We start from the raw sequence: 53,660 nt of genomic DNA, 5'->3' as shown, positions 1-53,660 counted from the left end.
TTAAACGGAAAAACTTTGGGGTTCCAACTTTTCACAACTGATAAAAAAATTCCACCCACATCTGCGGAATGTGGGTTCAAAAGGGATCTCGACCTTTCCCCGATCCGTCCGTTTTTTTTGATTGATCTAGCACAAGGAAGTTCGGCAACCAAGCACGCCACCGGGATGTAACGGATGGAAAAAAGAAGTCCGATGGAAGTCAGAATTGAGGGAGCATCCCGATTTTGGGTAGTGCTCCCGAGGGAAGGATGAGAGAATTAGAGATAATGCTATAACCAGTGCTGGGGATAGGTCCTTTCTGCCGCTAAATTATTAAAGATGACGGCGCACAAGACCAAGATTATTGAGCCCTCAAAAGCAGGTGTTAGCAAAAATTTCCAGTCTGGTTTGGTCATCATGACAACTAAGGCAACTGCTCCCGAAGGCGGATGTAGAGTTCTGGTAATCTGCATAATTCCGATCGCACTAGAAACAGCCATTCCCATCGCCCAGGGAGAAGAACCGAGAAAATGCAGAATCATTAAACTGGTGAGAGCAGCTAAGAAATTGCCCCCAATGACATTCCGGGGTTGAGCCAAAGGGCTGTCAGGGACACCAAAGATGAGAACGCTTGTAGCGCCAAACGGAGCCATTAGTAAAGGAGAATTAGTTTTTACAGCAAGATAGGACGTTGCAGTAATTGCCAAAAAACTGCCAATCCAACTCCAAACAATATGCCGAGGATGAGGTCTGTCTACTGGGCAGGTCAATGCACACGAGCGCCATCTCCCAAAGGTTTTAAACCAATAACTTTCCCATTTCAGTCGAATTTTTTTACTGTCAATCATAAATTAGGTTACTTGATAACCAGACTTCTTAAATTGTCGGAACTAGCCTCCGGTAAAGTTAAGATATCATAACAATTGCTCAAAAAGTAGTTAAAGGCACAGATTTTTTACTTCTATGCTACTCAAGCTGCAGCTAACCACTCGCTTGGAACCCACTAGCAAGTTTGGTGGGTTTTTCAACAGACGTTATCGGCAGTCGCCCAACTTAACCCTGAGCCACCAGAGTTATTGATGAGGGTAAAGCGAGAGGTTATTTGTAAGGTGCGATGCCCAGTAAGCATGAATTGAAAGAGCGCACCCACACTTTGGATAAGTTTCTAGTTCAGAATGCGATCGCCCTTTTTTGGTTAGTGCGAGCGTCTCCCTCGCACTCAGATATAATTACGAATTTAATCTTCGTTACGGAGAGTTTTGCCACTCGGCGGTAAGCTTGCGGAAATTGTATTGAGACGCGCCGGGGTGACAAGTAACGCAACTGCTGATATTTGCGGGTTGTGGCAGTTTGACTTTGGGGTGCAGTGCTTTGAAATAGCGAGAACTGGCGACTCGGTAGGCGAGTTCTTCGTCTTTGGCTTGGGGACGAGAAAAAGTTTGCAGGTAGTTCCACACTAAGATGCGGGGCGGGTCTACTAGCAGTTTGATGGTTTGTCCGTAGTGTTGGGAATCTTGCAGCAATCTGCGCCAAGTTTCTGTAGGTAATACTTGGGGCGGTAAAGCAATGTGACAGGTGGCGCAGTTTTCTAGGTACAGTTGCTGTCCCAGTTGGTAGCGTTCGGGGATGCGATCGACTGTACCAGTATCATCGATCGAAGAAACCTGAGCCAGTCGTGCGGGAGTGTCAGAATAGGCAGTCTGAGCTGCAACCCATCCGCCGCAGGTACAACAAATTATTATCAATACTAGCAACGTTGAGTAAAGCCCCCGCAAGCCTACTCTGCGACGTTTGCGGGGTTTTTCCTGTTTCATAATTCTGAATTTATTTTTGGTTAAATCACTGGTATGCTCATGCCTTCGCGGGCTAAGCAGCTATTGGCGAAAACTGCCTGCACCTCTGCTTCTGTACGATCGAGAAAATTGTCGTCGTGACCCGGATCGTGGTGAAACATCACGATTTTTTTGACTCCAGCAGCTTTCGCTACTTCTACTCCTGCTTGCCAAGTCGAGTGTCCCCAGCCGACTTTCGGGGTTTTGAAGTTGTAATACTCTTCGTTGGTGTAGTTGGCGTCATAAATCAGCACGTCGGCGTTGCGAGCTAGGTGTACCACATTGTCGTCTAGGCGATCGGGAAAATGTTCGGTGTCGGTGCAGTACACGGCCGTGTGTCCCTCCCAGGTGACTCGATATCCGATCGCAGTGTTGGGATGGTTGAGCAATGCCGTTTCTATTTTCACATCGTCGAGTTCGAGAATATCCCCAGGCGTCAAATCGTTGAATTTGAGGTCTGACTGCATTACCTGGATGGGAACGGGAAAATTGGGGTGCAGCATTTGGTCGGCAAGACGGTGTTTGATGGTAGTGCCGTTGGGGGCGATCGCACCGTAAATGTGAAAGCAGTTCCCTGGGATAAAGGCGGGAGTAAAGAACGGAAACCCTTGAATATGATCCCAGTGAGTATGACTAAAAAACATATGGGCTTCCACTGGCATTTGCCGCAGCAGGTTGAGGCCGAGAACTCGCAGGCCCGTACCGCCGTCAAAGATCAGGCGTTTTTTACCCAAGCGCATTTCTACACAGGAGGTGTTACCTCCGTAGCGAAGTGTTTTAGTGCCGGGGGTGGCTATGCTGCCCCGCACGCCCCAAAACTGAACGACAAACTCGGTCAAAGGACTATTTTCCATTGTGGCTTTGCGATCGGAAGGCTGTGAATTAGGTAGAGAGGGTGCGGAATCTGGCATTTTTTTTAGTTTTGGCGGCAGGAACTTGGGAGTTGAAATCTTAGTTTTTAGTGTTTAGTGTTTAGTTTTTAGCAATCTGTACTATAGTCAAGCGCTTTATCAGCAAACCATCCGAGTGCCGAACACTTGGGCTGTTAGAATTCTCAACCTTACCGATTCGTGTAGGAGATGTCACGCTTGAGAGATTATTTTTTGCATCCTGCGGGCTGCCCGGCGTGTTCTGTGTTCTGAGATTAAGATAGCGCCGATCTATCTAAGTGTTAGGGTAAAATTTCCTCAAACGTAGAACGCATTCCCCTGGCGTATAATTTGCGCTTAATCTTACTCTAGGAGTAGTATTTTTTTCAAGATTGGGGCCGGGGTGGGGTTTTGAGGAATGCCGTTCCGGTGACTCGGCATTCACGACTGATTTGACCTTCTAGCTACCCGTTCCTCGACTGCATCCCTAGACGTGCAGCGGTCGCCTTAAGTTCGGCCTCCTGAGTTTTTAGTCGGGTTGTAGTCGAGGAGTGCGGGTTAGGGGCTTATTTGCGATCGGCTGCGATGCACTTTTCGACTAAGGGCATTACTTGATCGACATCTTGCCAACCCAGAATTTCGGTGACTTTTTTCTCCAAATTTTTGTAGGTTCTAAAAAATTCGGCTATTTCGTCCAAGCGGTGGGGGGCTACGTCTTTGAGGGACTTATAGTGAGCGTAGCGGGGGTCTTTGTCGGGAACGCACAACAGTTTTTCGTCCCTGTCGCCTCCGTCGATCATTTCTAGCATTCCGATCGGACGGGCTGCGATTATGCACCCTGGAAATGTGGGCTCATCCATCATTACCATGCCGTCGAGGGGGTCGCCATCATCGGCTAAGGTATTGGGTATGAAGCCGTAGTCGCACGGATATTGGACTGAGGAAGAAAGCACCCGATCGAGAGCAAAGGCTTGCAAGTCTTTATCAAATTCGTACTTGTTTTTGCTACCGGCGGTAATTTCGATGAGGACGTTGAGCAGTCCTGGTTTCGGCTGTGCCGGAATTAGCGATAAGTCCACAACAATATCTCCAAGTTAACAGATGATTGGGATGAGTGCTACTTGCCAAATCCCTTTGATAGCATTTTACGGGCGATCGGGGCCGACGGTTGCATGAGATTGACCGAAAGCGGACGGGGGCGATCGGGGTTGCACAATTTGAAGATGATGTTTGTGGGGTGTCCCGCCTGCGTGGCAAATACACCGGAAAGGCCCGACGCCCATCTCGCAGTTTGAGGGGGCTATGGTTTGAGAGGGCGAGGGAGATATTTTCAGAACCATTTCTTCTTTTTACCCTCTCTCAAAGTTATTTGAATTTTCAATCCCAACCACTGGCTTAGTTCTGTCGCTAACCACTCGATTTCTGCTTCACTTAGTCCCTGCTTCACTCCTAGTCGATATTTTTGGTTGCCGGCTTGAATAATCAACTGAGAACCACGGTCAAATTTTTGTTTGGTGTCACCCCTAGTGTCTTCAAATTCTTCAATTTCCAACTGACAAATATCCTGCTTGGGAGCTGGCTGGAAATGATTCCATCTCAGCCCCAGCAGATGGCTGCTATAGGATATTTGTTGGCGATCAATTACCAGATGTAATTCCCGAAATATTGCAAAGAGCGACATTACTCCAGCCGCCAGTAAAAAACTGCCTGATATCATCCTCAAAATCAATGGATTTATCGGACTTTGGTAATAATTAGTCCACAATGCGATACTCGCAGCAACCGCACCCGAAAGTATGGAAACCCAATCAAAAGCGAATCCATGCGGCGGAATTACAATCTCTATCAACCCCGAATTTTTTGTTAATTTAATATCGCTGCCTCGCGGCTGCACGGACATAATACTTTTGGATATCTCGCGGGGACTTGCGAGCAACTTCGATGCTTCCCCAGCCGAAGATAACCGTTTTTCCAAACTCGGTTCGGTCATCCACTCCAGCCAATCAATTAAATTAGGATTGAGGTACGTGGCTCGATCGGCAAATAGAATTTTTAAATCCTGCTGCGACAGTTCGGTGGGATGCAAACCCGTTACCAAATAAATTAAAGTCGCACCCAAACCGTACAAATCCGAAGCGGGAACGGAGCGCCCGCCAAATTGTTCCGGCGCCATATATCCGTAAGTTCCAACTACTGTAATCGTACCGCCAAATTTTGCAGCTTGGTTCTGCACCGAACCGAAATCAACTAAATAAACTTGTCCAATAGTGTGACCGGATCTGTTGTGCAGTAAAATATTGCTGGGTTTAATATCGCGGTGGATGACAGGGGGATTGCGCTCGTGCAAATAAATCAAAATTTCTAACAGCGATTTAGCTAATTCTTTTACCTCGCTTTCGCTAAAGTTACGGCCGGATAGCAAATGCTCTTCTAAAGTTTTTCCCCCTACATAAGTCTGTACCAAGGCAAATCCTTTATTGTCTGGTTCGTCTATTTCCAGGTAATCGAGGTAGCGGGGAATTGCTGGGTGAGAAAGTGTTTTTAAAGTTTCCGCTTCCCGTTCAAATAGCTTGATGTCTTGCCATTCAAAATCGCTACCGAGGAAGAGCTGTTTGATGACAACTAATTCTTGAGTTTCCAAATCGCGAGCTAGCAGTGTTTGGCGACCAGTTTTTTTTCCCAGTTGCCGCTGCATTTCGTAGCGTTCTGCTAATATTTTGCCACTCATGTTTTTTCTATTAATTTAAATTAAAGTCCACTTTCTTTTTGATACCACCGGGCAAAAGACTTGCTACCTATACCCATTGACAGCCCTGCAATGAGCGATGGTGCCACAACTACAAAAATATAATCAGTCAATGAGGGTACATAACTAAACGTATCGTCCCAAGGGTCAAAAAAAAGAGACTCCAAACCGAGCGTCTTCATAAAGAGGATGCTTGTAAAAGTACAGATTGCCATACCTATCCCAGTTAAAACCTGTCGGTGAAGCTGGGGATTAGTTAGGGGAAAAAACCACGCGATAGTCACAAGTGAGATGATAATTCCGTTCTCCAAACCCAGCATTGCGCCGAGAAAAAAGCCGAGGATTCCTCCCGCAACTGTCCCCAGAATGGGCAACAGAAAGGTAGCGTAAAATGCTGCACAAATTCCTACAGCTATAGCTCCTGTCCCAGTGCTGTGCCAAATCGCAGTTGCGAACAACCTGCCGCTACTCACAATTTTCCCCATTCTCAATGTTTGGGAATATTTATGTATTTCCTGTGGTTTTTCTAGAACTTCTGTTGCTATTTGGACTGAAGCGGGACGGCGATCTAAACTGGGATGTGTCATCCACTTGAGCCAATTGGTAAAACCGGGACTGAGTTGAGTGAATTGCTCGAATTCGATCTGCAAATCTTTCTGCGGCAAGTCGGCTGGATGCTGCTTGGTAATTAAGGCGATTAATGTTGCTCCCAACCCGTACAAGTCGGAAGCGGGAACCGCCCTCCCGCCAAATTGTTCCGGCGGCATATAGCCGTAAGTTCCGACAACTGTGACTGTTTTTCCCTGTTGCGTGGCTAGGGTTTGAACTGCACCGAAATCTACGAGGTAGACTTCCCCGACGCTGTTACCCGATCGATTTTTAAGTAAAATATTGCTGGGTTTAATGTCGCGGTGAATCACTGGGGGCTGTCGCTGGTGCAGGTAGGCGAGGATGTCTAATAATGCTGTGGCTAATTGTTTGACTTCGCTTTCGCTGAAGGTGCGGCCGTCTGAAAGATATTCTTGTAGGGATTTGGCTTCGATGTAACTCTGAACTAGGGCGAATCCTTTGCGCTTGGGCGTGTCGATTTCAAAGGAGTCGAGATATCGGGGAATTGCCGGATGGGATAGGGATTTTAAGGTTTCGACTTCTCGCTCAAAAAGTTTTAAGTCTTCCCAGTTAAAGTCGCTGCTGAATGAGAGGAGTTTGACTACTACTTGCTGTTGGGTTTTTAAGTCGCGGGCGAGTAAAGTTTGCCGTCCTGCTTGCTTGCCGAGGCGCCGATCGCACTGATAGCGATCGGCTAATATTTCTTTTGACAAATCGCCGATGTTTTCTCCGCTCATGTTCTCTTGCCCTAGAACCGATTAAACCTAGTGTAGTTGACAAAAGTGCAATAATCGGAAAGGTTCGCGCTACAGCAAAAAACATTTTTTGTCAAAGAGTAACTGCCTTTAAGACCTAGCGATCGCGCACCATAATAAAGACCGGCCTGAGTTAAGGTTGAATTTAATTTTGGATTTGCTTGTAAATTGACTGCACTACGTCAAGCAGGCTCAAGACTTGCTGCCATTCGGGGGCATCGGGGTTGTAGCTTTTGGCGCGCTGAGTTTTCAAACTGTGGTGCAAGAGGGAAAGCAGCGCGTCTGGAGGCTGTAAGGAATTCTCCTCTTCATCTGCTGGGGTTTGGGCTGCATTTTCTTCGATATCTTCTTTAATTTTTTGTGCTCGATCGGCCAGGGCTAAAGATCTGCCTGCCAGGTTTTCCGGCATTTTGGGCTGTTCCGACAAAGACGCGCTGGTTAGTTCTACCAATAGTTGGCAGACTCGATCGACCCATTCGTGATCGTTTACTGAAAAGGAACCGGATTTGAACACTTGTCCGTCAGGTCTTTGCTGAATGCTTTGTACCTTCTGGATCAGAGGGATAGCCTTAACAGTGATGTTTTCCGGGATTCTGGGGATATCTGACAGGGAGCTCCGAGCAATCTCCAGCAATAGTTGGTAAACCTGATCTACCCACTCAACATCTCCCGATTGCGAATTCCAATTATTCATAACTGACGCTAGTGGTTTTCTATATCTAAGACTAGAACATTGACTATCTGCGAAGTCAGCTCTTTTTAGGAGCAGCTAACGCTATTAAGACTTACGCGGGCGGGGTGAGAAACCCGGTTTTTGAGCGGATGTTTCGTCGCCTTTCTCCAAGATTTTTCTCAGAAACCTGGTAACGCTGCTCCCAGTCCTAACTATTTTTAAGCGCTTCAAATAATAGAAGTGCTAAGTTTTTTGCGGTAGGTAGTGCGAAGGAAACACCTAGGGCGAAACCCCGCCATCTCGCTTGCAAATTCAAATCCGGTTATATAACCATAATACCTGTTGGAGCTTATTTACGATTACTTCAATAGGATATTTAGGTTAATTGGTGGTGAGATGGGAGGCGCACCCCCGATCGCGATCGCCCCCACCCCGAACCCTGGCACCACCACGAGGATTTGCTGTGGGCCACTGCTATTTTTCTGTGAGATTCCACACACCATCCCAGTTGAGTACATCTGAAAACCCATGCTGAAATAACATACAGCGATCGACGTGCAATTTAGCTGCTTTGTTTTTCGGGTCAACTTCCAGAACGGCGTTAAATTCGCTTTCAGCGTCTTTAAAGGCTTGCTTGGCTTTTGGTTCTAGGGCTTTCTTAAACTCGTTCAGCAGTTTTTTCACCCGATCGAGTCCCAGGTTTTCAAATTCTTCATCTAACATTTCTGCAACTGTCTCGCAGGCCCGACTTTTAATTTTCGCCTGCAATAGCTGCCTGATTTCGGCAGGTTTCAGCCGCTTGATTTGGGGATTTGACGGTTCTAAAATGTCTGCTTCCAACAGCTTTTTGACTTCGCCTTCTTGCAAGTATTTAATATCATCTGCTGATAGGGGCTTGATTTTTGCTTGCAGCAGCATTTTGGCTTCATCTTCCGAGAGGTTTTTGATGCCTTCCAATTTCAGCAGTTGGATTTCTGGCTGCAACAGTACGATGAGTTTGTCTGCTTCGGACAGGTTTTTCGGGTCGTACTCTGACAGCTTTTTCAGTTGATATAACAGGTTCCTTAGTTCGTGTTCCAACTGTTGCTCTACATTGTAGGACAGTTTCTTAATCTCTGCCTCTGGCATTTCGGCGACATCCTTTAAGATGTTTTTTACCTCACTTTCTGAGAGTCTTTGGCTAACTGGAGTTTTGTAATATTCGCGCCCCCTGGTGTAATGTTCTATCATTTGCTGCTGTGTTTCGGTTAGTGACTTGCCCACTGGTGAGTATCCCTCGCGGATGCCGACGAGTTCGTAAACGATTACGGGTTCGCTTTTGCCTTTGACAGTAATAAAGTCGAGTTCTCGCACGTACAGCCGATCGGCATAATCTCTGTAAGTATTGTCGCTGATGATCAAGTCGGTGCCGTACTGCTTGCTAGCGCCTTCCAAGCGAGAGGCGAGGTTTACGCCATCTCCGATCGAAGTCAATTCCATGCGTTTGCTACTACCGATGTTGCCGCTGACAACTTCATCAGAATGCACGCCCATACCGATGCCGATCGGCAATTCCCCATGTGCCATACGCTCTCGATTAAACTCAGCCAGTTTTTCCCGCATCTTCACTGCCGTTTGCATGGCGCACCAAGCATGATCCTCTAAGGGTGCTGGAGAGCCAAAAACTGCCATCAGAGCGTCACCGATGTATTTGTCGAGAGTCCCTCCGTACTCGAAGACGACATCTACCATCACTTCAAAATATTTGTTGAGCATCACTACCACTTCTTCGGCTTGCAATTTTTCCGTAAGTGTGGTATAGCTGCGAATGTCTGAGAACAGCACCGAAACGTTTTTGCGCTTACCGCCCAATCCATGATCCCCTGAAGCTAACAGCGCTTCGGCTACTTCTGGCGTCATGTAACGGTACATCAAGTTCTTGACTTGCTTGGCCTCGCTAATATCTTCCATGACGACTAACGCGCCGTTGACCTTGCTGGGGTCGGTAGCGTCGGTCATTGAATTAATCGAGAGATTGATACTCTGGGGTTCTCCTAGGCAGGATAGCAAAACTTGATCCGGGTAATACTGCTGGCGATCCTTATCGTCTTCTGGAGACAAAGACGCATCAAACCATTTGGCAAAATCGCCTTTTTCTAACTTAATTAACTCGCGCAAAGATTGACCTTCGGCTAATTCGGTATCGCTGTCACCCAGTAATAATTTTTTGGCACTAGGATTGGTCGCTACTATATTGCCTTTTTTATCTGTAGAAATCACGCCATTAGTCAGGGCGTGCAGCATATCTTTTTGTCTTTGTTCTTGCTGTTTGACTTCAGCAAACAGTTTGGCGTTTTGTAGGGCGACTCCTGCTTGGATGTTAAACACCTTCATAAATTCCATGTCGTTGCGATTGAAACTCGCTTTCCACTGATCGGGGGCGTGCGGCCAATCTTCCCGGTTGTAGGGGGGGTATTCTCCTTGTTGTCGTTTTTTATTAACTAACTGGGTGACGCCAATCAATTTTTGGTCTGAGTTAAACACTGGCATACAAAGCATACTGCAAGTGCGGTAGCCAGTTTGTTTGTCTATTTTTTTTGCATTTTCGGCCCGGGGGTCGTCGTATACATCAAAGGGAATCAACAGCGGTTCGCCGGATTGGGCGACGATGCCTGCAAAACCTGCTGTTCTGGGCATGCGAATTTCTTGAAGTTGACCTGTTGTAATCAGGATTTTCGTCCAGAGTTCGTCTTTATCTTCATCGATCAGCCACAGGGTGCTGCGATCGGCGTTCATCAGTTCTTGGGCCTGATCCATCACGCTTTTTAGGGTATCTTCTAAGTCTAGACTGCTCTTAGAAAGGGCGGTGACGGCATTGATCAGCGCCGTGGCGGCCCGTTGTTTTTGACTTGCTGCGTAGAATGATTTAGAAGATTCTAGAATTAGGCGAATCGACGGGGCAAATTCTCGAAAAACTTGTTCGTCTTCTTGAGTAAATCCTGCCTTGTCAATCTGTTCCTCTAAAATACCGTAATGTTCGTGGTTGGGCTTGAGTTTATTAATCAGTTGAACGACTGCTACTAACTCTCCTGTTTCTTCGTTGATCAGGGGCATCGCCAGCATTGTATAAGTGCGATACCCTGTTTCTTTGTCAGTTTTTTTTGCGTTAGTCGAGCGAGGGTCGTTATAAAAATCATAAGGAATGTTCACCACTTTTTTTTCTGTGGCTACTTCTCCCGCAATGCCCACATGGGCGGGGAATCGGAGTTCTAGACTTTTGCCATTTTCGTCTTTAGCGACGATCGCCCAGAGTTCATTCTTTTCTTCGTCTAATAAAAATATCGTGCTGCGAGCAGCATTCAGCAATTCCCCTGTTTTGAGGGTAATCGACTGCAACATTTCATTAAGGATGGCATCGAATCCCTGGCGGTCAAGGATATTGTCGAGCATTCCCAGGGTTTGATTGACAACCTTAAGTTTCTCTTCTACTTCCTTAACTACTACTGTGAAACTTTGCTTATTTAGGGGTGCCAGAACACTGGCGAAGCTTGGTTGGCTTTTGGCAAGTTGACTACTGTTAGAGGAATAGTGAGAAGGCTGTTCGTGATAAATTTTACCTACAACAGCGCCCTCTCTCTCGTTTTCCACTTCTGACACATTGGGAGATGCAGATTTCATAGACCTTTACAGAATCTTAAGCGTAAGGGTTTGTCTCTAAGCTAGGATAGCGGGGAAGTTCATTAGTTAGTCACTTGTCGCACAAAACTCAAGTATGTGTGAAAGTATTTCCCAGTTTACAGAACTCCGGCGACAGGGGAAGGTAAATTCAGTTTGCATGGCTTGCTGGTGAACTGTGGGTGCGACGATAACGCTGCTGTAGTTTTGGTGCACTCTTTTTAGAGAATGCGAATCTTGTTTAAATGGTTTATTAACTGATTTTGACATTGTGCGTGCCTGGTTTAAGTAGGTTCTACCGATCTAAGATCCGATCGCCCGCAGGAACAGGAATGCGTACTGGCGGGAGGACTGCTGAAAGAGGGGTGGCCTTGTGGGACTAGCTGCAATTGTGACACTACCAGTTGCTAGTGATGTGTGCCCTTCTCTACACAATTGTGGTTTTTAACTCGAATTTCTCTCTATTTTGCTGCTCTTAGCTTTCATCCCACTAAATTAACGGGGTTTTCAGCTTTTTTTGTAAAATTTGCGGTGGATATTTTTAGTGTAACCTCCGACTCTGAAAAAACTCCGCCTTTTAACCCCCCGATCGGCTTGAGGGTGCAATCAGGGTTGGGCTGACTGAGTTTGGCGCAATCCGGCTGCTTCGACAAGCAGGGATTCGGCGAAGGCGATTGCTTCTGTTGCTGAGCGGCCACTGGCGAGTTGGGCGAGTTCTTCCCGCCGCTGCTCGCTGTTGAGGGCGGCAACTCTGACTACTGTACGTTCGATTGGTTCGGAGTTGGCTGCGGGTTCCTCGATACTTGGTTCTGCTTCGATCGTCTGTTTGTTGACGCGAAAATGAAAATCAGCCATGGCGGCGATCAGCGGCTGGTGGGTGACGCAGAGAACTTGGTGTTTGTCCGAGAGTTGGTAGAGTTTTTTGGCGATCGCCCCGGCAACTCTCCCGGAGACTCCGGCGTCGATTTCGTCAAAAATCAGCGTACCGGCACTTTCTATTTGGGAAAAACAGGCTTTGATGGCAAGTAGAAAGCGGCTCATTTCTCCCCCGGAGGCGATCGCGCCTAGGGGTTGCAGAGGTTCGCCCGGATTGGGGCTGAAACAAAAGGCGATTTGGTCGGCACCGCTAGCGGTTGGGGTAGAAGGCGAGATCTCGACTTGAAATTGCACTTTTTCCATTGCTAACGGCTTAAGTTCTCCTACCAGGTGCGTTTCTAGTTTGAGGGCTGCTTCGCGCCGCAGGGTGGTGAGGTGGCTGCAAGCGTCTTTTAATTGCTCTAAAGCGGTCTGATATGCGAGTTCTAAGGCTTCCATTGACTCGCCTCCTTCTAAAAGTTCATTTAGTTCGTTTTGAATGCTTTGGTAGTAGGCGATCGCTTCTTTGAGCGGCCCGTATTTGCGGCAAATTTGTTTGAGTTCCCGAATCCGATCTTCTACTTCTTCGAGTCTTTCGGGATCTGCTTCTAATTGTTCGCCGTAGCTGCTAATTTGCCTGCTGGCTTCTGTGGCTTGAGCTAAAGCATCGCTGACCATTTCTAGGATTGGCTGCAACTGCACATCGTAAACCGCCATGTCGCTTAAAATTACTTCGGCTTTGCTCAACAAGTCGGCGGCTGATGGGCTGTCGCCGTCGTTTTGGTACAGGGCTTGGTGGACTTGGTAACTCTGCTGCTGCAATTCGACGACGTGGCCCAGCCGGATTGATTCGTGTTCTAGCTGTTCGAGTTCGTCGGCGTCTTCGATATGGGCTTCGCCGAGTTCTCGGACTTGGTATTCTAACAAATCAAGTCTTTGCAGTCGCTGCTGTTCCGACTGACGCCTGCGTTTGAGGGCTGTCTTGGCGTTGTTGGCGGCCAGCCACGCGGAGGCGACGATCGATCGCGCTTCAGTGAGCTTTTTGCCGCCGTATAAATCGAGCCATTCTCGCTGGAGGGTTTCTTGTCCGAGGTGGACGGTTTGGCCTTGGGCGGTAATTTCCACAAGCCGATCGCGCAGTTGATCCATTAACTGGCGGTTGACGAGAATTCCGTTCAGGCGGGATCTGGTGCGTAGAGCACCGCTCGATGCGTTAATTTCCCGGCTGCAAACGGCTAAATTTCCGTCTATGGGTTCGATTTCTTGCTCGCCCAGCCACAAAGCTGCGGCTTTGTCCAATTCAAAGGTAGCTTCCAATATTGCTCGCGCTGCTCCGGTGCGAATCGATCGGCGATCGACCTTGCCGCCCAACACTGCATCGATCGCATCTAGGATAATCGATTTACCAGCGCCGGTTTCCCCTGTAAATACGTTCAAATTCGGGCCAAATTCTAGATCCAGGCAGTCAATTAAGGCAAAGTTTTCTATTCTGAGGGATATTAACATGGGGAATTTGTTATTTATTATTTCATAATTAATCTTTCTTCCTTTCCCCCTTGGGGGGTAGGGCAGGGCAAACGCATCTTAATTCTGAAAGCTTTACGCTATCAGGGGTTCCATTTTTGGCAACTAAACTCAAATAATGACTGAAACCTTTATCCCGCAAGTATTCTAAAAATAAGATGCGTTTGCCCTTGTAGGGGGGGTTTCCTTCTTCATTTTTTTGATATTTTAACTTCCTAGTTTCAACCACCCAAACAAATCTCCTACCGTCAGCCGCAATTCTGCTGCCCAATCTGGAACTGGCAACAATTCTTCGGGTTTGGCTAAAAGTTCCGGTTGCTTTCCAGGGGGATAAATTAAGATTGAGCGCACCATCGGATCGATCGGCCAACCCATTTTAGTGCCGTTTTTCAGACAGTGTAAAATATTCCCAGTTACTTTAGTTTGACTCTGGCCAGGAGACAGAATTTCAATTGTCCAATCAGGGTAAGTTTCAAATACATTCGCAACATCCCTATTTTCATCAAGTGGTATTCTTTCCCAAGTAAATACTGTGACATCTGGCACGATTGATCTGCCGCCAAAAGTACACCGCAATTCAGGAAAAGCTAAGCCTATTTTCTGATTTTTAACTGCGACATTGATGGCGGGGACTAATTCACATTGAATCCGGCTATGTTTTCCTTGTGTCATAGGCTTTTGGATAATTTGACCGTTAATATATTCGCTAGCTGGTTCTGTTTCTGGCAGTTTTAGAAATTCTGACAAAGTTAGTGTTTTCGTTGGTTGTATCTGTACCATTTTTTACTCCTTTTCATCGAGTAAACCTAAGTGTTTCCAAGCAGCCGCTGTGGCAATTCTGCCCCGACTTGTCCGCTGCAAAAATCCGATTTGCATTAAATACGGTTCGTATACATCCTCAATTGTTTGAGAGTCTTCTCCTGTGGAAGCTGCGAGAGTTTCTAAACCCACCGGGCCGCCGTTAAAGTTTTCGATCATTGCTGTCAAAAGGCATCGATCGGTCCAATCCAAACCAAGCGGATCGACGTTGAACAGTTCGAGGGCGACTGAGGCAACTTCGCCATTAATTGGCTTTAATTTTTTGACTTCGCTGTAGTCTCTAACTCGTCGCAGCAAGCGGTTAGCGATCCGGGGGGTTCCGCGCGATCTGCGGGCAATTTCTGTGGCTCCTTCTGGGGTGATTTGAGTGTCGAGAACTTGGGCACTTCTTTGGACAATTAGACTAAGTTCGTCTATTTCGTAGTAGCGCAATCTTTGGATCAAGCCGAAGCGATCGCGCAATGGAGATGTCAGCGACCCAACTTTTGTGGTTGCTCCTACTAAGGTAAAGGGTTTCAGGGGAATGCTGCGAATTTTGGCGCTTTTGCCTTGACCGATCGTAATATCTAACCGACAGTCTTCCATCGCCGGATAGAGGATTTCTTCTGTAACTTTAGATAAACGGTGAATTTCGTCTATAAACAGCACGTCACCTGCTTTGAGGTTGATCAGCAATCCGACAATATCTCGCGGTTTTTCTAAAGCTGGGGCGGTGGTGATTTTGCATTCAACTTCCATTTCTGCTGCTAGAATTAGCGACATTGTGGTTTTTCCTAACCCTGGAGGCCCGTAGAGTAACAGGTGATCCATAGGTTCGCCGCGAGATTTAGCTGCTGCAATTGCGATCGCCAAAACTTCTCTCAAGTCTTTTTGCCCGATGTATTCAGCTAAGCGCTGGGGTCGGATTTTGTCGTCTTGTTTGCTATTGATTTCGTCGGGTAGTTCTTGCGCTTCTACCAGAGATTCCGCCTGGGGTTTGGCCACTTTTTTGCGACGGGCCGGGGCTATGTCTTCGGGTAGATTTTGGTCGGAGGGCTGTTGTTTGGAGGAGATAATAGCCATATTTATCTGCGATCGGGCAGCGGGAATTGTTTACAATTATTGGCAGAATCTTGACAATTATTGAGTTCGTTATGAGTATTCCATCTTCTTTGTTAGCATCGGAAAGCATAACTTTTGAGGGGGCGATCGAGCTCACTCAATCTTTACTGTCGTTCATTGAGGCCGATCGACTTTTACAAGCCGACATCCAGCAAGCTGTTACATCTCTGGTGAAAACACAGAACGGTGCTAGGGGGTTTTTTGTCACCTATCTAACGGACGATCGACCGGAGGCAGATCACCCGTCACCCGGAGTAGTCGAGGCGCTGCGATCGGCTCCTGAGATCGTAGCAGAACTGCTGGTGAAAAATTTGGCGATGTCGGCGGCAATGGTTGTACATCATTCGCGGCAGCAAAAGGAGGAAATGGCGGCCGATTCTGCTAGAGTGCAGGAGCGATCGCGCAATTTAATTCAAATGCTGCAAATCCCAACCTGTCAAACTATAGCGTCGCAAATGCTAGAAAGTTTGCAGAATGCCAACGGCGAGTATGAAAAATTTTTCCAGCGGTGGGGCTACGACGACGAGCAAAAACTAGCGATCGGTTCGGCAGTTCGATCGGCGATCGGCTAAAATAACCTCCGAAGGAAGGGGAAAGAAGAAAGAAAGAAGAAGCCAAAGCCAGGGTGACAGATGCTTGATCAAAGCGGCGGGGCTGTGGAATAATTGCGGTTTAACAAAAGCTGCACAATTGTAGCTTGAGTTGATTTAGGTGTGAAGCGAGTGAACGAGGGCGAAAAAATTGCAGAGAACTGTGAAAGGAGTTGCCCAAAAGGTCCGAAGGCTGGGCTGCCGGCGGCCGACAAATACGCCCCGGCGGTGGGCGAAGCTGAATCTGCTGGCAACATTGGTGCGCCGGGACTTGGAAGCTCAATACAAAGGCTCGATTCTGGGCAATTTGTGGCCGCTGCTGAATCAGCTATCGCAATTGGTGATTTACACATACGTATTTTCGATCGTCCTCAAGGTAAAGCTCAGCCTTGCAGGCTTCTCAGAAAACAGCAACATTACATTTGGAGTCTGGCTATTTGCAGGTTTGCTGCCTTGGAGTGCCTTCACCAGCGGTTTGATCAAGTCGGGAGTATCGGTGGTCGGGCAGCCGAATTTAGTGAAAAAAGTGGTATTTCCTCTCGGTTTGCTGCCGCTAGTGCCGATTTTTACAGCTTTTATTGAAAGTTCTCTGGGTTTAGCTGCTTTGATTGTGATAGTAGTAGCGTCGTCGCAAAAGCTCAACGCTACTTTATGCTTGCTGCCGCTGGTGTGGGTGCCTCAGTTGCTAATCACAGCGGGTTTGGGATATTTGACAGCCGGCTTGACTGTATTTTTGCGAGACATTCCTCAGACATTAGGTGTTATTCTAAATTTTTGGTTTTATTTGACGCCGATCGTCTACCCAGCATCAATCATCCCCCAAGAGTGGCGAGTGTGGATATTTTGGCTGAATCCAATGGCCGCCATCTCTGAGGTTTATCGAGACCTCATACTGCTTGGAGAAGTTAAGCATTGGGGCGAATGGGGTGTCGCAACGCTAATTTCTGCTGCTATATTTTGTGGAGGCTTGACGGTTTACCGGCGTTTGCGTCCCGCTTTTGCTGACGTGCTGTAAATTTGTTTGATATCTACAGTCAATCTAAAATCTAAAATCCCAATAAAGGTTTGTAGTGAGGGCTTTAGTCCTCATAAAAATCAGAGAACTAAAGTCCTCATTACAAATCTATTTTTAGTGAGAGCAGGCATAATATCAATCTAAAATCTAAAATCTAAAATCGGATGACAGAAAATGTAATTTCACTAAAAAATGTTTCCAAATGTTTTAAGCGGTACGATCGTCCAGGAGACCGCTTAAAGGAAATTATTTACCCCAGCAAAAAACTGGCTGACGAATTTTGGGCCCTGCATGACATCAATCTGGAAATTCCTCAAGGACAAACTCTGGGAATAGTCGGTCGCAACGGTTCGGGAAAAAGCACTCTACTGCAAATAATTGTAGGGACGCTGACTCCTACCACAGGAAGCGTGGATGTTAAAGGGCGAGTCTCCGCTTTGTTGGAACTCGGAAGCGGGTTTAACCCGGAATTTACCGGGCGACAAAATGTGTTTTTTAACGCTCAGTTACTGGGATTCAATCAAAAAGAAACTGAAGAAAAATTTGACGATATAGCTGCTTTTGCTGATATTGGCGATTTCATAGAACAGCCAGTCAAAACTTATTCTAGCGGTATGTTTGTCAGACTAGCTTTTGCCGTTGCGACTAGCGTAGAGCCAGATATTTTGGTGGTTGACGAGGCGCTTTCGGTGGGAGACGAAGCGTTTCAACGCAAGTGTTTTGCCCGCTTGCAAAGCATTCAGGAAGGTGGCGGAACAATTTTATTTGTTTCTCACGCTGCTACTTCTGTGGTGCAACTTTGTACCTCTGCGATTTTAATGGATAGCGGTGAATTGCTGCTCGCTCACACGCCGAAGGTGGTAATTTCTAAGTATCAAAAGCTGATTTATGCCGATCCGGATCAGGTTCTGGGGTTGAAGTCAGATATTCGAGCTCTGAACCAACTGACAAAACAGGAAAATCAAGACCAGCTTCAGGAGGCTAATTTAGAAAGCACAAAGAGGGAAGTTAAACCGGAGCAACATCTCTCTAAACCCAAGGAATATTATGATGAATTTTACGATCCGGGGATGATACCGTCGAATACGGTAAGGTATCCGTCTCGCGGAGCGGAAATTATCAACCCCCACATTGAGACGCTGAAGGGAAATGTGGTAAATCACTTGATCGGTCGTCAAGATTATATTTATACTTACTCTGTCACTTTCTCCCGCTCAACTTCCAAAGTTAGGTTTGGAATGTTAATTAAAACAATTAGCGGTTTTGAGTTGGCGGGTGCTTCTTTGAAGGCTTCTACTCAGTCAGTTAGATATGTGGAAGCAGGAACGACAATTGTAGTAAAGTTTCATTTTAAATGTTTGCTGAATCCCGGTGTTTATTTTCTGAATGCTGGGGTTGTGGGAAGCGTTGATGGAGATTTAACGTATCTGGATCGCTGTGTTGATGTGGCGATGTTTAGAGTTCAGTCTTGTACTGAGTCCTGCGGTAACGGCATCGTTGACTTGCTGATCGAACCGTGTTTAACTGTTGTTAATGCTGATTTTCTAGTGAAAGAGCAGTCAACAGAGGTTATCTAAAATTCTGTAAAAACAATGAGCGATATCAATTTAGATTTAGTCGAAAATTCCGTAATCAAAGCATTTATTCAAGATCAAGCTAAGTTTCCAGAAAATTTTAAACTGAATATCTGCGAAGACGATGAAATGTATTTGTTCAGCTTGAACAACGTCAAAGACGATCGCGATCGGGCTTTGGTGCGCTATTATTCGATCGGGCGTCGCATCTTGGATACAGTTAAACAAGTTGTGGAATGGCATTTTGGCAGTTTTGAAAATGTACCTTCTTTTCTAGATTTTGCCTGCGGTTACGGTCGATTTACAAGATATTTGATTCAGGAAATACCGCCGGAACGAATTTGGGTTTCTGATATTTATGCTAACGCTGTTAAGTTTCAAACTGAATACTTGGGGGTCAACGGTATTGTCTCAACTGGAAAGCCAGAAAATTATTTAATTGACCGCAAGTTTGACTGCATTCTGGCTAATTCTTTTTTCAGCCATATGCCGGAAAGGACTTTTACAAGTTGGTTGCAAAATTTGTACGATTTGTTGACTCCTAACGGCATTTTGATGTTCAGCGTTCACGATGAGTGTTTGTGCCTAGCCAATATAGAAATGCCGGCTAATGGTATTTTGTTTAGTCCTCAAAGCGAAAGTCAGTCTTTAGATAAGGAGGAATACGGCACAACTTATGTAACAGAAAAGTTTGTGAGAGAATGTGTCGAGCGAGTTAGCGGAGGCAAAGCTTTTGTTCACCGCATCAAAAAAGGCATATGCAGATTTCAGGATTTGTATGTTGTCACTAATGAGCTAGTTAGAGATTTTTCGGAGTTGAAATTTAATCATCACCCGGAAGGATATATTGATGTGGCTGCTTTTACGAATAAGGAGAATTTGTATCTGGAAGGATGGGTGGCTGATGTGAATCTCCACGGTCGAGTTGAGGAGCTGCAAGTGCTGGTAAACGGCGAGGTTGTACAGAGGTGCGAGCCTTTTTACAATCGCCCGGATGTGGCTGGATATTTTGAAAATGATGGGGCTTTGCAGTCGGGGTGGAGCTGTTATTTACCCAAAAACACTGTGGCGCTGGAGGATGTGTTAATAGTCAAAGCAATCAATAACTATGGTTTGGAATGGATTCTGGAAACTTGCACTGTTAAATCGCTGGTTAACCAAAGGCAATCGCAGTCTTTATTGGGTTCTACTCAGACAAAACTCAAATTACTCGAGACTCAGTTAGAGTCGGCTAGGATAGAATGGGAGCAAAGTCAAAGTAAGTTAATGATTACTCAAACAAAGTTGCAAGAAACTCAAACTCAATTAGTTTCTGCTCAAACGCAATTGGAGCAAACTCAAAATCAGTTAGTATCTGTGCAAATGCAGTTAGAGAAAACTGAAAATCAACTAATTAATGTCAAGCAAGAACTAGAGCAAGCGAAGTGTCGGGTTTTGGCAATGGAAAGCAGCAAGTTCTGGAAGCTGAGAGCCGCGTGGTTTCAAGTCAGGCACTCCTTGGGCTTGGCGGGAGAGTAGCGAGTAAATTTGGTTGGTGTGGGAATTAGGGCGAGGGAGAGAAATTGTGAGTACAAATGACAGCAAACCGTCGGTTTTTATTGTTACCGGAATGCACCGTTCCGGTACGTCTTTAACAGCTTCTTTGTTTCAGAAAGTCGGGGTTGATATTGGCAAAAAATTAGTGGGCCCGGCCGACGGAAATGTGAAAGGTCATTTCGAGAATGTTGATTTTGTGGAGTTTCACAAAAGTGTTTTGCGATCGCACGGTATTGATGAACTCGGATGTACGTTTGAAAAAACGATTCCGGTAGCAGCGGAATACGTGGAAATCGCCAAAAGGGCGATCGACCAAAACCAACAAACTCACAAACATTGGGGTTGGAAAGACCCGCGAACAGCCCTTTTTTGGGATTTTTGGCTGACTTTACTCCCTGAAGCTAATTTTATCTGTGTTTATCGATCGCCCTGGGAAGTAGTCGATTCCCTTTACCGCCGGGGAACCGATTTCAGCTTGCTGCAAAATCCCGAAATGGCAGTAAAAATGTGGATTCACTACAATCAAAAAGTTTTAGAACTTTACGAACGTTTTCCCCATCGCTGTCTGCTAGCCAACGTTTACCCCATCGGCCACACTCCCGAACTTTTTATCGAACGAGTAAACGAAAAATTTAATGTTAACTTAAGTGCAATACCGGGCGACAATTTTGAAGAATCTTTATTAGTCAACGATATTGTCAAAAGTCACAGACCGAGTTTAATAGAAAAATATTTTCCCGAAGCATTAGAACTATATGAACTTTTGGAAACCCAAGCTGGCAATCTGAGCAGCGAATCGAAAGGTGCGATCGATCGAGTTATTCATTTCCCAGCATCTCCAATCTGGCCATTTGAAGATTGGCTAAAAATCCGCTTGCTCGAAAAACAGCAAAAAACTAGCTCTTCAGAACTCAAACAGTGGCAAGAACAATTTCACCAGGCCCAGGCAAAAGTGTTGGGATTAGAGGCAGAATTAGGAGAAACTCAAGTACAGCTTGCAGGCAAAGAATCAAATTTTCAAGAAGCTTTAGCAAAACTCCTCGGATTAGAAACAGAATTAGGACAAACTCAGGTACAGCTTGCAGGCAAAGAATCACAATTTCAAGAAGCTTTAACAAAAGTCTTAAAATTAGAAGCAGAATTAGGGCAAACTCAGGTACAGCTTGCAGGCAAAGAATCGCAATTTCAAGAAGCGTTAGCGAAACTCCTCGGATTAGAAACAGAATTAGGACAAACTCAGGTACAGCTTGCAGGCAAAGAATCGCAATTTCAAACAGCTTTAGCGAAAGTATTAGAATTAGAAGCAGAATTAGGGCAAACTCAGGTACAATCTGAAGAGACTGAATTTATATTGCAGCAAAAGTTAGCTGAGTTAATTCAGCTAGAAACAGCACAAACTCAAAATCAGGAAAGATTAAAGGATACTCTGGAAAAATTAGAAAATTCCCGCCAGGAAAATGAAACTTTTCGGGCAGAACTTGCCATAATCAAGTCTTCAATATGGTGGCAAGTGAGAGAAAAGTTGTGGGAAGTTCAGCGCAAAATCCGCGACTTGTTCCCTAAATTTATTTTTTCGTTAGATCAACCTACTACTTGGCAAGTTTGCGATTCCAACCTGCTAATTGTCGGCTGGGTTTTTCACCAAAAAAGAGATACTACAGCAGTTCGCGCCAGAATTAAAGACCAGAGTTTTGCAGGCGTTTACGGCATAGATAGAAGTGATATAGCGCAAGCACACTCTAATATTGCCGCTGCGAAGAAATCAGGTTTTACTATTGAATTGGAAGCGCCTGCAGGACGACACGAAGTGCTACTGGAAGCGCAAGACGCTCGAGGTCAATGGCATCTTTTGGCAGCTTATCCGTTGTTAGTTTCAACGATTCAAGCATCGTTAGATGTACCAGTAGTGTGGGAACAGCGTCAGGGTCAAATTTTGTTTGCAGGTTGGTGCTGCCACCACGATCGCAAAATTGCTAAATTAAGCTTGTTGTGCGGCGATACTTCTGTAGAATGCGCCTACGGTTTGCGGCGAAAAGATGTCGGCGAAGTGTTTCCTGACTGGGTTAACAGTTCGGAAAGCGGTTTTGAGGCCCTTGTCGATTTGCCGCCAGGGGAATGGCACGTGTCTCTGCAAGCTGAGTTAGAAACCGGGGAAATTTTGTCTTTTCAAGCGCCTAAAAAATTGACTGTGCGGCGCTACCATATCTGGCAGCGAAGTGCAGATAAATTTGAGGAGTTATCAAGGTTTACAGCCGCAATTCAGCAGCGGGCGAAGGAAAGAAAACAGCGTCTCGGCAGAATTGTGCCGATGCCTTGGGAAATTGTGAAGGTGATTCGCCAGTTGGGGAAGATTTATCGGCAGCAAAAACAGTTTACTGCGCCGGGAGATTTGCTGCCACCTGCGGGTTTTGTGGTGCCTCAACCCATTGATAGATATGACGCATGGCTGGAGGTGAATCAGTGGAACGATCGCGCGCGCGATTACTTGATTTCTAGGTTAAAATCCTGCAGGGAACCCCTGCCAAAAATTTCGGTAGTAATGCCAGTTTACAACCCGCAGATAGATTTTCTCGAAAGTGCGATCGATAGCGTAATCAATCAAGTTTATGCCAACTGGGAACTCTGCATTGCCGACGATTGCAGCACCGATTTCACTGTTGCTGACACTTTGAAAAACTGGGTTCAAAAGGACGATCGTATCCGCATCACCTTTCGTACAGAAAACGGAAACATCAGCGCAGCCACCAACAGCGCCGCCGCCCTCGCAACAGGCGACATCATCCTGTTTTTAGACAACGACGACGAACTAACTCCCGACGCATTAGGCGAAGTCGCCTTATATTTTGCCTCGCATCCAGCCACCGATTTTCTATACTCAGACGACGACAAAATCGACACTAAAGGTCGCCGATTTGCCCCCCAATTCAAACCGGAATGGTCGCCGGAACTGCTGCTTTCCTATATGTATCTCGGTCATTTGTGCGCCGTAAAAAGACACATTTTTGAAGAAATAGGAGGTTTGCGGATAGGTCTTGAAGGCTCGCAAGATTACGACTTTGCCTTGAGAGCCACCGAAATTTCTCGCCACGTCGCGCACCTGCCGTTAGTGCTGTATCACTGGCGAACCGCACCCGGTTCTACCGCCATATCTGGGGCGGCAAAACCCGCCAGTTTTGCCGCCGGTCAACAAGCCATTCAAGACGCACTAAACCGCCGAAAAATTAATGGCAATGTCGCTCAGCACGCATGGGCGATTAAAGAAAATTTGGGCATATTTGCCCAGGATTTCCCGGATAATGGTCCATCAGTAACCGTAATTATTCCTACTAAGAATCAGCTTAAATTGCTGAAAGCCTGTCTGGATTCTCTAGAAACTACAACCTATAAAAATTATCAAGTTGCCGTCATCGACAACGAAAGCGACGACCCGAAAACTCTGGAATATTTAAAGCAATTAAATTGCCAAGTTTTGCATATAAAAAATCCTGGTGGTAAGTTTAGTTTTGCAGCAATTAACAACCGCGCTGCCGAACAAGTTGATAGCGAATATGTGTTGTTTTTGAACAACGATACTGAAGTAATTAACCCCCGCTGGCTGAGTCAAATGGTGGGATACGCTCAAATCCCTGGCGTGGGTGCAGTCGGCGCGAGGCTGTTATATCCAGACGGCAGAATTCAGCACGCGGGCGTAATTCACGGTCTCCATCACGGTTTGGCGGGTCACGCTTTTAAGCTGATGAACAGCGAAAATCGAGGCTATCTTTCTCAAGCGATGGTAACGCGAAATTACTCTGCGGTAACAGCCGCTTGCACGATTACTCCGCGTCAATTGTTCTTAGAATTGGGCGGTTTTGATGAGGATAATTTTGCTGTTGCTTACAATGATGCAGATTACGGATATCGGCTGTTAGAACGGGGTTATCGGTGTGTATACTGTCCCGATGCGGAGTTATTGCACAAAGAGGGAACTTCTAGGGGTTTTACCGACAATCCTCAAGAAGTGGGGGCTTTTAGGCGCAAGTATGCGGGTAAAAATGACAGTTTTTACAGTCCTCACTTGTCTTTAGAAGATGAGTATTTTCATATTCAACCTCGACGGGTTTTTATGAAAGAAGAAGGAAGTGCGGCAACAAGCAATGTACGGGATGTAACTGATGTAACTGATGTCAGGAACAAGGAAGAATTAGAATTTGCTGAGTGTGGTTGGTTATCAGTAGCAAACAGTTCTATCCATCCTATCAAAGTTTTAATGTGCAGCAATTCGCTGGATTTCACTGGTGCGCCGCTGCATCAGTACGAAATCGCGGTGAAATTGGCGACTGAGGGTATGATTAAGCCGATCGTACTTTGCACAACAGACGGGCCCCTGCGTCAAGCTTACCAACAGCAGGGAATTGAAGTAATTGTGCGCGACAATCCTCTCGAACACATCTACCAGCGCGATGCTTATGATGAAGCCATCCGCAGTTTTAGCACAGAAATTGCAGGTTTAAAAGTAGATGCAATTTATGCCAATACTTTAGAAAACTTTTTTGTAGTTGATGCGGCGCACCAAATCGGAATTCCTGTGGTGTGGAACGTGCACGAAAGCGAACCTTGGCAAACTTATTTTAACAGGTTTGGTTCGGAGATTGCGGCAAGAGCTTTAGAGTGTTTTCGCTTTCCTTACAAGGTAATTTTTGTGGCGGATGCAACGCGGGACAGGTATTTGCCTCTCAACAGCCACCATAATTTTACGGTGATTCACAACGGCTTAGATTTGAGCAAACTGGAAAATTCACAGAATTCTGAATTGGCTAGAAAAACTTTAGGTGTTGCAGCGGAAGACGTGGTTATTTTGCTGCTGGGAACGGTATGCGAACGCAAAGGTCAGCAGGATTTAGTTAAAGCACTTTCACTTTTGCCTGACAAATGGCACAATAAAATTAGGTGTTTTATTGTGGGCGATCGCCCGAGTATTTACAGCAATAAATTAGCCGAGTTAGTGGGGGAATTACCAGAAGAGTTGCGGCAAAGGGTGACAGTAGTCCCGGAAACTGGGGAGACGGGAAAATATTACAAATCGGCGGATATTTTTGTTTGCACTTCTCGCGTCGAAAGTTTTCCTAGAGTGATTTTGGAGGCAATGGCTTGCGATTTGCCAATTGTTACATCGCCGGTTTTTGGGATTAAAGAACAAGTGAGACCTGGAATTAATGGTTTGTTTTATACGCCCGATCGCCCGGATGAATTAGTTGCAGCTTTGATTACTTTATTGGAGGATAAACTATTGCGACAGCAGTTAGCTGAAAATGCTAAATATGTCTTGGATTCACTTAATACTTTTGAGGAAATGACTCAAGCTTATGCAGAGATTTTCTGCGAAGCATATTTCAGCCGTCATTAGTCATGTTACAGTGCCAGCCTCCGCCCCAGTGAAGGGCAGTAACTCACCTCGTAGACTTTTGGCAGGATTTAATATAATTTGCCAAGAATTGCGGAACCTATTGAAAATTGAGCCATCAATACTATAAAATAATCAAAAATGAACGATGAAAAAATGACCGATCGCCCAAGAGTAGATTATGAAAGGGCATGGGACAGTTACGCCCAACAGTGGCAAAAAACTAATGCCGAACTTGCCCATATTGGCGACGAATGGATAGGTAAAGCTGCAGGTGCCGCCAACTCCTTAGCCGAATACGAAGCCCTGATAGAAGAGCAATTTATTGCACCCTACATCAAAAAAGAACATAGGGTATTAGAAATTGGTATTGGCGGCGGAAAAACTGGTTCGCTGCTGCTGAAATATTGCGATCGACTAATTTGTGCGGACATTTCCAGTCAAATGCTGCAAGCGGCGCGATCGCGCTTGGGAGACGATCGCGTTTCTTACGTCAAACTCGACGGTTTAACATTAGACGGCATTGCCCCCGGTTCAGCCGATGTCTGCTTTTGTTACGATACAATGGTACACGTAGAGCCGGTAGATATATTCAACTATCTGACTCGAATTCCCAAACTGCTGCGAGGCGATCGAATTTGCGTGTTTCACCACACAAATATTTTTAGCGAATTAGGGTGGCAAAAATTCGCCACCGAGTGGGACAAAAACTTGCTAGGGCACAGAGACGGCACAGCCTTTTCAGTTATGACTGATACAATTATGGAAAAATTTCTCCATCATTTAAACTATGAAATCATCCTGAAAAATACATCTTCTGTACCGCGAGATTGCGTCTGGATCTGCAAAGCACCAACCCCCAATGAATAAAACCAAAGCTTTTTAGGTGAATCAATGAATAAAACCAAAGCTTTTTAGGTGAATCCAAATATTTTATTCCAACTAATGACATAAAACAGTCACCAGTTAACAGAAAACAGTCAACAGACAACAGACAACAGTCAATGAAAGCATTATTTCTCCATCCCAACTTTCCCGCCCAATACCGCCACATTATCACGGCTTTAGGCGCCGATCCCAAAAATCAAATTGTTTTCGGCACTAAAAACGAGCGCCCAGAGTGGAACATTCCCGGCGTTCGCAAAGCAGCATTTACCCCCAGCCGGGAACCCCACGCCCAGACTCACCAATACGTCCGCCCTTTAGAAAGTGCCGTCATCTACGGACAAGCCGTATTTAGAATGGCAGAACAACTCAAAGCAGATGGTTTTGTCCCCGATATTATCTGCGGACATTCCGGTTGGGGGCCGACATTGTTTGTCAAAGAAGCCTTTCCAAATACGCCGCTTTTGTGCTATTTCGAGTGGTTTTATCATGCTATTGGTTCAGACGCAGATTTCGACCCAGCGGAACCTTTAACAGTTGACGATATGGCTAGAATTAGAATCAAAAATGCGCCGATTCTGATCGATTTATATTCTTGTGATTGGGGTTTGTCTCCCACTTATTGGCAGCGATCGCAATTCCCGCCCGAACTACAACAAAAATTATCCACACTCCACGACGGCGTAGATACCGATTACTTCAAACCAGACCCCGGTGCTAAACTGGTTTTACCTAACTTAGACTTGTCTGGCGTGGATGAAATTGTCACCTACGTATCGCGGGGAATGGAACCTTACCGGGGTTTTCCTGAATTCATTGAGTCGATCGCCTATGTGCAAGAACGCCGCCCCAACTGTCACGTCGTAATCGTTGGTTCCGAAAGAGTTTGTTACGGGCGTTCTTTACCCAACGGCGAGTCTTACAAAGATTATATGCTCAAAAAAGTCCCCCTAGACTTGTCGCGAGTTCACTTTGTCGGACCCCTACCTTACGGACTGTATTTAAAAGTAATTCAAGCATCCGACGTACACGTTTATTTGACCAGACCTTTTGTGCTATCTTGGTCCATGATTGAATCTCTATCAACCGGATGTTTAGTAATCGGTTCCGACACAGGACCAGTCAGAGAAGTTATCCGCGACGGAGAAAACGGTTTGCTAGTCGATTACTTCTCACCGAAACAAGTAGCCGATCGCATTGATGAAGTTTTAGACCATCCTACCCGCATGGCAGAAATTCGCATCAAAGCCCGTCAAACCGCTCTAGAACGCTACAGTTTAGCTAAAATGCTGCCGCAACATTTACAACTAATTGAGCAAGTAGCAAATCGTTCCATGCCACCTACAGTTGGTATGGAACCAGAACGGGAATTAGCAGCATCTTTTGCAGTGAGAATTTAGCAATAAAGTTGTTCCGCACTAAACGTCTGGTCATCAGCTCTTCTGTGCGACTAAACCGCACAGGAGACTCCACCCAATAGACGATAAACATCGGAACATCTGGACGTTTTAGTTCCCCAATTAAATAATTTGACAGCTCTGAAGTTTGAATTCAGTTGTACTTAATCGGGTAGCTGAAAAACCCTGATTACGGTCTTGAGTAATTATGATTGCCACCTCCTCAATTTACGCACATTTACCCTCTGTTTGGTCAGCTTTGAGAATAGCTATATTTTATAGATTTGTGCACGGGCTGCAAGAAAAGATGGACGTATTTATTGCGTATCAAGCCCGTTTGGGACTTATTTGGGCTTAAAATTTGTTTAAGTCCTGTTAAGTTAAAATCAACTAAGAAATACCCAAAGCTGTTTCAGACATCGTAATTAAATTATTTTTAGCAAAATTTTTCTGGTGAATTGGAATATCAATAATAAAGATTGCCCCCTGATTAGGAGATGAAATACAATTGAGCTGGCCCCCGTGTTTATCCACTACAATCTGATGGGAAATTGACAGCCCAATACCAGTACCCTTCCCGATAGGTTTAGTAGTAAAAAATGGCTCAAATAGGTGTTGGCTAATTTCTTCTGTCATACCAGGCCCGTTATCCTTAAAATAAATTAACACTCGATTAGATTCCGTGACCTCAGTGCGAATGAAAATCTGAGAAGGATTAGCTTTCATTTCACTTAACGAGCGCGTCGCATTATAATCATCTATGGCATCAATAGCATTAGCAACAAGATTCATAAACACCTGGTTAAGCTGACCCCCATAACACTCTACCAGAGGCAGATTGCCGAATTCTTTTATCACCTCAATTGCAGGTCGATCGCCCCTTCCTTTAACACGGTTATGCAAAATTAACAGAGTGCTATCAATACCCTGGTGAATATCCACTGGTTTCATCTCAGATTCATCCAATCGCGAGAAGATTCGCAGCGACTGAACAATTTCGCGAATTCGGTCTACACCTACCTTCATTGAACTCAACAATTTAGGTAAGTCTTCCACCAAAAAATCTAGTTCTATTTCGTCTATTTTCTGTTCAACTTTTGGACCTGCCTCCGGGAATTCTTGGTGATAAAGATTGACTAGATCGATCAAATTTTGGGTATAATCATGAGCGTAAGAAACATTCCCAAAAATAAAATTAACTGGATTATTGATTTCATGGGCTACACCTGCAACAAGCTGACCTAGAGAAGACATTTTTTCGCTCTGCACAAGTTTAGTCTGCGTGATTTGTAATTCTCGAAAAGCCTTTTCTAAACAATTAGTTTGGCTTCGCAATTGAGCTTCCGATTGTTGCAATCCCGCCTCTGCTTGCAGACGCTCTTGAATCTCCTGTTTGAGCAATTGATTGGATTGCAAAAGTTCAGCCGTCCTTTCCTCCACTCGCCTTTCCAACTCCGATGCCAGCTTCAACAGCGAGGATTCCGCTTCGACACGCTGTTCGATTTCTGCTTGCAAACACACATTTTTCTCTAGGAGTTTTTTCGACAGGTTGCGGAGCTTCATGTGGACATTAACACGAGCTAAAACTTCTTCATGCTGAAGAGGCTTAGTAATATAATCCACCGCACCAAGACTCAAACCTTTAACCTTATCCACCGTGTCAGCAAGAGCAGTCATAAAAATCACGGGAATGTCTCTCGTTAAATCATTCGCTTTCAAACGGCGACAAGTTTCAAACCCATCTATTCCGGGCATGAGCACATCCAACAGGATCAGATCCGGTGGGGCATATTCTACCTTCTGGAGAGCACTTTGCCCATCCCTAGCTACCAATACCTTGAAGCCAAAATCTGCCAAAAAATCGAACAGGACACCTAAATTAGTCGGAGTGTCATCTACGATTAAAATTGTGCTTTGTTCGAGAAGTTCGTTATTCATTATTTGGCAATCCTATATTTCTTAATAAACTCCAAGATTTGTTGTTCTTCAAATCCTTTCACTAACTGGCGTAGATGGGTAGCAAAGGGCCCCCATTGCTCATTGAGTTCTTCTAACTTTTTAGCTTCCTCCCCAATAGCTCGAAGATCGCCCATCATCGCTAAATTGAATAAAACGGCGATTACCTCATCGGGGGGAGCTAAGATTTCAGAACTTAGAGATTTTTTTTCTCCTTCTGCTTTCCTAATTTCTTTCAGATTTTCTTCATAAATCCATTCTAACCCTAAATGAGTACGTAATTTTTCTAAAAGCTCCTCGATTCCTATGGGTTTGGGAATAAAATCATTGCAACCTACCTCGACACTTTGTTGTCGATCAAAATCAAAAACGCTGGCAGAAGTAGCAATCACCACTAACTTAGCCTGATCTAGTGATTTGCGAATCCGGCGCGTTGCTTCTAAGCCACTCATTACGGGCATCATCAAGTCCATTAAAATACAGTCTGGTTTAAACTCGACCACCTTGTTTAAACAGTCCTGACCCTCCGTTGCTTCCAGAATTTCAAATCCTAACGGCTGAAGCATTCCCGCTATGATCGAGCGATTCTGCCACTTGTCATCAGCTATGAGAATTTTTCGCTTTCGGCCTTTGAAACCAACGATTGTGTGGGCATTGGCTTTGGCTGCATTAGTCTCCCATTCCGATACCTCTGGCAAATCTAAATCGAACGAGAAAACGCTCCCTTGTCCTAATGTACTATTCACCTTTATTTCACCGCCCATCATCTGGACTAATTGGCGGCTAATTGCCAGTCCCAACCCGGTTCCTTCAACCTTGTGGTGAGTATCTCCTACTTGATGAAAAGGCAAAAATATGTCTTGCAATTGCTCTGGTGCCATACCCAATCCGGTATCTTCCACTTGAAACCGGATTTTGCCCTCCTGATATCCTACTTTGAATACCACCCCACCTTTTTCGGTAAACTTAATCGCATTGCCGAGTAAGTTGATTAAAACTTGCCGCAATCGTTTTTCATCACCCTGGACGGCAATAGGTAGTTGGGTAATGGGCTCGTAAATCAGGGAGATTCCTTTTTGTTCGGCCCGAATATTACAAATTTCAGCGATGCTTTCCAAAAATTGTGAGAAATGGAAATTACTCAAGTGGATTTCCATTTTTCGGGCTTCGATTTTGGACAGGTCTAAAATATCGTTAATCAGGGTTAAGAGGTGATCGCCACACTGACTAATGACGTTCAGACCATCTTTTTGCTGGTCAGCCAAGTTTTTTTGTCGTTTGAGGATTTGCGTGTAACCTAAAATGCCATTAAGTGGCGTTCGGAGTTCGTGGCTCATATTAGCAAGAAACTCACTCTTGGCAGAGTTGGCGGCTTTCGCTAATTCTTCTGCTTTTTGTAAATGGATATTTTTTTCTTGTAACTGTTGCGTTCTTTCTACCACCTTCGCTTCTAAAGTAGCGTTGGCTGCTGCTAAATCGTTATAAAGACGGGCATTTTCAATCGAAATAGCTGCTTGAGAAGATAAAACTTGTAAAACTTCTAAACGGTCGGGAGTAAAAGCACCTGTTGTGAGATTATTTTCTAAGTAAAGAATGCCAGTAAGTTTTCCTTGATGGACGATGGGAGTACATAATACTGACTTGGGTTTTTGGTTGACGATATAAGTATCCGCAGTGAAGGTTCCCTCACAATTCGCATCACTTAATACAACATTTTCCTGAGTTCGGGCAACATAGTTAATCAAAGATATGGGTAGTTGCTGACTGTTTTCCACTGGTATTGTTTGCAGCACTTCTACATCGCTATCTACGCTTCCATAGGCTTCTATTAGTAAAGTTCCAGCTTTTTCTAAGATGAAAATGCCACTTTGAGCGCCCGCATTCTCGATCGCAATTTTCATCAATTTCGCCAACAGCTTACTCAGTACGATTTCACCAGAAAGAGCTTGGGATGCTTTGATCACAGTAGCTAAATCTAGAGATCCTGCACTTCCTCCACTCGTCGAGCTAGCGGTCATAGTCACCGGGCTACCTTGAATTTCGGGCTTTGCTATCCGGGAAAATATTTGAGGATATCTGGCTTCCAAATCTTTGACTATAGCTTTAGCTCCCCAGCGAATATATGCGTAGCGAGCATCGGTTAAATAAATGCGAGCGATTTTATCTTTAGAACGGGAAAAATAAAAGTCTCCTGCTAATTCGTTGGCTAATGCTTCTTCTTGAATATATCCCTGTTCTTTGGCTCCGGCTATAGCGCGATCGTAATAATCGCTCGCTTCTAAAGGTTGTCCCAAAATCCGGGCTTTTTCTGCTTCTACTAAGTCATACTTGTGCTGGAAGTTACTCGGTGCATGGAACGCCCAAGTCTGCATTTTTTCCTGATTTGCTGCTACTGCACTTAGATATTTTTCTTTCTCTTTTGCCGAGGCTTTTGGATACAGGGCTATGAGAGCCAGAGAATGGTAGAAGTTGTAGATACTCATGTGCATTAATCCTGCCCCTGTGTCGGCATATCTTAATGCTAAATCGGCACTCGATACTACTTTATCTGGTTCTTTAAATAGATAAGAGAGGATCATTTTGCCGACATAGTAAGCATAAAGTAACGTCCCATTATTAGAGGCTTCCATTCCTGGGAGTAGTTCTTCTTCATTAAAACTTTCACCTAGTAAACGGTATTTATTTGAGTTTTTGTCTAGTAAATTATCAACTACTTGCTGGTAAAGTTGGACAAATAAAGTATCAAATTTTTGTTTACAATTAATTGTCATGACAACATATTTTGCCTGCTCCTGCTCAAGTTTTTGTAATTCTCTACCGCTTAAAAATAACTGATTGCAATAATTGACTGTACTATGACAAGCAAATTCTATATCTCCATTTTCTAGACCGCTTTGGACAGCCTCTACTAAAGGTTCGAGCGTAGTATTAAGCGGCTCTTTCCAACATCTGATTAAAGAATTAAATACACAAAATATTTTCGATTTAAGAGTGAGTGTGTTAAACCTGTCTAAAAGCAAAATAGCTAGTTTACCAAATTGATATCCAGAATCTATGTTTCCTAATCCTCCACAGAGTAACACTCCATACCAAAGATAAGCAAAAGCAGATTCAGGCGAATTTCCATACTTAATAGACAAGGCTATTTTTGTATAAACAATTGGCGGAAACATCGCAGGGTTTACAATAAAAGCTGGTGTTATAATAAGAGTCAATATTCGCATAGCTGCGAGTTTATCGGGAGCTTTCATTGGAGACAAGTTAGCTAAATCCTCAAAGATTAGTTCTTGAGGGGGTTTTTCCTCTAGGCCAACTCCCAACATTTCTAGAAATGCGATTCCATTATCTATAGATGATTGCATCCTATTTTGAGATATCTCTAATTGAACTTTCAGCTCGTAGACCTTGCCTTTTTCCAGAAGGGTTTTCGCTTGTTTCAGCATCGTCTCAGACAAATGTTGCGATCGCTCAAAGTTAGTGTTTATATATTCAGTTTCGGCTGCTTCCAGATGCAGGTTAAATGTTAGCTCATATTGACTCTCCCAGCTATCCTGATGGAGAAGTCCTAAACCCACATTCAAATATTTGACAGCCGACTCATAAGCTGTGGCTGATTTGGCTTTCTGTCCGGCGATCAGATTGAGTTCTGCCAACTCATATCTTTCCAACTCCAAAGTGATTAAATCGGTCCCGTAATTTAGTTGGTTAACCAGTGCAAAAATATTTTCTTTTCGTTCTTCTGGTCTTGTAGAATGCAGCAGTAGTTGACCGATTTTTAGGTGAGTTTCTTTTTTAAGATAGTCGGGAATTAGAGAATAAGATGCTTGCTGCACTCGATCGTGCAAAAACTTATAAATGACATCAAACTGCTCGGTTGACTTTTGTGTAGATATTTCCGAGTCAAATAGCAGGGGAATTTTGTAGGAATTATTTAGCGGGATAACAAAACCAGCTTGTAGCGCTTCCCATAAATCTCTTGCCGTCTCTGACTGAGATTTTTTATTAGCAATTGCCAAAACTTCTAAACTGAATATGTCTCCTATACAGGCAGCTAATTTTAAGACATTCTGCGTCGGGGACGATAGCTTTTGAATTTGGCTGACCATCAATTCGACGACATTATCGCTGATATCAATGTCTTGAAGCAGTTGGATATCCCACTGCCAACAAACTTGATTGAAATCAAAGGAGAGGAGTTGGTCTTGATAAAGGGATTTGAGCAGTTGAGTTAAGAAGAAGGGATTTCCCTGGGTTTTCTTAAAAACTAACTCAGCCAGAGTCAAAACTTGGGAAATTTTGCTGCGAATGGTTTCGCTCACTAATTGGTTGACATGAGATATATCTAAAGGTTGGAGGATAATATTATTTACTATCGCCCTGGTATGTTGAATTTGCTCTAAAGTATAAATTAAGGGATGAGTGGCACTGACTTCATTATCCCGATAAGCCCCAATTAATAGCAGATATTTACTATTTGGATCGGTCATTATTAGCTGGATAAGCTTAAGCGAAGCTGAATCGGCCCACTGCAAGTCATCCAAAAATATCACTAGGGGGTGTTCGGGTTTACTAAACACCTGTATAAATTTTTGAAACACTCGATTAAATCGGTTTTGAGATTCAGTGGGTCCCAAAGTCGGAACCGCAGGCTGTGGATCAATAATCTTTTCTACTTCGGGAATAACCTCAATAATAATTGACCCATTGCCACCAAGTGCTTGGAGAATTTTAGCTTTCCAACTTGCTATTTGAGCCGAATTTTCAGTGAGCAGTTGCCGCATCAATCCTTGAAATGCTTGAATTAAAGCAGCATAAGGAATATTCCGCTTAAATTGGTCAAATTTACCAGAAATAAAATACCCTCGTGCTCCGACTATAGGTTTATAAACTTCGTTAACTAAGGAAGATTTGCCGATACCTGAATAACCCGAAACTAGCATCATTTCCGTTGTCCCACCACTGACGCGAGCGAAGGCTTCTAGCAAACTAGCAACTTCTCTTTCCCGTCCATAGAGTTTTTGCGGAATCATAAATTGGCTGTAGGAATCTAGTTGACCTATAATAAAGGGGAAAATCTCTCCAGCAGAAAGCATTTGCTGGCAGGTTTCCAAGTCAATTTTTATTCCGAAAGCACTTTGATATCTATCTTCAGCAGTTTTAGATAATAATTTCATTACAATTTCAGAAACTGCATCCGGGATTTCGGGATTCAGCTTTTGAGGTGGTATAGGTGCTTTAGCTATATGGCAATGAACGAATTCCAGGGGGTCTTTTGCGGAAAAAGGTAGTTTACCTGTCAGCATTTCATAAAATGTAATACCGAGGGAGTAAAAGTCGGTGCGGTAGTCAACTGAGCGGTTCATTCTGCCGGTTTGTTCCGGCGACATATAAGCAAGAGTTCCTTCTAATAAGTTGGGATTTGTGATAGTTTGATTTTCTCGCTCTAAAAGAGAAGCAATGCTAAAGTCAATAATTTTTATTTCTTTTGTGTCTGGATCGATTAATATATTTTGGGGTTTAATGTCTTTATGGATAACATTACTCTGATGGATATCTCCAAGAGTTGTTGCTAACTGAATTCCGATTGTTATAAATGCGTTTATAGCCAATGGTTGATTGTTAAGAAAATCTTTCAAAGATTGACCGCTAAAATTTTCTACTATCAGCGCTAAACCGTTATTATAGTTTTCTAACGCTATGGGCTTAACTATTCCTTCACTGTCTAAATGTCTGAGGATTTTATGTTCGTGTCTTAAGCGGGAAATTTCTTCGATTGTCGGATGCTCGGCTTTGAAGGTTTTGATAATTGCTGAGGTTCGATCAATATCTTTGGTGCCGCGATAAATAATAGTATTTACACTTTCGTAAATGGCTTCACTGAGGTTGTAACCGAAAATAGTAATACTCATGTGCGTAATTTCACTAATAAAAAATTGAACAGCAGGCGGTATTTTAGTAAGGATACTGATATTTATGACAGAACCGAATTAAAAAACTATTTTCTATGCACTTTAAAAAAGTATAATCTAAGCTTTTTGAATAATATTTAAATTTTAACAAATCTCAATATGCTTGTTTGGTACTTAATATGCGATAATCTTTAAACTTTATTAAGTATTTAAGTAAACTCCTGAAAAAATTAACGACAAAATTGCTGAATCTACCGGGGGTGATAGTATAGTATAGCTTGGACACAGAAGAGACGATTATTTTATCGGTTAGAGTAATAAAGAAAAAAGTAGGTAGCTCACTATGTAGTCTAACCAATTATTTTCTTTATCAAAATAACGTAGTCTTGCATAGTCAGCACTACCTTATTTTAAGAGGAAGAAATGGCTGTACTTGCTTGAAAGTACCGATTTTTGTTATTTTGGTTAAAACTCAACTAAATTTTTATGAAATCAACTACTAGGGCGCTGAAAGAATGGAATGTAGCAGTTAATGCTTTGGAACAAGGTCAAACGATTGTGCTGTTGCGGAAGGGGGGAATTCGCGAGCAAGCAGGACAGTTCAATGTCACTGACAAACAGGTTTTGCTGTATCCAACTTTTGAACACCAACAGCCGGATTTATTAAAGCCGGAGTTTGCACATCAAGTCAAGACTGTCGAATCTGGCTGGCATCCTGAAGTTATTATAATTGGCAGTTGGGCGGAGATTACGGATGTTTTTTTGGTAGCTTGGGAACCAGCCATTACTGCGTTGTTTCCTTATCATGTTTGGAATGAAAAATTTGTCAGCGATCGCCTGAAATGGAAACAAACTCAGCCAATTTATATTTTATTGCTGCGGGCTTATCGCCTTGCAGAAAGCTGCGAAGTTCCCTACCTTCCTGAATACGGCGGTTGCCGTTCTTGGATCGATTTGGCTGATGCTATTTCGCTGGAGGGAAGCCAAGCTGTTTTGAGCGATCGCGAGTACATTGAACGATCAAATGAAATCCGCAATCTGATAGCAAGTCCTGCGAATGCTTCTGGTTCGCAGAGAGTGACAACGCTAACGGAAGGTAGCCAGGATTTTAGTCCTCATTAATAGTTTTTAAGGTACTTTTCGAGAGGCGCGCTTCTACCAAACCCAGCCCAAAATCCGCAGCTAAGGCCATTAAAGCCGCCGGAATTGCCCCAGCCAAAAGTAACTGATTGTTGACGGTAGCAACGCCACGAAAAATAAACACCCCCAAGCCACCCGCGCCAATTGCAGCGGCGATTGTAGCAAGTCCGATCGCAATTACTGCGGCAACTCGCACCCCCGCCAGAATCACGCCCAGCGCCAGGGGAATTTCCACTTGCCATAACAGTTGCATATCAGTCATCCCCATGCCTCTTCCTGCTTCCGTAATCGCTGGATCGACGCCGACAATACCAGTATAAGTATTGCGGATAATTGGCAGTAAAGAATACAGAGTGAGGGCGATAATTGCCGTGCGATCGCCTATTCCACCCACTACTGGCACCGGGATTAGTAAGCCAAACAAAGCTAAACTGGGAATTGTTTGCATAATATTAGCAAATCCCAAAATCGGCTTTTTCAGTTTTGGTTTTCTGGTGACTAAAATTCCTAGGGGCATCCCCACCATAATAGCGATAAAAATTGCAACAGTTACTAAATATAAGTGTTCACTGGCGCGCTGAATAATCTCAGCGCCATAGCGGTTGATAAAAATTATCATTGGGTAATTCGTTATTACTGATTGCTGTCAATCTTATAAATCATTTTCCATTTCAGGACTTGGTTCCCCAGGATAGAAGCGAGAATCCAGAATTTCCTCTAAGCTGTAAAGGCAATTTTGAGGAAATGTTTTGAGAGGTAAATCGGTTTCTCCTACTGCCAAATCTCTACCGTTTTGATAAGCTTCTTGGAAGTAAGCTTTCAGACTTGGGTTATCTTGTATCAGTCTCTGAGTGTCCCGTCGCTGCACTCGAATTGTAGACAGCCAGGTACGACTCCGCTGCTGGGGCTGATATTGCCACTTCAGCAAATGTCCCAGTAAAATGCTCAAACGATTTCTAAGTTCTTGACGTTCCTGTTTGCCCAAAGATTCAATCTCCTCAATTAAATTTGGCAAGTCAAGTTGGCTCCACTGACACTTGCGAAGTAACTTGGCTTGTTCTTGCGTCCAAGCAGAGAAGTCTGTTTCGTAAAGACTGTGCATCGTTTGATTATCAGCTTAGTTATTAAAAATATATTATCAGATTTTTGCTAAAATTATTCAAATCTAGCTACTTGCAAACATTCAAGAAATGCGCGAGCTTCTGGATGCTGAGATTTCATAAAATCATCGGGCGATGACAATTCAACCAACCGTCCATCTTGCATCAAACCTATTCTAGAAGCTAACAAAAAAGCTTCTTGAATGCTGTGAGTCACAAAAATCACAGTTTTGCCCAGTTGCTGCTGCAATTGACCGAATTCCCGCTGCAATTCCAGACGAGTAATCGGGTCTAAAGCACCAAACGGTTCATCCATTAACAATATCGGAGGGTCAGCAGCCAGCGATCTAGCGACGCCTACTCGCTGCCGCTGTCCCCCGGATAACTGATGGGGATAGCGTTTGGCGAAGTGCTGGGGGTCGAGGTTGACTAATTCTAACAGTCGCCGGACGCGAGATTGAATACGCTCGCCCTCCCAACCTTCCAATTTCGGCACTAAACCGACGTTTTGCTCGACGGTAAAATGAGGAAACAAGCCAATTTCTTGAATCACATAGCCAATTTTTCGGCGTAGTTGAATTGGGTTCCACTGAGTTGTCGGTTTTCCCATGACAAGAACTTCGCCGCTGCTTGGCGTTAGTAAATTGTTAATCAATTTCATGGTAGTAGTTTTGCCACTCCCGCTGCGTCCCAGCAATACTAAAACTTCTCCTTGCAGCACTTTGAAATTGAGTTTGTCTACTAAATACCTGCGGTTGAGGCGATATGTAACGTCAAGGCATTCGACAGCAACTTCATTATTGAGAGGCATGATTAGTTCCGGTGATTTGGGTGTTCAGGAATCTTAGGACTTACATACAAGGGGCTAGAAACCAGTTTTTTTTCTTAGATAATTTGCGGCTTCACCTAAGATTTCTCAGAGAAACCGGGTTGATGAGCGTAAGTCTTAAAATTCAAATCAGCGAACATCGGGGGACAATTGCCAATGCTAAAATCTAAAATCTAAAATCTAAAATAGACTTGATTTTGCCATTCTAGCAGTAAAGCTCGACATTGGAGGCAAGTTAATTCTTTGAGCAAGTCGCGAATTCCGTCTGGGGTGAGAGGATATTCAGCACCGATCAGTTCGACGTTTACTGTTGCTGTAGGGTGCAATTCTGCAACAAAACCGTAGAGTTTTTGATTGGAGAAGGAACTGTTTATTGCCCAGCCAATGGTGTTGATCGGTTCGATGCGGGCGATCGCACTTTCTGTCACGCCTAGTTCTTTCTTGAGTATAGCTGGAACTTCCGCTGCTGGTATGGCTTCCGCTTCTACGCGACCGCCGGGAAAATCCAGGGTTGCTTCTGCCACGCCGGGGCGATACATCGGTGGGGGAAATAGCAATTTGTCAGCTTGAATGGTCAAGATTACCACTGAATCTGCTCTTTCTACTCGCCAATATTCTACTGTTTTTCCTTCGGTTGTTTCGAGATGTTCGGCGATTAGTTTTACCCAATGAGAGTTGATTTCTACAAAGCGATCTAGAGTTTTCCACTGGGATTTGGCAGTTTGGTTCATGTCAGAATTTTTGAAATAAATCAGATGTTTTTTGCTATGGTAGGCGATTTTTGCCGAGCTGAACAATACTGATCGAGCTTTTCAGCTTTGAGCCAGTTTTTTCCTCTCGATTGTAAATTTTTGCTACAACCTTACACATTCGCCTAGATAATTCCGTAACATAGACTACATAATCAAAGTTTATCTGCGCCTTCGCTCTGCGTTGTTTCAACCGGGCCCTGGTGCAGACTCTTAGCTAGACAGGAGTAATTATGCAACTGCAAACAGATATTCGTACTTGGCAATCCCAACCAACGCCCGGAAGCTTCGCCAGTGTCCGCGACTGGGAAAAATTTGGCTGCGCCGTACCTGCACCAAAATTGGCTCCTTCTATGTGGGTTAAATTGTTTAATCCGCCAACCGCATTCAGCTTTGACGAAGCGTGGCTGTTGTGTGAATGTTCGGAAGAACAGTGGCTAGCTTGGATTCCTGATTATGGCGAAATTTTACTGAGTACACATGAATTTTGCGCTACTAAATCGTGAATTACGCAGACAAACTTTGATAAGCCAGGTGTTAAAATCCATATCCATCGGGTTGCACGGGATTTTTTGGAAAAAATCTGGTTTCTGCGTAATTATGTCGTTTGCAGTGATGAATGCAAGTCCTTAAACTTTGATAAGGACTTGCATTCATCACTACAAACCTCTTATATGGCGTCGCTTCAGCCGATCTCATATAAGTCCTAATAGATATTAATTGAAATTTTGCCAACAAAAAGAGCAATAGGTTTTCTATTGCTCTTTTTGTTCAAAAACACTCTCTAGTTTTTATCTTTAAGATAGCGGAAGTTATATCAACTGGCCTCGATTGACCCCAATATCGCTGCGGTGACGGGTTTACTGTATCGATGCTTGCATGGGAGATATTGGTGAACCCGCCCTTACAGCAATTACGGCCAATTTAGCCCCTGTGATATTGCTGGCTTATTTGCAAACTGCACGGTTATTTGCGTTTCTGACAATCGTGCCTACTCTACCATTAATCTGAATCGGGTTTTTAGTGCTGGCTCGAATCAAAAGTGGTTGTTTGGCGAGACATTCTCTGATTGATGCTGCCCAGGCGGTGAGAGCTCCGGTGTATTCTGTACGACCCGCTGGGGCGCGAAACTGATCGGTAATTAGGAAATCCGAGGTGATGCTAGTGTCAGTAGCAACATTGGTAATAATTGGAAAGTCAAAGGCTTTGGGCAAGGTTCTGTCTTGGATTCTGCCCGGTACCAACTGGTATTTCTTCGAGCCACCCTTGTAGTCAATACCTGCTTGAGGGCTGGTGGGAGGGCTTGTTTGAGCCAAGGCGGAAACAGGCAAGCTTGCTACCAAAACGGTGCAGCAACTCCAAAATAATTTCGATTTCATCTGATTCATCTCCTCAACTTTATGACGATTAGCACTAATTTAGGTATGCTCAAAAGACACTAGCTTTTATTGAGAAAGCGCCTGATGATATTGAGCTTTTGAGTTCGAGTTCAACTTACCTAATTTATTACCAAACATCTTCAAAAATGTTAAAACTGGTTTGCCTGACAAACTGTAGAAAAGTTTCAGTTGAGTTAGATATTTACACATCTGAAGTTGTTACAGCATTGGGGAGTCGGTTTTACCAGAATGATTCATTTTTGAGCGATGTCACTGGAACTTTATCAAATTTTGTCTCAGATATCAAGTTTTGCCGATCGCGTATCCTGTTTTAACACTGGTTTGCGGCTCGATCGATGTTTGAGTGTGGCGCCCTATACCAGGGCGAGAAAGATGCTACAGTGCATCGATGGGCGTTTGAGTATTTTCAGGCGACAATAGACAGAGAAGGGGCTTGAAAATAGGTGATTTTAGTGGAAGATAGTAAATTTATCGACGTATCGGACATCATGGGTGTTCCCGTGGCTCCGGCGGGTTACAAATCCGGCTTTGTGGGTATTGTCGGACGCCCGAATGTCGGAAAATCAACGCTGATGAATCAGTTGGTGGGGCAGAAAATTGCGATTACTTCGCCGGTGTCTCAGACGACACGTAACAGGCTGCGGGGCATCCTAACGACACCGGAAGCACAAATTATTTTTGTAGATACTCCCGGAATTCACAAGCCGCATCACCAATTGGGCAAGGTTTTGGTGCAGAATGCCCGCACAGCGATTCAGTCGGTGGATGTGGTGCTGTTTGTGGTGGATGGTTCGGTGGAATCGGGAGGGGGCGATCGATATATTATCGAAATTCTCAGCAATTGCAAAGTTCCGGTGATTTTGGGGATGAATAAGTTGGACGAACAACCGGAGGATTCCGTGTTGATCGATCGAACTTACGAGCAAATTGTCAATCCTGAGTGGCCTGTAGTGAAATTTTCGGCTCTCACGGGCGAGGGTGTCGAGCCGCTGCAAAAATTGTTAATCGAACATTTGGAGGTTGGGCCTTATTATTATCCGCCAGATTTGGTGACTGACCAGCCGGAACGCTTTATTATGGGCGAATTGATTCGGGAACAGATTTTGCTGCTGACGCGGGAAGAAGTGCCGCATTCGGTAGCAATCGCGATCGACATCGTTCAAGAAGAAGCAAAAATTACCCGCATTCTGGCGACAATTCACGTCGAACGGGATTCCCAAAAAGGTATTTTAATCGGTAAAAGCGGCAGTATGCTCAAGTCGATCGGCAGTGCGGCGCGAGAACAGATTCAAAAGTTAATTGAAGGCAAAGTATATTTGGAGTTATTTGTCAAGGTGCAGCCGAAGTGGCGGCAGTCGCGCACTCGTTTGGCGGAATTGGGCTATCGGGTAGAAGAATAAAACTTTGTCAGTTGGCAGTTTCCCTCTCTTAATCCTCATGTGCTCAGAAGCAGAGTTGAGAACTTCATCGAAACCACCAAGGAGGAGTGTATGTCGTTAACAGGTATAGCCAAGGAAACATTACAGATTCTAGAAAAAGGCGAGTTCATTTCAAAGCACGGCCATGTTATTAATTTTGCTACCGAGCAGAAGCTGGCAGAGAAAAATACTAAGTTGTATCGACCCGAAGAAGTTGAAAATTTATTGCAAAATACGCAATGTGATGCGAAACAGAGTCTTTTGGTGGAAGTTACCGATGAGACCACTCAAGTAGCCGCCTACCGTTTGGTAAAAGGTGAAGGTTGCCGCGATCTCGTGATCCTAAACTATGCCTCCGCTCGAAATCCTGGCGGCGGATTTATTAATGGTGCAAAAGCACAAGAAGAAGATTTGGCTCGCTGTTCCGGGTTATATCCCTGTCAATTGACACAGCCCGAGTATTATGAAGCAAACCGATCGCAAGATTCTCTTCTTTACACCGATTACCTGATTTATTCTCCAAAAGTTCCTTGGTTTAGAATCCGCAGTCGTGAATTGCTCGATGATTATTTTTTAGCATCTGTTATTACTGCGCCCGCACCAAATGCAGGTCAAGTATTGCGTCGCGATCCCAATGCGCTTCCCGATATTGAAAAAGCATTGCGGCGACGTGCTGGATATGTACTTGCGGTGGCACAAGATAATGGACATCGATCGTTGTTACTCGGTGCATGGGGGTGTGGCGTGTTTTGCAACGATGCCAGTATGGTAGCAGATGCTTTTGGTCAGTGGCTTGAGAGTCCGCGATTTCATGGATGTTTCGATCGTGTAGTTTTTGGTATATACGATTCGGCTAAGAGTAAGGATACATTGAAGGCATTTAAAAATAGATTTAAGTAAAAGTATTGCATTCTCAGCCTCGCTGTCGTCAATGCCTCTAACAATCCCAACGCACGCCGACTTTCAGGAGGTCATCGGCTGGAGTTTGAGGTAGTTTTTAGCAGGCGATTGGGAGCGTTATCTCGCAAACACTGCCTGACCTTGGAGATGATTCGGAAGCTCGATCGAGAGCTTTACCTACAGAAAATTGGTAGAATAAATAGATACGCTTCGCTCGCGTACCCATGCAACAAGCTAGTATATCCAATCTTTTCACCAAACATCAAACTAGGATATTCTCAAAAATTCCAACTATGAACTACCGAAACCACATCACGATCGAAGCAAATAAACGCGGTGGTAAGCCTTGTGTACGCGGCTTGCGAATTACGGTTTAGGAAGTGCTTGAGTACCGGGCTTCCGAGATGACCTAAGCAGAAATTATCAAAGATTTTCCCGATTGTCACGCGAGAAGATTTAAAAGCCTGCATTGCTGATGCTGCTGACCGCGAGCGTCGGTTTACGATCGATCCCTTATCCGCATGAAATTACTTTTTGATAAAAACTTGTCGCCCGAGTTGCCACATCGTTTGAGCGATATTTTCCCAATTTCGCTTCACGTCGTTTGATGTGGGAATGAAAGCAACGATCGACCTAATAGTTTGGGATTATGCAAAAGATCTGACTGCGCACTTCTTAGTGGAAACGCAGTCAGCCTGGGAACCCTAGCAATAGGGATATTTTGACAGAAATGTCTTAATAATCCCCGTACCGACCGGGCGGGGAGTGTCAAAGGATTTCTACATACCCTTCTGTTCCATGTACGCGAATTCGTTGCCCATCTTCGATCAGTTTGGTCGCATTTTCTACTCCGACAACTGCCGGTAAGCCATATTCACGTGCGATAACTGCTCCATGGGTCATCAGTCCACCAACTTCGGTGACTAGACCTTTTATGGATACAAATAATGGTGTCCAGCTAGGGTCAGTAAACGAGGTGACTAATATATCTCCATCTTCTAAATCGGCGTCTTCCATGTTTAGGATGACACGTGCTCGTCCCTCTATAACTCCGGAAGAAACAGCCAGGCCTACAATAGCTTCAGCCGGGAGATTTTCTCGTTTGTACGCACCGGCAATCATTTCACCATCAGACGTGAGAACACGTGGGGGAGTTAGTTTTTCAAATGATCTGTACTCGTCTTTTCGTTTGCTGACTATCTGGTAATCCAGTTTATTTGTGCGTACAACTTCGTGCAGTTCTTCAAAAGTGAGGTAGTAAATATCCTCTCTTTCATGAATAACGTTGGCTTGTACGAGTTGTTCGGCTTCTTTCAGCAACGCCTGCTTATAAACGAAGTAGCGATTAACGATGCCGTATTTTGGATATTCACGATAGCCTGCGAAATTCCGGACTAGGCCGATCATCCGCTTTGTTTCTTTGGCTTTTTGTTCACCATCCGGTAATTGCTTCAATCGTTCTAACAACTCTTGTTCTTTGTTCAAAGCCGCCTGTCGCCCCTGCTCAAATTTCCGCTTGCCGGCACCAGGCTCAAAGTTTTTGATGTTACTAAGGATTATGGGAACAAGAGTCGTTGGTTTTTCGCTCCAACGAGTTCTAGTAATATCGATTTCTCCGCCACATCGCATTCCGTATTTGTTGAGAAAAGCATAGATGGCGTCCTGGGCTTCCTGTCCACCATCAAGCTTAACCAGCTCATCCAAAAAGCTATCTTCTTTTACATATTGCAAGTAATTGATTACTTCTGGATACGGGCGAATCACATCTGCAACATCCAACAACTCCAGACCCATTTCCGAAGTAATATTGTTGGATACGGATTGAGAAAGCGTGTCTGCTACGTTCTTTTCACCTAACCACTCCATCATTTTCTCATTGATCCAGGAGGAAGCATTCATACCAGTCATAAGCACACCAAAACTCGGTGAATCAGAGTTGGTCTTCTTTAATTGCTGGATATCTTCTAGGATTAAATCAAACAGATCCGATCCTGATTTCGTTTGGATGGTTTGTTTTAACGCTTCGATCGAGGTTTGACTCTGTTGAATCAAATCAGCAACAATCGCCGGATCGTAGTCGTTTAGGGTTTGAAAATCCGCAGGCGATCGACCTTTACTGCTTTTGCCGGGACTCCGATCGTCGGGTAACGATTTTATAAAATCTCCCCGCTCTATGATGGTTGTAAGTGCGTCTTTCATGAGCGGATCGGATTTTCCCAATGTGACGTTTAATATAGTTTCTCTGCCGACAGGTGAAGCCAGCGTCGCTGTAACATCAACAAATAACCTTCCACCAGCAGTGTGCATGGGTGCATGGGTCGTTAACAGAAAAAAAGACAATCCCAATGGTTTCATGGCATCGGTCATCATTTGGTTGTGACCGACAGATACATAGACGTGGTTTTCCCGATCGTTCGCTTCAGGGATGGGGTATAAAGTAGTGATTGGCCGACTCTGGACAATATAAAATGTATCATCAACCAAACACCATTCGATGTCCTGGGGACAGCCGAAATGTTCTTCGATCTTTCGACCCGTGCGCTCAAGCTGTAAAATCTGCTCATCCGTCAGCGCTTGCCTGTTCTGTCTCTCAAGCTCAATTTCCTGTTTTTTCGTACCGCCATCTTTTAAGGCATAAACAGCCAGTTTCTTGGTAGATATCTTCTTATCGATAACCTTGCCGTTACACACTTTATAGTTATCGGCATTCACCAGGCCGGAGACCAAGGCCTCGCCAAGTCCGAAGCTGGCATCAATGGATAACACTTTTCTATTAGAAGTGACGGGATCGGCAGTAAACAAAATTCCTGCCACCTGCGGGAAGACCATCTTCTGAACAACCACAGACAGGTGGACTTTACGGTGGTCGAAGCCGTTTTGAAGGCGATAAATTACTCCTCTCTCGGTAAATAGCGATGCCCAGCACTTGCTGATATGCTGATAGATTGCCTCCTTTCCGATAATGTTCAAATACGTATCCTGCTGGCCTGCAAAAGAGGCCGTCGGTAAATCCTCTGCCGTTGCGCTGGATCGTACTGCATAGGCATTTTTTTCATCAAGCCTGGAGAGGAGGCGGGCGATCTCTTGATTAATGTCTTGAGGAATGGCTATCCCTTCGATGACCCTACGAATCTCACCGCTAAGTTCACCAATTTTATCCCGGTCTTCCACTTTTAGAAGGGATAAGCGATCGAGTAATTCGTTAATCGACGACGTTTCCCCAATGATTCTTTTAAAGGCTTCAGTAGAAATACAGTAGCCATCCGGTACGCGGATTCCTTCAATCTTGGAAAGTTCCCCCAGGTTTGCGCCTTTACCCCCAACAACCATGATTTTTGTTTTGTCAATGTCCTGAAAACCAAGCACATAGGAACTCATATATTTACCTCCTGTGGGAATTCATTCTTTGATAATTTTGATGATATCCTTCGGGCTAAAACGATTCGGGAATTTTTGCTACAGCATGGCGAACCGTTACTCACAAGTGCATCTTATCCCAAAATAGTCCCTCATTTAGTGTTGATGGCGTTTCTGCATCGGGTGATTAATGGTGGGGGAACGTTGGAGAGGGAATATGCGATCGGACGCGACAGAATGGATTTATGTTTGCGTTATGGTGAGGTAACATTGGGAATTGAACTGAAGGTTTGGCGAACTCGGAAAGTCGATCCTTTGAGTAAAGGGTTGGAACAGTTAGATGGATATTTGGCTCGATTGGGACAAGATGAAGGGTGGTTGGTGATATTCGATCGGCGCGAGAATGCGCTCGAATTAGAAGAACGACTGAATACTGAAATTCATCTGACACCAATGGGGCGAACCGTTACAGTTATTCGTGCGTGAAGAAGTTCTGATAAATGCTTTGGTTCTGGCGATCGCCCTAGTGTGCGATCGACTCTCATCTAAAATATAATAAAGAAGGGGTTGACATACACTATCGAGCTGCGGTATTACTCGATTATATCCAGTATTGTACGGCAACTGCAATACAATTATTCGATCGCGCACCCATGTAACAAGCGAGTATATCTAATCTTTTCGCCAAACCTCAAACTAGGATATTCTCAAAAATTCCAACTATGAACTACCGAAACCACATCACGATCGAAGCAAATAAACGCGGTGGTAAGCCTTGTGTACGCGGCTTGCGAATTACGGTTTATGAAGTGCTTGAGTACCTGGCTTCCGAGATGACCGAAGCAGAAATTCTCGACGATTTTCCCGATTTGACGCGAGAAGATTTAAAAGCCTGCATTGCTTATGCTGCTGACCGCGAGCGTCGGTTTATGACCGCGACCTTATCGGCATGAAATTACTTTTTGATGAAAATTTGTCGCCCCTGTTGCCGAATCGTTTGAGCGATATTTTCCCAAATTCGCTTCACGTCCTTTGATGTGGGAATGAAAGCAACGATCGACCCAATAGTTTGGGATTATGCAAAAGACAATAATTTGATGATTGTCTCGAAAGACGCGGATATGCACGACCTAAGCTTAGTATTTGGGAATCCACCGAAAGTTATTTGGCTTTGCCTTGGAAACGGTTCGACATTACAAGTTGAAAATTTGCTGCGTCGGAATTTTAACGCGATCGAATTATTTTATGAAGACGATAATTTATCGCTGCTTTCTTTATCATAATTGTACCGCAACTGCGATATAATTATAAGTTAGCTGACAAAGCTTTTGAGGTTTGAGGTGACGTGCTGAAACAAAAAAGGAGTTCAAGTATTTTGGATAATTGTTATGGGCAGCATGGATGGAAGGAATTTCTAAGAAATAGAAAAGATATTATTACTGAATTTGATAAAGTTCTAGAGCAAACTACGAACCGACCTATTCATGTGGCACATGGTCAAGCTGTAGAAGCATATATTCGTAAATGGTTAGCTGAATTTCTACCGAAAAAGTATGCGGTTACATCTGGTTATATAATCCCCGATTTGTATGATAATAGTGGCAAAATATATCACTATGACATCATTATCTACAATCGCTTAGAAGCTCCTGTTTTATGGACAGAAGGCAACCAAGATAATAGCGAACAAGGGAAGTATAGAGCAATTCCAGCGAAGCACGTAGTCGCGGTTTATGAAGTCAAATCTCGTTTAACAAAAGACAATGTTGCCGAGGCATTAAGTAAACTCGATCAAACGAAAGATTTTAGTAATCAGTTAAATAAAAATTATACCTGTGGTGCAATATTTATAGATCTCAAAGAAAGTGATAAAAATAAAGAATCAATTTTGAAAGAACTTCGCAAAGGCGCTAACGTGTTTGGATTCTCAGGAGGGATGGTTCTCAGATATGAAGGAGATGACACACCAACTGGGATAATTTCTCTTTTGAATACAGAGTCCAATTCAGAAGCAGAAAGTATTCATTGCAAACCTTTAGCTAAGAGGATCGACGATTTAAAGATTTACATAACAGAAGAAGGGAATCTTGAATGTGCTGAACCTGGCAGTGGGGCAATTATTGTCGGTACTGCAGAAAACACATGGTCAGTATCAAAGTTATATGGAGTTACTTATAAAGAGGGATCTATCTCTGTCTATTTAAGCTGGTCTAGAAGTAATTTTTCTGAATTTTGTATTAACTTACTGAGTGCCATCGAAGGGTTGCCGTACAACGATAAAAATAGACCATCATTTGGGAGAGTATTTGATAAAATTGAGCTAAAAATGAAACCTTGATGTAGCGGTGGTTTTGATCTATCTTATGTCTCCTGACATCTTTTGCTTGAATTTGTATAAGAGTAAGAAATTGGGAGAGTTGTCAGCGGGCGATCCTTGAAAGCCCCTGTCTTTGAAGGCTTATGGTGATCGCAACAAGTTAACAATTCAAATGCAGGCGACGGAAGAAAATCTTGGTGCTGAGTTGGAGATTGTCTGCCACCGCTGATTTGAGCCGTTATCTCGTAAACAGTGCCTGACCTGGGAGATGATTCGGAAGCTCGATCGAGAGCTTGACATACAGAAAATTGGTAGAATAAATAGATACGCTTCGATCGCGCACCATGCAACAAGCTAGTAGATCCAATCTTTTCGCCAAACCTCAAACGAGGAGATTCTCAAATGCCATTGGCTGAACTAATGTCACAGATCCAGGAACTTTCAAAAATTGACAAGCTTCGGCTGATGCAGTTTCTGGTAACAGAACTGGTCAAAGAAGAAGATGCAACAAACTTTTTTGTTGCCGATCGAGAGTATCCAGTCTGGTCGCCTTACAATTGCTCTGAGGCTGCGAATGTTTTAATGAATCTTCTGACGACAAAACAACAAGAACAGAATGATTGACGCTCAGAGATTTCCCTACAAAATCATTGACACCAGTCTTGGCATGGTCGATCGAATGCCGTATCTGCCATTGACACTCAGCCTGAACGGTCAATCCTTGAACGCTGAGGGCTTACTAGATACAGGCGCAAGCGTTAATGTTTTGCCCTACGAGTTAGGGCTACAACTGGGCTTAGTCTGGGAAAATGAGACACTCTCAATCGTATTGGCTGGGAATTTGGCTCGATTTGAAGCCCGCGCAGTCGTTGTTAATGCTCGAGTTAGTTCATTCCCAACGCTTAACCTGGCATTTGCCTGGACACAAGCAACCAATGTACCTTTGATTTTGGGGCAAGCTAATTTCTTCTTCGAGTTTGATGTCTGTTTCTTCCGGGCACGTTCAGAATTTGAAATCCGTCCTAAGCAGAGTGAATAGAAATGAAGACACTCCCACTATACCGTTATCTCGCAAACGCTGCCTGACTTTGGAGATGATTCGGAAGCTCGATCGAGAATTAAGGATTCCGGTGGATAAATGTCGCCCTACATTACCAACACTAATTGCTGCTTTATTCTACGATTTATCAACAGATAAAGAAATCAAAATCCCTTCAATCGGTGAAAAACGGGAACGGGAATTGCTATCTCCCACAGCTAGGACTTGATATGATATATACGAGCAAGCCAACTGGTTGAGCCAACAATCCCCGTACCTCGATCGTCGGGGAGTGTCAACAACAACTATCAAGGCAATTCAACCGAACTCGGTTTAGCAATGTGAGGCAAGCCCCAGCCCAATTTTTCCCGCAAAATGTGGAAAAACTCAAAAGATTGCACCCGAATAAACCGGGCTGGGTATTGAGCTCGCTCGACTTGCACCCAATCTTCGGGCAGAACATAACATCCGCCGTTACCGTCTACCACCATTACCAGGCGGTTTGGACTCGCCGGCAAAATCTTGACCGGCTCGGTGTTGGAAAACACCAAAGCCCGCGAAGCCATTGAATGCGGGCAAATAGGCAGCAACTGCAACACCGGCACTCCGGGAATGATGACAGGCCCACCGGCAGAAAGGGCGTAAGCTGTCGATCCTGTCGGAGTCGCGATGATGACTCCATCTGCGGCAATGTCAACAGAGGCGTGCTGGCCGATCGCCACTTCAAAATGACACATACAAGTCAGCGGTTCCCGGTGCAGCACCATTTCATTGAGACAAAGGGCTTCCCAGAGGCAGTCGTTTTCTCGATACAGCCGCACCGCCAGCATCGATCTTTCTTCTATTTCGTATTCTCCGGCGATTACCTTTTCCAAAGCTTGCGGCAGCAAGTTCAGGTAAGTTTCTGTTAAAAAGCCCATGTGACCGGTATTGACAGTCAGCAGCGGCACTCCAATCGGAGCGACTTGGCGAAATGCCGACAGCACCGTACCGTCGCCGCCCAAAACCACTGCAAACTCCATGTCGCTGTCAAAACCGGGGGGGACGAGTTGTTCGATCGGATTGTGGCACATCGGGCGATCGGGGCTAGAATAGCCCAGAATTCCTCCGGAACCAGAAACCGAGCAAACCTCCCAGCCGCGGGCAGTCAGCTTGTCTTGCAACTCTGCGGCGATGCGACAAGCCACAGGTTTAACGTCGTTGTATATAATCCCAGCTTTCGGCACTTTAAAATGTAAAGGGCATTTTTTGTTTACTCCGTTTTTTAGTTTTAAGCTGCTCGTACTCTATTTCCTTGAGCTTCTTCATAATCAGATTAAAGTATTCTTCGAGATAAGACTCCAAAGTAGTAGTTTCTTTGGGGTCGAGTCCGAAGACACTGTAAACTTCATCCATCGGAGCTTTCAAGGGTTTTCCGGCTGCCAAAACTTCTGAAAAAGCCAATCTGTCAGCTACGTTCCAACTCCACTGAAAGAACTTAGCAAATTGACGAGTAGCCTTCAACAAGGCGTCTGGGGTGCGCGTAATTTTGGCTTGCTTCCCTGACAGCCGTTCGCACAACCGCACGATTTCTTCAGCATCCCAAGCGCGATTTCCCACCACCGGAAAGCTTTTTTTCTCGGTTTCGGGAACGGAAAGAGCCCGGACGGCAAATTTAGCAACGTCCTGAGTGTTCATGTAGGCAAGAGCGGATGGCTTGTTGGGCAGCCAGACTGCCTGATTGTCCAAAATCGGCATTGCATACAGGCTCAGCAGTCCTTGCAAAAAGCCGCAAGGTCTCAAGATTGTATAGTCTAGACCGGATTCTGCTAAGAACAATTCGGTACAGCGCTTGATTTCCAACAAGGGGACTTGGGGATATTTCTCCGCGTCGAGAAAGGAAAAGAATATGTAACGCTTGATGCCTGCTGCTGCTGCTGCTTGGATCAGCGATACTTTTCCGTCCCAGTCTACTCTTTTGATGCTGACAGAATCTGCTGCACTGGCTGTTGCTGCATCGATAATAGCACTGACGCCTTCTAGGGCCGGAGGCAGACTGTCTGGCTGGCAAAGGTTCCCCGGTACGAGTTCAGCGCCCCATTCTTTCAAAAATGCAGCTTTTCTGTAACTTCTGACTAAACAGCGCACCTGGTAGCCCTCGTCTAGGGCGCGGCGGGCTATCTGGCGGCCGAGAGTGCCGGTGGCACCTAAAATCAATAAAGTCATCTAGGGATTAATTATGAATCTTAAACTTTCAATAAGATGGTATCAGGTTTTTGTTAAGTTTTTTATAAAAACTTAACAAAAACCTGAATTTTTCTCATTTTAGGCTTGAGATATTCGGCAGAAGGCTGGCTTTCGGCAGCAAGTAGACTCTAGCAGGCAGAAGGTAAAAGGCTTCTGAAGGATTGGTTGAAAAAAACTTATTCTTCGCCGCCTTGCAATTTGAGCAGGAGGAAGCCTCCACCTATACCCACGAAAATTAGGGAAAAGGACAAAAAGGCTGCATTGAAAATTTCAGGATTCATGGTTTTATAAGTCCAATTGGGCGATCGCATTAAATAAAGATAATATAATTTGGGGCAACCAGGTACATGAATGCTAAAATTTCAGTGCCGAAATTGCTGTATTTTGTTGGAGAAAACTGCCTTGAGTCTCGATCGGGAATCACAACTAGCTGTAACTCTCGGAGATCCGGCGGGAATTGGCCCGGAGGTGATTCTCAAGGCATTGGCAGATCCCGCTGCTGGTTGGAGGGTAACGGTTATAGGTTCTAGGAGAGTTTTGCAGGAAACTTACGATAAGTTGCGATCGAGCAATCCCGCAGCACAAGTGGCAAATCCCGAAACATTAAACATTATTGATATTGAACCAGACAGCAAGTGGGGCAAAATTGTCCCCGGTGTCGGTAGTGCAGCTAGCGGGGCCGCTAGCTTTGCTTACATGGAAAGCGCTATCGCCCGTACCATCGCCGGCGAATTCTCCGCCATCGTGACAGGCCCGATTTCCAAAACTTGCTGGCAGGCGGCCGGTTACAATTATCCCGGACAAACAGAACTCCTCGCAGAAAGAGCAAAATCGCAGCGATTCGGAATGCTGTTTGCCGCCACATCTCCACACAGTGGCTGGACGCTCGTAACTTTACTCGCTACCACACATATTTCCCTGCGTCAAGTCCCCGATGCGGTGAGTCCCGAATTACTGAGCGAAAAACTAGAATTACTGATAGACTGTTTGCGGGAAGATTTTGGGCTGGAAAGACCGAAAATTGCGATTTCTGGCTTAAATCCTCACAGCGGCGAAAATGGCAAACTGGGAAATGAAGAGCAAGACTGGATGATACCTTGGTTGGAAACGCAGCGCGATCGCTTTCCTCAAGTTCAGTTAGACGGGCCAGTCCCCCCCGATACCCTGTGGGTAAAACCGGCTAAAGTTTGGTACGGTTTAGCCAAGGAAGCTCACGACGGTTACTTGGCAATGTACCACGACCAGGGGTTGATTCCAGTAAAATTGATGGCTTTCGATAAAGCAGTCAACACTACAATTGGCTTGCCTTTTGTCCGCACCTCTCCGGATCACGGCACAGCTTTTGATATTGTAGGTCAAGGGATTGCGGATGCCTCCAGCATGAAGGCAGCATTGCAGTTGGCGGCTCAGTTGGCTAGTCGCAGAACAGCAGTTAAAATAAGGCGATAGGTGCGATTCGTTTAGCCGAAACCTGAAAAGGGGGGATGGCTAGCAGCGATAGGGTAAGCCCATAAGGGTTGGAGT

The 53,660-nt window shown here is 44.6% G+C and carries 43 protein-coding genes; 20 read left to right on the top strand and 23 right to left on the bottom strand.

Annotation, left to right across the window (positions count from 1 at the left end; genetic code table 11):
- Positions 1-269: 269 nt before the first annotated feature.
- The 12 genes from QUA53_RS21175 to ruvB form a co-directional block, all read right to left on the bottom strand.
- The gene (locus QUA53_RS21175; RefSeq protein ID WP_333099607.1) at positions 270-827 is read right to left on the bottom strand and encodes an HPP family protein; all 558 of its coding nucleotides are present in this window, start codon (positions 825-827) and stop codon (positions 270-272) included.
- Between the two features lie 399 nt (positions 828-1,226).
- Positions 1,227-1,793: a diheme cytochrome C gene (locus QUA53_RS21170; protein ID WP_333099608.1), complete on the bottom strand. Its 567-nt coding sequence runs from the start codon at positions 1,791-1,793 to the stop codon at positions 1,227-1,229.
- A 20-nt stretch (positions 1,794-1,813) separates the two neighbouring features.
- Positions 1,814-2,722 (bottom strand): MBL fold metallo-hydrolase, encoded by a 909-nt coding sequence (locus QUA53_RS21165; protein WP_333099609.1) that lies wholly within the window; start codon positions 2,720-2,722, stop codon positions 1,814-1,816.
- Positions 2,723-3,246: 524 nt separating this feature from the next.
- Entirely contained in the window at positions 3,247-3,759 is a 513-nt protein-coding gene (locus tag QUA53_RS21160; protein WP_006634582.1) for an inorganic diphosphatase, read from the bottom strand.
- Between the two features lie 66 nt (positions 3,760-3,825).
- On the bottom strand, positions 3,826-4,020 hold the full coding sequence (locus tag QUA53_RS21155) for a hypothetical protein (RefSeq protein ID WP_333099610.1): 195 nt from the start codon (positions 4,018-4,020) through the stop codon (positions 3,826-3,828).
- Positions 4,011-5,408 (bottom strand): serine/threonine-protein kinase, encoded by a 1,398-nt coding sequence (locus tag QUA53_RS21150; RefSeq protein WP_333099611.1) that lies wholly within the window; start codon positions 5,406-5,408, stop codon positions 4,011-4,013. The genes QUA53_RS21155 and QUA53_RS21150 overlap by 10 nt, the downstream gene beginning before the upstream one ends.
- Before the next feature lie 20 nt (positions 5,409-5,428).
- Positions 5,429-6,772: a serine/threonine-protein kinase gene (locus QUA53_RS21145; protein WP_333099612.1), complete on the bottom strand. Its 1,344-nt coding sequence runs from the start codon at positions 6,770-6,772 to the stop codon at positions 5,429-5,431.
- A gap of 163 nt (positions 6,773-6,935) precedes the next feature.
- Complete coding sequence (locus tag QUA53_RS21140; protein WP_333099613.1) at positions 6,936-7,484, bottom strand: inorganic pyrophosphatase; 549 nt, start codon at positions 7,482-7,484, stop codon at positions 6,936-6,938.
- 453 nt (positions 7,485-7,937) lie between these two features.
- Entirely contained in the window at positions 7,938-11,120 is a 3,183-nt protein-coding gene (locus QUA53_RS21135; RefSeq protein ID WP_333099614.1) for a GAF domain-containing protein, read from the bottom strand.
- Between the two features lie 603 nt (positions 11,121-11,723).
- Positions 11,724-13,478, bottom strand: coding sequence for a DNA repair protein RecN (gene recN / locus QUA53_RS21130; RefSeq protein ID WP_333099615.1), 1,755 nt, complete (start codon positions 13,476-13,478; stop codon positions 11,724-11,726).
- A gap of 225 nt (positions 13,479-13,703) precedes the next feature.
- A complete protein-coding gene (locus tag QUA53_RS21125; protein ID WP_333099616.1) occupies positions 13,704-14,276 on the bottom strand; it encodes a Uma2 family endonuclease in 573 nt (190 codons plus the stop codon).
- Positions 14,277-14,279: 3 nt separating this feature from the next.
- Positions 14,280-15,377, bottom strand: coding sequence for a Holliday junction branch migration DNA helicase RuvB (ruvB, locus tag QUA53_RS21120; RefSeq protein ID WP_333099617.1), 1,098 nt, complete (start codon positions 15,375-15,377; stop codon positions 14,280-14,282).
- 71 nt (positions 15,378-15,448) lie between these two features.
- Here ruvB and QUA53_RS21115 point away from each other — a divergent pair, with 71 nt between their 5' ends.
- The 7 genes from QUA53_RS21115 (at position 15,449) to QUA53_RS21085 (ending at position 27,799) form a co-directional block, all read left to right on the top strand.
- Positions 15,449-15,988 carry a hypothetical protein gene (locus QUA53_RS21115; protein ID WP_333099618.1) on the top strand — a complete coding sequence of 180 codons (540 nt, stop codon included), beginning with the start codon at positions 15,449-15,451 and terminating at the stop codon, positions 15,986-15,988.
- A gap of 181 nt (positions 15,989-16,169) precedes the next feature.
- A complete protein-coding gene (locus QUA53_RS21110; protein ID WP_445304975.1) occupies positions 16,170-17,021 on the top strand; it encodes an ABC transporter permease in 852 nt (283 codons plus the stop codon).
- A 164-nt stretch (positions 17,022-17,185) separates the two neighbouring features.
- A complete protein-coding gene (locus QUA53_RS21105; protein ID WP_333099619.1) occupies positions 17,186-18,598 on the top strand; it encodes an ABC transporter ATP-binding protein in 1,413 nt (470 codons plus the stop codon).
- 15 nt (positions 18,599-18,613) lie between these two features.
- Positions 18,614-20,113, top strand: coding sequence for a methyltransferase (locus QUA53_RS21100; RefSeq protein ID WP_333099620.1), 1,500 nt, complete (start codon positions 18,614-18,616; stop codon positions 20,111-20,113).
- 46 nt (positions 20,114-20,159) lie between these two features.
- On the top strand, positions 20,160-25,517 hold the full coding sequence (locus tag QUA53_RS21095) for a glycosyltransferase (RefSeq protein ID WP_333099621.1): 5,358 nt from the start codon (positions 20,160-20,162) through the stop codon (positions 25,515-25,517).
- A gap of 138 nt (positions 25,518-25,655) precedes the next feature.
- Entirely contained in the window at positions 25,656-26,384 is a 729-nt protein-coding gene (locus QUA53_RS21090; RefSeq protein ID WP_333099622.1) for a class I SAM-dependent methyltransferase, read from the top strand.
- A gap of 134 nt (positions 26,385-26,518) precedes the next feature.
- A complete protein-coding gene (locus QUA53_RS21085; RefSeq protein WP_333073645.1) occupies positions 26,519-27,799 on the top strand; it encodes a glycosyltransferase family 4 protein in 1,281 nt (426 codons plus the stop codon).
- A gap of 387 nt (positions 27,800-28,186) precedes the next feature.
- Here QUA53_RS21085 and QUA53_RS21080 read toward each other — a convergent pair whose 3' ends face one another.
- The gene (locus QUA53_RS21080) at positions 28,187-29,734 is read right to left on the bottom strand and encodes a response regulator (RefSeq protein ID WP_333099624.1); all 1,548 of its coding nucleotides are present in this window, start codon (positions 29,732-29,734) and stop codon (positions 28,187-28,189) included.
- A complete protein-coding gene (locus tag QUA53_RS21075; RefSeq protein WP_333099625.1) occupies positions 29,734-35,661 on the bottom strand; it encodes an AAA family ATPase in 5,928 nt (1,975 codons plus the stop codon). Before QUA53_RS21075 ends, QUA53_RS21080 begins: the two co-directional genes overlap by 1 nt.
- A 486-nt stretch (positions 35,662-36,147) precedes the next feature.
- Between QUA53_RS21075 and QUA53_RS21070 the strand changes: the two genes are divergently transcribed.
- The gene (locus QUA53_RS21070; RefSeq protein WP_333099626.1) at positions 36,148-36,783 is read left to right on the top strand and encodes a DUF1802 family protein; all 636 of its coding nucleotides are present in this window, start codon (positions 36,148-36,150) and stop codon (positions 36,781-36,783) included.
- On the opposite strand, the gene QUA53_RS21065 is transcribed toward QUA53_RS21070, so the two are convergent.
- From QUA53_RS21065 to QUA53_RS21050, 4 genes are all read right to left on the bottom strand, one after another.
- Positions 36,770-37,420: an ABC transporter permease gene (locus tag QUA53_RS21065; RefSeq protein ID WP_333099627.1), complete on the bottom strand. Its 651-nt coding sequence runs from the start codon at positions 37,418-37,420 to the stop codon at positions 36,770-36,772. The two genes, QUA53_RS21070 and QUA53_RS21065, sit on opposite strands and share 14 nt — an antisense overlap.
- A 33-nt stretch (positions 37,421-37,453) precedes the next feature.
- Entirely contained in the window at positions 37,454-37,903 is a 450-nt protein-coding gene (locus QUA53_RS21060; protein WP_333099628.1) for a DUF29 domain-containing protein, read from the bottom strand.
- A 53-nt stretch (positions 37,904-37,956) separates the two neighbouring features.
- Positions 37,957-38,712: an ATP-binding cassette domain-containing protein gene (locus QUA53_RS21055; protein ID WP_333099629.1), complete on the bottom strand. Its 756-nt coding sequence runs from the start codon at positions 38,710-38,712 to the stop codon at positions 37,957-37,959.
- Positions 38,713-38,903: 191 nt separating this feature from the next.
- A complete protein-coding gene (locus QUA53_RS21050; RefSeq protein WP_333099630.1) occupies positions 38,904-39,461 on the bottom strand; it encodes an NUDIX hydrolase in 558 nt (185 codons plus the stop codon).
- Positions 39,462-39,712: 251 nt separating this feature from the next.
- Here QUA53_RS21050 and QUA53_RS21045 point away from each other — a divergent pair, with 251 nt between their 5' ends.
- On the top strand, positions 39,713-39,985 hold the full coding sequence (locus QUA53_RS21045) for a hypothetical protein (protein ID WP_333073661.1): 273 nt from the start codon (positions 39,713-39,715) through the stop codon (positions 39,983-39,985).
- Between the two features lie 441 nt (positions 39,986-40,426).
- Here QUA53_RS21045 and QUA53_RS21040 read toward each other — a convergent pair whose 3' ends face one another.
- Entirely contained in the window at positions 40,427-40,858 is a 432-nt protein-coding gene (locus tag QUA53_RS21040) for a hypothetical protein (protein WP_333099631.1), read from the bottom strand.
- 509 nt (positions 40,859-41,367) lie between these two features.
- On the opposite strand from QUA53_RS21040, the gene era reads away from it, so the two are divergent.
- Both era and QUA53_RS21030 read left to right on the top strand, forming a co-directional pair.
- Complete coding sequence (era, locus tag QUA53_RS21035) at positions 41,368-42,279, top strand: GTPase Era (protein ID WP_333099644.1); 912 nt, start codon at positions 41,368-41,370, stop codon at positions 42,277-42,279.
- 90 nt (positions 42,280-42,369) lie between these two features.
- Complete coding sequence (locus QUA53_RS21030) at positions 42,370-43,197, top strand: TIGR02452 family protein (protein ID WP_333099632.1); 828 nt, start codon at positions 42,370-42,372, stop codon at positions 43,195-43,197.
- Between the two features lie 768 nt (positions 43,198-43,965).
- Here QUA53_RS21030 and ppsA read toward each other — a convergent pair.
- Positions 43,966-46,575: a phosphoenolpyruvate synthase gene (ppsA, locus tag QUA53_RS21020; protein WP_333099633.1), complete on the bottom strand. Its 2,610-nt coding sequence runs from the start codon at positions 46,573-46,575 to the stop codon at positions 43,966-43,968.
- Positions 46,576-46,650: 75 nt separating this feature from the next.
- Between ppsA and QUA53_RS21015 the strand changes: the two genes are divergently transcribed.
- The 8 genes from QUA53_RS21015 to QUA53_RS20985 all read left to right on the top strand — a co-directional run bounded on the left by QUA53_RS21015 (position 46,651) and on the right by QUA53_RS20985 (position 50,139).
- The gene (locus QUA53_RS21015; RefSeq protein WP_333099634.1) at positions 46,651-47,040 is read left to right on the top strand and encodes a hypothetical protein; all 390 of its coding nucleotides are present in this window, start codon (positions 46,651-46,653) and stop codon (positions 47,038-47,040) included.
- Positions 47,041-47,276: 236 nt separating this feature from the next.
- Positions 47,277-47,507: a DUF433 domain-containing protein gene (locus tag QUA53_RS21010; RefSeq protein WP_006634608.1), complete on the top strand. Its 231-nt coding sequence runs from the start codon at positions 47,277-47,279 to the stop codon at positions 47,505-47,507.
- Complete coding sequence (locus QUA53_RS29300; RefSeq protein ID WP_333099645.1) at positions 47,504-47,590, top strand: DUF5615 family PIN-like protein; 87 nt, start codon at positions 47,504-47,506, stop codon at positions 47,588-47,590. Before QUA53_RS21010 ends, QUA53_RS29300 begins: the two co-directional genes overlap by 4 nt.
- A gap of 7 nt (positions 47,591-47,597) precedes the next feature.
- On the top strand, positions 47,598-47,837 hold the full coding sequence (locus tag QUA53_RS21005) for a DUF5615 family PIN-like protein (RefSeq protein WP_333099635.1): 240 nt from the start codon (positions 47,598-47,600) through the stop codon (positions 47,835-47,837).
- A 62-nt stretch (positions 47,838-47,899) separates the two neighbouring features.
- Positions 47,900-48,892: a DUF6602 domain-containing protein gene (locus QUA53_RS21000; protein ID WP_333099636.1), complete on the top strand. Its 993-nt coding sequence runs from the start codon at positions 47,900-47,902 to the stop codon at positions 48,890-48,892.
- Positions 48,893-49,273: 381 nt separating this feature from the next.
- The gene (locus tag QUA53_RS20995) at positions 49,274-49,495 is read left to right on the top strand and encodes a hypothetical protein (RefSeq protein WP_333099637.1); all 222 of its coding nucleotides are present in this window, start codon (positions 49,274-49,276) and stop codon (positions 49,493-49,495) included.
- Positions 49,488-49,910, top strand: coding sequence for an aspartyl protease family protein (locus QUA53_RS20990; protein ID WP_333099638.1), 423 nt, complete (start codon positions 49,488-49,490; stop codon positions 49,908-49,910). Before QUA53_RS20995 ends, QUA53_RS20990 begins: the two co-directional genes overlap by 8 nt.
- Positions 49,903-50,139 (top strand): hypothetical protein, encoded by a 237-nt coding sequence (locus QUA53_RS20985; RefSeq protein WP_333099639.1) that lies wholly within the window; start codon positions 49,903-49,905, stop codon positions 50,137-50,139. The genes QUA53_RS20990 and QUA53_RS20985 overlap by 8 nt, the downstream gene beginning before the upstream one ends.
- Positions 50,140-50,218: 79 nt before the next feature.
- On the opposite strand, the gene QUA53_RS20980 is transcribed toward QUA53_RS20985, so the two are convergent.
- The 3 genes from QUA53_RS20980 to petM all read right to left on the bottom strand — a co-directional run bounded on the left by QUA53_RS20980 (position 50,219) and on the right by petM (position 52,417).
- The gene (locus QUA53_RS20980; RefSeq protein WP_333099640.1) at positions 50,219-51,136 is read right to left on the bottom strand and encodes an NAD(+) kinase; all 918 of its coding nucleotides are present in this window, start codon (positions 51,134-51,136) and stop codon (positions 50,219-50,221) included.
- A gap of 1 nt (position 51,137) precedes the next feature.
- The gene (locus QUA53_RS20975) at positions 51,138-52,115 is read right to left on the bottom strand and encodes an NmrA family NAD(P)-binding protein (protein ID WP_333099641.1); all 978 of its coding nucleotides are present in this window, start codon (positions 52,113-52,115) and stop codon (positions 51,138-51,140) included.
- Between the two features lie 197 nt (positions 52,116-52,312).
- Positions 52,313-52,417 carry a cytochrome b6-f complex subunit PetM gene (gene petM, locus QUA53_RS20970; RefSeq protein WP_172189541.1) on the bottom strand — a complete coding sequence of 35 codons (105 nt, stop codon included), beginning with the start codon at positions 52,415-52,417 and terminating at the stop codon, positions 52,313-52,315.
- A gap of 70 nt (positions 52,418-52,487) precedes the next feature.
- Between petM and pdxA the strand changes: the two genes are divergently transcribed.
- Positions 52,488-53,585, top strand: coding sequence for a 4-hydroxythreonine-4-phosphate dehydrogenase PdxA (pdxA, locus tag QUA53_RS20965; protein ID WP_333099642.1), 1,098 nt, complete (start codon positions 52,488-52,490; stop codon positions 53,583-53,585).
- Positions 53,586-53,660: the final 75 nt, after the last annotated feature.

Source organism: Microcoleus sp. Pol12B3, from assembly GCF_036701355.1.
GTDB lineage: Bacteria > Cyanobacteriota > Cyanobacteriia > Cyanobacteriales > Microcoleaceae > Microcoleus.
The sequence above is the reverse complement of the archived record's forward strand: the minus strand, read 5'-3'. Positions and strand labels throughout refer to the sequence as shown.

What these genes read in the sequence shown, in the direction of transcription:
- ruvB (WP_333099617.1), bottom strand. Translation starts at nt 15,377, where the DNA reads ATGGCTATTATCTCCTCCAAACAACAGCCCTCCGACCAAAATCTACCC.
- QUA53_RS21065 (WP_333099627.1), bottom strand. Translation starts at nt 37,420, where the DNA reads ATGATAATTTTTATCAACCGCTATGGCGCTGAGATTATTCAGCGCGCC.
- QUA53_RS21055 (WP_333099629.1), bottom strand. Translation starts at nt 38,712, where the DNA reads ATGCCTCTCAATAATGAAGTTGCTGTCGAATGCCTTGACGTTACATAT.
- era (WP_333099644.1), top strand. Translation starts at nt 41,368, where the DNA reads ATGGGTGTTCCCGTGGCTCCGGCGGGTTACAAATCCGGCTTTGTGGGT.
- QUA53_RS20995 (WP_333099637.1), top strand. Translation starts at nt 49,274, where the DNA reads ATGCCATTGGCTGAACTAATGTCACAGATCCAGGAACTTTCAAAAATT.
- ppsA (WP_333099633.1), bottom strand. Translation starts at nt 46,575, where the DNA reads ATGAGTTCCTATGTGCTTGGTTTTCAGGACATTGACAAAACAAAAATC.
- QUA53_RS21125 (WP_333099616.1), bottom strand. Translation starts at nt 14,276, where the DNA reads ATGGTACAGATACAACCAACGAAAACACTAACTTTGTCAGAATTTCTA.
- QUA53_RS21175 (WP_333099607.1), bottom strand. Translation starts at nt 827, where the DNA reads ATGATTGACAGTAAAAAAATTCGACTGAAATGGGAAAGTTATTGGTTT.
- pdxA (WP_333099642.1), top strand. Translation starts at nt 52,488, where the DNA reads ATGCTAAAATTTCAGTGCCGAAATTGCTGTATTTTGTTGGAGAAAACT.
- QUA53_RS21135 (WP_333099614.1), bottom strand. Translation starts at nt 11,120, where the DNA reads ATGAAATCTGCATCTCCCAATGTGTCAGAAGTGGAAAACGAGAGAGAG.
- QUA53_RS21090 (WP_333099622.1), top strand. Translation starts at nt 25,656, where the DNA reads ATGAACGATGAAAAAATGACCGATCGCCCAAGAGTAGATTATGAAAGG.
- QUA53_RS21150 (WP_333099611.1), bottom strand. Translation starts at nt 5,408, where the DNA reads ATGAGTGGCAAAATATTAGCAGAACGCTACGAAATGCAGCGGCAACTG.
- QUA53_RS20990 (WP_333099638.1), top strand. Translation starts at nt 49,488, where the DNA reads ATGATTGACGCTCAGAGATTTCCCTACAAAATCATTGACACCAGTCTT.
- QUA53_RS21040 (WP_333099631.1), bottom strand. Translation starts at nt 40,858, where the DNA reads ATGAAATCGAAATTATTTTGGAGTTGCTGCACCGTTTTGGTAGCAAGC.
- QUA53_RS21085 (WP_333073645.1), top strand. Translation starts at nt 26,519, where the DNA reads ATGAAAGCATTATTTCTCCATCCCAACTTTCCCGCCCAATACCGCCAC.
- QUA53_RS21060 (WP_333099628.1), bottom strand. Translation starts at nt 37,903, where the DNA reads ATGCACAGTCTTTACGAAACAGACTTCTCTGCTTGGACGCAAGAACAA.
- QUA53_RS21045 (WP_333073661.1), top strand. Translation starts at nt 39,713, where the DNA reads ATGCAACTGCAAACAGATATTCGTACTTGGCAATCCCAACCAACGCCC.
- QUA53_RS21010 (WP_006634608.1), top strand. Translation starts at nt 47,277, where the DNA reads ATGAACTACCGAAACCACATCACGATCGAAGCAAATAAACGCGGTGGT.
- QUA53_RS21165 (WP_333099609.1), bottom strand. Translation starts at nt 2,722, where the DNA reads ATGCCAGATTCCGCACCCTCTCTACCTAATTCACAGCCTTCCGATCGC.
- QUA53_RS21070 (WP_333099626.1), top strand. Translation starts at nt 36,148, where the DNA reads ATGAAATCAACTACTAGGGCGCTGAAAGAATGGAATGTAGCAGTTAAT.
- QUA53_RS21075 (WP_333099625.1), bottom strand. Translation starts at nt 35,661, where the DNA reads ATGAGTATTACTATTTTCGGTTACAACCTCAGTGAAGCCATTTACGAA.
- QUA53_RS20975 (WP_333099641.1), bottom strand. Translation starts at nt 52,115, where the DNA reads ATGACTTTATTGATTTTAGGTGCCACCGGCACTCTCGGCCGCCAGATA.
- QUA53_RS21080 (WP_333099624.1), bottom strand. Translation starts at nt 29,734, where the DNA reads ATGAATAACGAACTTCTCGAACAAAGCACAATTTTAATCGTAGATGAC.
- QUA53_RS21105 (WP_333099619.1), top strand. Translation starts at nt 17,186, where the DNA reads ATGACAGAAAATGTAATTTCACTAAAAAATGTTTCCAAATGTTTTAAG.
- QUA53_RS21170 (WP_333099608.1), bottom strand. Translation starts at nt 1,793, where the DNA reads ATGAAACAGGAAAAACCCCGCAAACGTCGCAGAGTAGGCTTGCGGGGG.
- QUA53_RS21005 (WP_333099635.1), top strand. Translation starts at nt 47,598, where the DNA reads ATGAAAGCAACGATCGACCCAATAGTTTGGGATTATGCAAAAGACAAT.
- QUA53_RS21030 (WP_333099632.1), top strand. Translation starts at nt 42,370, where the DNA reads ATGTCGTTAACAGGTATAGCCAAGGAAACATTACAGATTCTAGAAAAA.
- QUA53_RS21100 (WP_333099620.1), top strand. Translation starts at nt 18,614, where the DNA reads ATGAGCGATATCAATTTAGATTTAGTCGAAAATTCCGTAATCAAAGCA.
- recN (WP_333099615.1), bottom strand. Translation starts at nt 13,478, where the DNA reads ATGTTAATATCCCTCAGAATAGAAAACTTTGCCTTAATTGACTGCCTG.
- QUA53_RS21140 (WP_333099613.1), bottom strand. Translation starts at nt 7,484, where the DNA reads ATGAATAATTGGAATTCGCAATCGGGAGATGTTGAGTGGGTAGATCAG.
- QUA53_RS21050 (WP_333099630.1), bottom strand. Translation starts at nt 39,461, where the DNA reads ATGAACCAAACTGCCAAATCCCAGTGGAAAACTCTAGATCGCTTTGTA.
- QUA53_RS29300 (WP_333099645.1), top strand. Translation starts at nt 47,504, where the DNA reads ATGAAATTACTTTTTGATGAAAATTTGTCGCCCCTGTTGCCGAATCGT.
- QUA53_RS21145 (WP_333099612.1), bottom strand. Translation starts at nt 6,772, where the DNA reads ATGAGCGGAGAAAACATCGGCGATTTGTCAAAAGAAATATTAGCCGAT.
- QUA53_RS21155 (WP_333099610.1), bottom strand. Translation starts at nt 4,020, where the DNA reads ATGGTTCTGAAAATATCTCCCTCGCCCTCTCAAACCATAGCCCCCTCA.
- QUA53_RS21115 (WP_333099618.1), top strand. Translation starts at nt 15,449, where the DNA reads ATGAGTATTCCATCTTCTTTGTTAGCATCGGAAAGCATAACTTTTGAG.
- petM (WP_172189541.1), bottom strand. Translation starts at nt 52,417, where the DNA reads ATGAATCCTGAAATTTTCAATGCAGCCTTTTTGTCCTTTTCCCTAATT.